Here is a 55,404-nt window from a genome sequence, read left to right on the forward strand (position 1 = left end):
GCAACGACGCGGAAACAGCGAGGACACGGCCGGCTGGAAGCTTGCGGATGGGGAGTCCCGCGCACGGGCGCGGCCGGCCGCCGCGCGGCCTCGTCCCGCGCCGGTGGCACGCCGGCCCCGCGCCAGTGACACGCCGGCCCCGCGCCGGTGGCCTGCCGGCGCCGACCTGGACCTGAGCATGGAAGAGACCCACGCCTGTGAAGATCACCCGTATCGTCCCGCTGCCGCTCACCTACCCCGCGGCGCTCACCCAGATGAGCTTCTTCGTGGTCCGGGTCGAGACCGACGAGGGGCTGGTGGGCTACGGGGAGGCCTGTGACTGCTTCGGCGTCTCGTACCCGCGGGTGCTGGCCGCCGTCGTCGAGGACGCGTTCGCGCCGCGCCTGCTCGGCCGGGAGGTCGACGGAATCGACGCGCTGATCGACGGGCTGCGCACCGGGGTGCGCCGCGAGCTGGGCGAGACGTGGTCGGCGGCGCAGGCGCGCAGCGCGGTGGAGATGGCGCTGTGGGATCTCGTCGGGCAGCGGACCGGCCGGTCGCTGTCCGCCATGTTCGGCCGGGTGCGCGACCGGATCCCGGTCTACGCGGGCAGCAGCCCGTTCCTCGACGCGCACGACGTCGACTACCACCTGGAGCGGCTCGCGCCGCTGGTCGAGCGCGGCGTGCGCTCGGTGAAGATGCGCATCGGGCCGGACCCGCGCCGGGCGGTGGCCGTCATGGCGCAGCTGCGTGACCGGCTCGGCGACGACTATGAGCTGCTCGTGGACACGAGTGGCTGGCTGGACGGCCCGACGTCGGCCTACGTCGCGGACGCGCTCGCCGCGGTCGGGGTGCGCTGGCTCGAGGAGCCGCTGCCGCAGCGCCGCCACGGCGCGATCCAGCGGGTGGCCCGCCGGTCGCCGGTGCCGATCGCCTACGGCGAGCACCTGTACAGCCTGGACGACGCCCTAGACGTGCTGACCTCCGGCGAGGCATCGGTGATCCAGCCCGACCCGGCGATCTGCGGGTTCGCGGACGCCTACCGGATCGCGCGGGTGGGGCCGCACTACGGCGCACGGGTGGCGTTGCATTACCACAACGGCCCGATCGGCTTCGCCGCCTGCCTGCAGCTGGCAGGGGCGGCGCCGACCGCGGACATCCTCGAGTTCCCGTTCCACCTGGCGCCCGTGCTCGCCGCGTTCTCGCCGGACTTCGAGGCGGGCCTGGACCTGATCGTCGATGGGCAGGTCGCGATCCCCGACCGCCCTGGCCTCGGCATCCGCTACGACGTCGACCTGGCGCTGGCCTCGCTGGTCGGGGGCCAAAGGGCGCGCGAAAATGATCTATCTTCGCACGCCCGGCGGCCTTCGCCCCTGGGACTGTCCGGGGGTGCCGCGTGAGGGTCCTCGTCACCGGTGTGCGGGGCAAGGTCGGCGGCGCGTCAGCGGCGGCCCTGGTCGCCGCCGGCCACGACGTCGTCGGCACCGACCGCGGCGCGCCCGTCTACGACAGCGCCCTGCCCGGCGAGCTCCCCTACATCCAGGCCGACCTGACCGACGCGGGCGACGCGTTCGCCGTGGTGCGCGGCTTCGACGTGGTGGTGCACGCGGCGGCCATCCCCGAGCCGCGCCAGAACCCGGCGCACACGGTGTTCGCGAACAACGTCACGTCCGCCTTCCACATGGTCGAGGCGTGCGCCCACGGCGGCGCGGCCCGGCTGGTGAACATCTCCAGCGACAGCGTCCCCGGGTTCACCTTCGCGCCGGTGCCACGGATCCCGGACTACTGCCCCATCGACGAGGAGCACCCGAACCTGCCGCTCGACCCCTACGCGCAGGCCAAGTACTTCGCCGAGCAGCTGTGCGACGCGCTCGTCGCGCGGTCCGCGGTGACGGCGGTGTCGATCCGGCCGGCGTGGGTGCAGTCGGCGGGCAACTACGAGCGCAACCTCGGCCCGTTCGTGCGGGACCCGGACCTGCCGAGCCCGGTGTTCTGGTCCTACGTCGATCTCGACGACCTGGCGGAGCTGGTCGTGCTCGCCGCCGAGGCGGACTCGGCCGGCCACCGGGTGGTACTGGCCGCCCAGCCGGACAACATCGGCGGCCGGGACCTGCGGGCGGCGGTCGCGCGGCACTACCCGACGGTCCAGGTCCGCGAGCTGGAGCGGCCGGACGCGTCCGGCTACTCGATCGCCCGGGCACGGGAGCTGTTCGACTGGGACCCGCGCCGCTCCTGGCGGGACCACCTGGACGCGCAGGGGCAGGCCCGCTGACCCTGGCGGGTGCCGCGCCCCGGCTGAGCGCCGAGGCCGTCCAGAACGCCGCGACCCTCCGAGCACCGGGCCGTCCGGGCCGTCCGAAGCACCGCGACCGTCCCGACCTGGGCCTTTACCGACGGTCGATGTGTGCTCGGACACGGTCGCGGTCGGTACGGGGGTGCAACTGTCGAGAAATCGCGGCGCAACCAGGTCCTGGAATCTTCATGTCACGAAGAATTTCGTGGCACGAAGAACGTGGCACGAAGAACGAGGCCGGCCGGCCTCCTCCTCGACCTCCAGGGAGCAAGCCATCATGGACCGCCGTTCGTTCCTTCGCGCCGGGCTCGGCGCCGCCGGTGTCGCCGCCGTCGGGCCACTGCTGGCCGCCTGCGGCGACGACTCGTCGTCGACCACCTCGAGCGGTCTCACGAAGATCAGCTACCAGTTCAGCTGGATCAAGAACTTCCAGTTCGGCGGCGAGTACATCGCGGACAGCAAGGGCTACTTCAAGGCGCAGAACCTGGCGGTCGACCTGCTCGCGGGCGGCCCGAACACCGCCGTCGACCCGATCATCCAGTCCGGCAAGGCGCTCCTCGGACAGAGCTCGCCCGACTTCACCGCCAACGCCGTCGCCAAGGGCGCCGACCTGAAGATCATCGGGGCGAACTACCAGAAGAGCCCGTTCTGCATCATGTCCCGGCCGGAGAAGCCGATCCGTACACCCGCGGACCTGGCCGGCAAGAAGATCGGCATCCAGGCCTCCAACGAGGTCGCCTGGGCCGCGTTCCTCAAGCTGGCGGGAGTCGACGCGTCGACGCTCACCAAGGTCCCCGTCCAGTTCGACATCACCCCGGTGGTCTCCGGCGATGTCGACGGCTTCTGGGCCTACGTCAACGACGACGTGATCCGGATGAAGGAGCAGGGCACCGAGCCGGTCGTCATGCTGCTGGCCGACTTCGGCTACGAGGTGATGACCGCGACCTACACGGCCCGCGCCGACTCGCTGACCGACAAGACCAAGCGCGACCAGATCGTGCGCTTCCTAAAGGCCGACCTCAAGGGCTGGCAGGACGCCGTCGCCGACCCGCAGCTCGTCGCCGACCTGACCGTGAACACCTACGGCAAGGGCAACGGCCTGGAGCTCGCGGAGCAGAAGGAGTGCGCCGCGTCCACCAACGCGATCATGGTTACCGACGACACCAAGGCGCACGGCCTGAGCACCATGAGCGAGGAGCTGATCGCGGGCACCATCACGTCGCTGGCCGCAGCGGGCATCACCGCGAAGCCGGACCTGTTCGACACCTCCGTCCTCGAAGAGGTCTACGGCGGCAAGGCGACGGTGAGCTGACCATGCCCAGCCCGGACCAGCACGAGGACATCTGGAGCCGCGCGGTCACGGTGAACGGCTTCCGCGTCGACGAGATCCGGTCCGTCCTGCAGAAGTCGATCCGCCGCGGCCTGGTCGAGGAGGCGGTGCTCGCCGCCTGGGAGCTGTTCGAGACCGGTCCGCAGACCGAGGAGCTGCTGTGGCGGCGGCTCGAGATCATCGCCGTCGAGGACGTCGGCATGGGCCTGCCCGAGGCGCCGATGCTGCTGGCCGCGATGAACGACCAGCGGATCCGGCAGACCGTCGACATCGAGCGGTTCATGTACTCCGTCCACGCCGTCCGCCTGCTGGCCGCCGCGAAGAAGGACCGCACCACCATGGAGCTGGCCTTCTGGGCGAAGACCGTCACCGAGCGCGGCGAGCGGCGGGTCGAGGTCAAGGACATGCACGTCGACCACCACACCCGCCGCGGCGTGCGGATGGGCCGCGACCAGCGGTTCTGGTGGGCGGCCGGCGGCTACCGGCTCGAGAACCAGCTCGACCCGGCCGGATCCCCGTGGAGCCAGTACGTCCGCGAGGCGATGGGCGCGCCCGCGGAACCCGACGAGCCGGCCGCCGCGCCGGCGACCGAGACAAAGCCGCAGGCTCCGCCCGCGGACCTGTCGACCGACGACGTCCTCACGGAGATGAGCGAGCGGTGACCCGGCGATGGGGGCGGACGGCCAGTGGCCTGGCCGGCACGGTCGTCGTGCTGGCCGTCTGGCAGCTCCTCGGCAGCGTGCTGGTCGGACGCGACAGTGGCCTGCCGGGACCGTGGCAGGTCGCCCGGCAGTTCGGCTCCGACGGGCTGAGCCTCTACGCGAACTCGGCCAGGGCGACGCTGGGCGCGGCCGCCCAGGGCTGGCTGTGGGGCAACCTGCTCGCCGTCGCCGCCGCCATGCTGGCCCTGGTCGTTCCCCCCGTCGAACGGGTTCTGCTGCAGATCGGCGTGGTGTCCTACTGCCTGCCGATCGTGGCGATCGGCCCGGTGTTCGCGATCGTGTTCTCGTCGGGCACGTCCCGGATCGTGCTCGCCGGCATGGCGGTCTTCTTCACCACCCTGATCAACCTCGCCACCGGCCTGCGCGGCGTCGACAGGACCTGGCTCGCGGTCGTCTCCGCCTCCGGCGGCGGCCGGGTCGCCACCCTGCGCAAGGTCCGGCTGCGCGCCGGCCTGCCGAGCCTGTTCCTCGGCCTGCAGATCGCCGCCCCGGCGGCGCTGCTCGGCGCGATCATCGGCGAGTACATCGGTGCCGACGACGGCCTCGGCGTCCTGATGATCAACTCTCAGCAGGGCTTCAACGTGGAGCGGACCTGGGCGACCGCCGTCACCGCCACCGTCGTCGCCGGCGTCCTCTACTGGCTGATCGGGTTCGCCGGCCGCCGGCTGCTGCCCTGGGCGGGCGAGCTGAACGTGCGCGACGTGCAGGCCTCCACCGCCTCCACCTCCGGGCGCCACCGCGGCCTGGCCGCCCGGGCGGTGGGCTCGGTGGGCACCACCGTCGCCTCGTTCGTCGCGGTGCTGGCGATCTGGTGGCTGTTCCTCGTCGCCTTCGGCGTCTCGTCGTTCATCGGCAAGACCCCGCCGCAGGTCTGGGAGTACCTCACCGGCAAGGACGCGCCGATCGGCGACATCCTCGGCCAGGCCGGGACCACGGCCAAGGACGCGCTCATCGGCCTGGCGGGCGGCGCTGGGGTGGCGGTCGTCGTCGCCGTCGCCTTCTACCTCTGGCCGGTCGTCGAACGGTCACTGATCGGCGTCGCCCTGGCGATGCGCTCCATCCCGCTGGTCGCGATGACGCCGGTCATCGTCCTCATCTTCGGCCGCGGGCTGCTGGGCGTCACGGTGATCGCCGGGACCGTCACCTTCTTCCCGACGCTGGTCAACGTCGGCGACGCGCTGGCCACCTCCTCCCGGGACGCGACCGCCATGATGCGCGCCCTCGGGGCGTCCCGCTGGCAGACCCTGCGCAAGGTGCAGGCGCCGACCGCGCTGCCGGCGTTGTTCGTCTCGCTGCGCACCGCGGCCCCACTCGCCATCACCGGCGCGCTGCTCGCCGAATGGCTCGCCACCGGCCAGGGCCTCGGCTACGGCACGGTGCAGGCGCTCGTCCAGTCCGACTACCTGACGCTGTGGTCGGAGGTCGTGGTCGTGACCTGCCTGTCCGCCGTCCTCTACATCGGCATCGGGCTGCTGGAGAAGGCGGTGATGCTCCGCTTCAACGGCCAGCCCGCCGCGACCGCCGCGTCCGAGCCGGCGCGTGCCGCGGTCCCGGGCACGTTGGTGGGCGCCACGGGCGGTGCCAGGGCATGAGCGCCGGGTACCCGCGGGAGATAACGTGAGTCGCCGTGCAGAAGCCCCAGTCCGTCCAGCCGGGCCCCGCGGATGCCTTCGGAGACATCGGCATCCGGCTGGGGGCGGTGATCCGGAAGCTGCGGCGCGAGCAGGGGCTCACCCTGGTCCAGCTCGCCGACCTCTCCAAGCTGTCGAACCCGTTCCTCAGCCAGCTCGAGCGCGGGCTGACCAGGGCGAGCATGGAGTCGCTGCACCGGATCGCCCGGGCGCTCGGCAGCACCGCGCCCGGCCTGCTCGCCGCCGCCGGGGAGGACTCGACGGCGCCACGGGTGTCGCTGCGCCGCAGCGGGGAGGGGCAGGTCCATCGGCACGCCCTGGGGGTCACCCGGCCACTGGTGTCGGGGACCCGCGGAATGTACCCGGTGGAGTTCACGGTCACCTCCGGCCGCTACGAGGAGTACTTCGAGCACGAGACCGCCGAGATGATCTACCTCCTCTCGGGCCAGCTCGAGGTGGACCTCGACGCGGAGGGCACGCACCTGCTCGGCGTCGGCGACGTCCTCTACTTCTCCGGCGGGGTAAGGCACCGCTGGCGCGCCTGCGCTGGCCGCACCGCCCGGGCACTGGTGGTGCAGGCCGGCCACAACCCGCACGCCTGACACGTTCCCCGGCCTCCGGTTGCCCGCTCCCGGGTCGGGCGCGGTGACCGGCCGGATGATGCACCTCAACGCGTTCCTGCAGGGCATCGGGCAGCTGTCGGTCCTGCTCGACTTCGACCTGACCGGCCACCCGGTCGACGGCCCGCTGCCGGACGTCGGCGCAGGCACCGAGGGCGGGCAGAGCCGGTTCGACATGATCGTCACGATGGCCCGCCGCGAGGACCTGACCATCCGCCAGCTCGCCGCCCGCTTCGCCGCCTCCCGCGGCCACCATCTCGTCGTCGGCACCCCGGGCGACATCGCCGACGAGATGCAGGCCTGGTTCGAGAGCGGTGGCGCCGACGGGTTCAACCTCATGCCGCTGCTGCTGCCCGAGAGCCTCGCCGACTTCGTCGAGCTGGTCGTGCCCGAGCTGCAGCGACGCGGCATCTTCCGCACCGAGTACACCGCCACGACGCTGCGCGGCCACTACGGGCTGGCGCGGCCCGCCGCCGTGCGCGCCGCACTCGCCTAGCGGGCCAGAGGACTCGCGAAATGATCTCCGCTCACGCGCCCTCTGGCCCCGGGCCGGGGCCGAGCCCGGTACCGGTACCGGTCCCCAGATCGCTGAGGAGCCTGCTGTGCCTGTCCTCTCCGGCCACGTCGCCCTGGTCACCGGTTCCAGCCGGGGGCTTGGCGCCACGATCGCCCGCCGGCTCGCCGCCGACGGGGCGACCGTCGTCGTGAACTACCGCGCCCGCCAGGACCTCGCGGACGAGGTGGCCGCCGGGATCCGCGCCGCCGGCGGCAGCGCCCTGGCGATCGGCGCCGACACGACCGACGAGGAGGCCGTGCGGGACATGGTCGCGCGGATCGTCGCCGAGGCGGGCCCGGTCCGGCTGCTGGTCAACAACTCCGGGATCATGAGCCGCTCCTCGGTCGAGGAGATGGACGTCGCCAGCTGGGACGAGATGATGACCTCTCACCTGCGCTCGGCGTTCCTCGTCACCCGCGAGTGCCTGCGCGCCGGCACGTCGACGCTGGCGCCACTGCCCGGCCGGCGGATCGCCGCCAAGGTCGTCAACATCGGCAGCGGGATCGTCACCGCCACCGGCCGCGCCAAGATCGGCGCCGTGCACTACGTCACCGCGAAGGCCGGGCTGGTCGGCTTCACCCAGGCGCTCGCGGCGGAGCTCGCCCCGCGCATGACGGTGAACCTCGTCGCCCCGGGGATCCACTTCACCGACATGAACGGCGGACCGGCCGACGACGCCACCCGCGAGACGCTCGCCGGCATCTTCCTGCTCGGCCTGCCCCGGGACGAGGACGTCGCCGCCACCGTCGCCTACCTGCTGTCCCCGGACGCCGACCACGTCACCGCTGAGACGATCACCCCGAACGGCGGCGCGGCCTGACGCCGGTGGCGCCGCCGGCCGACACCCGAAAGGCAGTAAACATGAACCAGATCCAGATCCAGATCCCCGTGATCGACCTGGGCCAGGTGCTCGCCGGCGCCGACACGGCCCCGGTCGTGGCCGAGCTGCGCCGGGCCCTCGCCGAGGTCGGCTTCCTGCAGGTCGTCGGGCACGGCGTCCCGGCTGCCCTCGTCGAGGCCGCGTACGCCACGATGGACCAGATCGCGGCGCTGCCGGACGACGAGCGGCGCGCCCTGGTCCGGCCGCGGGCCAGCCAGCGCGGCCTCTTCGAGGAGATCGACGGCCAGGGCCGCGTCCTCAACCGGGCGCTGCAGTTCATCACCTACGACGACCTGGCCGCCGCCGAGGCCGACGGCGCCGTCGGCGGGCACCCCGACTACTTCGTGCCCAACGTCTGGCCCGAGGCGATGCCCGGCTTCCGGGCCACCTGGCGGCGGTACGCCGAGGCCACCCGCGAACTGGCGCGTACCCTCATGTCGCTGTTCGCCCAGGCCCTGGACCTGCCCGCGGACCATTTCGCCGCGCCGTTCGCCAAGGACGTCACGCTGTTCTCCGCCAACCTCTACCCGCCCCAGCCCACCCGCGCCGACCACGAGGACGTCCTGCTCACACCGCACGCCGACTCCGGCGGGCTGACGGTGCTGCACCAGCGGGGCGACTACGAGGGCCTGCAGATCCGCGGCCTCGACGGCGGATGGATCACCGTGCCGCTGCGCGAGGACGCCTTCGTCATCAACATCGGCCACCTGCTCAGCCGGTGGACCAACGGGCGCTACCCGGCCACCGTCCACCGCGTCGTCGCCGGCCCGACCCCGGCCAACCAGCGGCAGTCGATCGCCATGTTCTTCCTGCCGAGTGTCGACACGGTCGTCGCCCCGGTGCCGACGATGGTCGGCGCGGACGGCCCCCGGTTCGAGCCGGTCACCGCCTACGACTGGCAGCGCCAGTTCATGGAGAAGTACGTCCTGACCAACACCTACGCCGAGCCCGCGAACGCCTGAGCCCGGCGCGCCTCGCGGGCCGCCGTTCCGGCACGCCTCGCGGGCTCAGGGGATGGCACGCCAGGACTGGATGCGGTGGTGGTCCGGGGCGAATCCGTGGTTGACGCCCCACAGCACGGCCTGGGAGCGGCTGGCCACACCGATCTTGCGGTAGAGCGCGCGGATGTAGGACTTCACCGTGTTCGGGCTCAGGCAGGTGATCTTCGCGACCTCGAGGTTGTTGCGCCCCTGGGTGATCAGTGCGAGGACCTCAGCCTCCCGTTCGGTGAGGCCCTCGTTCCGGCCCGGCCAGTCCTGGCCGGTGGTGGCGCGGGAGCGCGGCGACGGGCTCACGACGATGTCGCCCGCGTGCACGGCCTCGAGCGCGGAGACGAGCTCGCGGCCGGTGAGCGTCTTCGACAGGTAGCCACTCGCGCCCCGGGCGAGGGCACCCTCGACCAGGCTCGTGTGGAAGTTCCAGGTGTAGATGACGAGCCGGCCCGTGTGCCGGTTCGCGAGGATGTCCGCGATCTCCTCGCCGCCGGCCTCCGGCTGGGCGAAGGAGTCGTACAGCACGATGTCGACGTCCTGGGCGACCGGGCGGTTCGTGTCGATCTCGACGACGAGGACGCGATCCAGATAGGGCGCCAGGATGCGGGCTACGCCGGCCAGCACCACGTCATAGTCGTCGACCAACGCGACGGTGATCGGTCTGGATGCTCCGCCCGTCACCTGTAGGACGTATCACGGATCCGTCTCGGCGGTCTCGCTAAAGGTCCGAGACCGCCGTTCCGCCTCCAGGTTGCCGCCGAACAGCCGCGCGTCGCCGCCGTCGGGCGCGCCCGCGCGGGGCGGCCCCGTCGCGGCGCCGCGCTCGCCGTCCGGCCCGCGGCCCGCGGCCACGCCGACGGCCACGCGCTCGCCGGTCCGATGCCCGTTCGCCGTCCCGGTGGCGGCGGGTGAGCCCGGCCGTCCCGGGCTCTTGACGAGGTCCGGGTAGGGCGGCTCGATCCGGGTCCGCGGCAGCGACGCCGGGCTGTTCTCGCGCAGCCACCGCACCATCGCCTCGCGCACCAGGCAGCGCAGGTCGAAGACCGTCGGCCCGTCCTTCCCGCTGACCAGGACGCGGACCCGCACGTATCCGGCGACCGCGTCGGTCACCTGCAGGACGGCGACCCGGCCGTCCCACAGCTCCGTACCAGCCAGGACCTCGTGCAGCTGCGCGCGCAGGTCCTCCGTGGGCACGCTCCAGTCGAGGTCGAGCTCGACGGCGCCGAGGACGGCGGACTCCCGCCTCGTCCAGTTCTGGAACGGTGTCGTCGTGAAGTAGGTCGACGGCAGGATCATCCGACGGTCGTCCCAGATGTGCACGACGACGTAGGTGAGGGTGATCTCCTCGATGCGTCCCCACTCGTCCTCGACGACGACGACGTCGTCGACCCGGATCGCGTCGGTGAACGCCAGTTGCAGGCCGGCGAACATGTTGGCCAGCGAGGTCTGCGCGGCCAGGCCCGCGACGATGCCGACGACGCCGGCGGACGCGAAGATGCTCGCGCCGGCGACCCGGACGCTCGGGAAGGTCATCAGCATCGCCGCGACCGCGATGACCGTGATGACGGCGGTGGTGATCCTGCGCACCAGCGTGACCTGGGTGCGGACCCGGCGGGCGTGCCGGTTGTCGGCGACGTCGGTCCGGTAGCGGGCGAGCGCGAGATCCTCGAGCACGAACGCGGCGACCGTGGTCAGCCAGGCGAACCCCCCGATGAGCGCGAGCCCGAGGATCCGGATGAGCGCCAGGGTCCAGTCCTCGCGCGGCGCCGCGTTCGCCGCGACGAGCAGGCCGAGCAGGACCGCGGTGATCCGCAGGGGCCGCCGGCCGCGCCGGGACATGTCCGCGGCGATCTCGTAGTGCCGTCCGGCGCGCCGGACGAGCCAGTCGAGGACGAACGCCAGCAGGAAGCCTGCGGTGCCGGCCACGGCGAGGATGACGAGCACCGCGGGCGTCGAGTCGAGGGCGGGCAGGGACATCGCGGAGGGACTGCTCACGGGCACGGCTCCCGAGGTTGGTTTCCGCCGGCACGGCATGGCGTGGCCTGCCGCTTTGAACGACTCCCTCGGCTCTGCCCCGGTTTGCTCCGGATCAACACGTGATGGCCGCCACAGCCGCCACCGCGGTAGCGGTAGCGATAGCAGCCTTGGCTCACGGTCGAGCCGCGGGTTCCTTGTCGCCCGCGCGCAGGACGGAGAAGACCCGGTCGACGGTTTCCCGCTTCTCCCCCGCCGGGGCCACGTAGTCGATCGCGGCGCGGGCGGCCGCCTCACCGAGCGTTCTGCTGATCACCCAGGCGGCGAGGTACTGCGACGCGAGACAGCCGCCCGCCGTGGCGATGTTCCCGACCGCGCGGAACGGCGCGTCCACCACCTGGACGCCGCACGCCTCCACCCACGGGCGGCTGGTGACGTCCGTGCACGTCGGAATCGACGCCAGGAGGCCCAGCCGGGCCAGAACCAGGGCACCGGAGCACTGCGAACCGATCAGCTGCCGGGTCGCGTCCAGCGAGAACGATCCGAGCAGGTGGTCGTCCTGGATCACGTCCCGCGTCCTGATTCCGCTTCCGACCAGCACCACGTCGGCCTCCGCGGCGAAGTCGAGCGGGCGCTGGCCGGTCACCTCGACGCCGTTCATCGAGGTGACGACCGGCGTCGGGGTGGTGATGTACGCCGTGAGCCCGTCCGGACGGCATCGGTTGATGATCGCGGCGGCGACGAAGCTGTCCAGCTCGTTGAACCCGTCGAACGTCAGGACGGCGACCCGCACGACCATCTTCTGCCTCCCCTGCAGCCGGCCCCGATACCCGGACCGTACCGGGCCCACCAGCTCGGGTCGTGCCCCTTTTCGCTCTGTCCATAGACGCCGGGCGAGCGGGCGAAATCTTCTAGCATTCGGAGGGTGCTCGGAAGAAGGCTGAGGACCGCCTGGTCGCGCGCGGCCACCACGAGCAGTCCGCTGCCGGAGTACCCGCGCCCGCAGCTCGCGCGGTCGTCCTGGCTATCGCTGAACGGCCACTGGGAGTTCCGGGGGGAACGAGGGCCGGCAGGCCCAGCGGGCCTCGGCGATCTCGATGACCTCGCTGACCTCGATGGTCGCGGCGGTCACGGCGAACCACCCGTGGGCCGGCGGCTGCCTCGCCGCATCCTGGTCCCGTTCCCGGTCGAGTCCGCGCTGTCCGGCATCGGGGAGCCCCACGAGCGGATGTGGTACCGCCGCACCTTCCAGGTGCCGCCCGACTGGGCGGCCGACCGGGTTCACCTCAACTTCGGCGCCGTCGACTGGGAATGCCGGGTGTGGGTCAACGGCGTCGCGGTGGGCGCGCACCGGGGCGGCTACGACGCTTTCAGCTTCGACATCACGCCCCACCTGACCGGGCGCGAGGAAGAGGTGCTCGTCCACGTCCTCGACCCGACTGATCGGGGCGGGCAACCGCTGGGCAAGCAGCGCCGGCACCCTGGCGGGATCTTCTACACCTCGGTCTCGGGAATCTGGCAGACGGTCTGGCTAGACCGGACGCCGCCCCGCTACGTCTCCCGGCTCACGCTCACCCCGGATCTGGCCGCGGGCGCCGTTCACGTCGTCGTGAACGCGGTCGATGCCGACCCACGGCCGGCGCCGGACATGGGCCCGGACCAGGCCCGAAGCTCGGCCCCCGACGTCGCAGCCCCCGACGTCGCAGCCCCGGACGTCGCGGTGCCCGTCCGGGTGGAGGTGCGCGCCGGGCTGGCGGCCGAAGCCGCGACGGTGGCCGCCGGGACGGGGGTCAGCGGCCGGCCGTTCACGGTGGCGATCCCGGACGTCCGGGCCTGGTCGCCCGAGGACCCCTTTCTCTACGGGGTGACCGTGACGCTTGCCGACGACCGGTCCCCGGGGCCCGACAGGGTGGACAGCTACGTCGGGATGCGGTCGATCGAGGTGACGGAGGTGTCCGGCGAGCCCCGGCCGCTGCTCAACGGCCGGTTCGTCCTCCATTTCGGGCCGCTGGACCAGGGCTACTGGCCGGACGGGGTGTACACCGCGCCGACGGACGACGCCCTGCGGCGCGACATCGAGGTGGCGAAGGAGCTCGGCTTCACCTGCATCCGCAAGCACGCGAAGGTCGAACCAGCGCGCTGGTACCACTGGGCGGATCGGCTCGGCATGCTCGTCTGGCAGGACATGCCGTCCATGCCGCACGACCGGGAGCCGGACGAGGCCGCCCGTGGGCAGTTCGAGGCCGAGCTGCGGGCACTCGTCGAGCAGTGCCGTGGCTTCCCGTCCGTCATCGGGTGGGTGCCGTTCAACGAGGGCTGGGGGCAGTACGACGTCCAGCGCATCGCCCAGACGGTTCGGGACCTCGACGCGACCCGCCTGATCAGTGAGAACAGCGGCAGCGCGGACCCGGGAAACCACTGGGTCGACGCGGGAGCCGGCGACGTCGCCGACCTGCACGCCTACCCCGGCCCGGCCGCCGTCGCGGCCTCGGCCGGTCGCTGCCGCGCGCTCGGCGAGTTCGGCGGCATCGGCCTGGCGGTGACCGGTCACACCTGGCACGCGGCCGACGGGTTCAGCTACGAATGGGCCGCCTCGCGCGACCGGCTGACCGACCGTTACCTGGGAATGGTCGACGAGCTGTGCGCCCTCGTCCGGGACCAGGGCCTCAGCATCGCGATCTACACGCAGGCGACGGACGTCGAGGGCGAGTACAACGGCCTGCTGACCTACGACCGCGCCGTCCTCAAGGTCGATCCCGACCGGGTCCGCGCCGCCCACCAGCGGTTGTACGACACCACCCGCGCCATCTCCCCCGCCACCGGGAGCGACGCGGGGTGATCCCGCGGGCCTGGGTCAGCCGTTCCTTGCGCCCGAGTGCTGCCGCGAGACCGGCCGCGCTCAGGGCAGGCCGTCACCCGGAACGCGGACCCGCACCGTCTCGATGACGGACGTCCTGGCGCCGCCGAGAGCCGCGGAGTTCCAGTCGCGGGCCGAGAGGAGGAACAGCGTGCGGCGGTCCGGACCGCCCAGTGTGCACGCGATCGCCATCCGCTCCCCGAGGTGGATACGGTCCGTGATCTCACCTCCGGGCAGTATCCGGCGGAACTCGTGCGCGAGGGGGAACCCGGCCCAGATACCGCCCAGCGCGTCCAGGGCGATCCCGTCGGGGGCGGCGTCGGGCGTGGTGGCGACGACGCGGCGCCCACTCAGGTTCATGCCGGCGTCGAGGTCGAACGCCGTGAGCTGACGTCGCTTGGACTCGGCGACCGTCAGGGTCCGGCCGTCGGGCGAGATCACCGTGCCGTTGGGGAAGCTCATCCTCGCCGCGGCGACCGAGACCTGGCCGTCGGGCGTGACCCGCAGCAGGGCGCCGGTGTCCGGTTCGAGCGAGTAGGTGCCGACGAAGGCCGTGCCGTCGGCGGCGACGACCAGGTCGTTCAGCTCGTCGTCGACGAGATCGCCGAGCCGGGCGTGCACGGAAAACGACCCGTCCGAGGCGAGCCGGAGCAGCTCCCGCTCGGCCATGGACACGACCAGCGCCGAGCCGTCCGGGAGGAAACCAAGGCCCGACGGTTTCCTTCCCGGTGTACGGAGCACGGGGATTACCTCGCCGGCCAGCGTCGACGTGTAGACCGCCTCGCCGTGCATGTCGGAGAACCAGAGCCTGCCGTCATGCCAGCGGGGGCCTTCGGTGAACACGAACCCGTCGGCGAGCAAGGCCGGCCGGGCATCGGTCTCGAGCACTGTCATGGTCGCCTCCCGTATCTCCTGTAGCCCACCCCGTCGTAACCATGCCACCACCAGCTCGCTAAGGTTCGCGGACATCGAGGTCGACGTCAATGTCGACAGCAGGGTAGGGAGCTGGCTTGTCAGTGCACAGAACTCGGTTTTCCGCGCGCCTTGTTCGGCTCGGGCCTCGAAGTGGCGGGTCGAGGCCGACGGCGCTAATCACCGCCCTGGTCGCGGTGCTGGCCGCGGGCTGCACCGCCTCCGGCGGGGCCGACGCGGGTAGCGGCCCCGGCCCGGCCACCGGCTGCACCACACCCGGATTCAGCGACGACCAGATCCAGCTGGGCTTCGTCTATCCCGGCAGCGGCGCGGGCTCGACCTCGCTGACCGCCGCCAGGGGCGGGTTCGTCGCGCGGCTCGAGGAGGCGAACGCGGCCGGCGGGATCCACGGCCGCAAGCTGGCCTACACCTGGCGCGACGACGCCAGCGCGCCCGACCAGAACCTCGCGGTCGTCCGCGGCCTGGTCGAGGACCAGAAGGTCTTCGGGCTCGTCGAGGCGTCCATCGCCGCCGCCCAGGGTGCCGGCTACCTGCGTGAGCACGGCGTCCCGGTCACGGGCATTCCGGCCGAGGCCTTCTGGGCGGACCACGCCTACCGGAACATGTTCGCCTACGCGTACCTGTACAGCGACGGCCCGCCGGTCTCGACCTTCGGCGACTTCGCGAAGGCCCAGGGCGGCACCAGGGCCGCCATCATCCAGAACGACCTCACCCCGTCCGGCAACGACATCGGGGCGAAGATCGGCGCCAGCCTGGCCGCGGCCGGGATCCCGACCGTGCCCGGCCGGTTCGTCTACAGCCCGGACGGCACCAACCCGGTCCAGCTCGGCCAGCAGCTGAAGCAGGCCGGCGCCGACGTCGTGACCGCGGCCTTCGCCGGCACCGACCTGGCCGAGGTCGTCCGCGGCCTCCAGGAGGCGGGCGCGCCGATGAAGGTCGTGCTCGCGCCCAGCGGCTACGACAAGTCGCTGCTCAAGACATACGGCCAGACGCTCAGCGGACTGACCGCCGCCGTCAACTACATCCCCTTCGAGATCGGCGGACCAGCCCACCAGAACTATCTGAAGGCGGTGAGCAGCTACGCCCCCGAGCTCCAGCCGCCCGACCAGGAGCTCGCTCTCGTCACCTACATCCTCACCGACCTGTTCCTCTACGGCCTGGACAAGGCCGGCCCCTGCCCGACCCGCGCCCAGTTCATCGACACCCTGCGCGCCAGCACCTACGACGCCGGCGGCCTGCTGCCCGGCCCCGTCGACATGACCAAGGACTGGGGCCAGCTCGCCACCTGCTACACCTTCATGCGCGTCAATCCCGCCGGCACCGGCTACGACATCGTCCGCGACCCCACGGGCCGCGACCGCTGGTGCGGTCACCGGCTCGACCAGTAGCAACCGGCAGCCGCGAGGCGAACCGGCCGCGGGGGGCGACAACCCGCGGCCGGTTTCCCGCGGCCAGGCGGCCAGGCGGCCAGGCAACGCCAATCAGACAACGTGGTCAGGCCGCCGAGAGGGCCAGGACCTCCAGCGCGTTGTCGTGGGAGATCTTCCGGACGTCGCCTGCGGGCAGGCTGGAGAGCGACTCGGTGACGAAGTCGACGGGCTCGGCGACGCCCTCCGCGTGCGGCCAGTCGGAACCGAGCAGCAGCCGGTCGACCCGCACGTCGGCGAGCAGGGCGTCGACCTGGTCCTCCCAGAACGGGGTGACCCAGACGTGCTCCCCGAACACGTCGCGGGGATGCTCCTTGAAGTAGCCGGGATTGCGGCCGGCCACGTCGTCGAGCCGGTGCAACAGGTCCGGGATCCAGCTCGCCCCGTTCTCGACACTCGCCATCCGCAGCCCGGGGAAACGCTCGAAGATCAGATGGCAGAGCGCGGCGCCGTAGAAGTCGCCGACCGCGCGGCCCTTCGTCAGCACCCCGCGCAGCGGCGAGCGCAGGACCGACTGCTCCTCCCGGCCCGGCTCCCACATCTGCACCAGCGCGTCGTAGCCGTCGACACCGGCATGGGTCGCGACCACCACACCCGCCTCCGCGGCGAGCCCCCAGAACCCGTCGTACACCGGGTCGAACGGCGACCGGAAACCACCCGGCACCGGCACCGGCGCGTTGCGGACGTTCACCGCCACCGCCCCGGCGTCCAGCACCGCGCGCAGCTCCGTCACAGCGCCCACCGGATCCAGCAACGGCACGTACGGAACCGCGTACAGCCGGTCCTGATACCGGAAGCCCCAGTCCTCCGCCAGCCACCGGTTGAAACCGTGAAAGACCTTCGCCGCCGCGTCCGGGTCGTCCTTGAGGGCCTCCTCCAGGCCGACCCCGAGCGTCGGGAACAGCAGGCTGCCCGTGACGCGCTGCCTGTCCAGGGCCCGGACCCGGGCGTCCCGGTCCCGGTACTCCGCCCGGATCGGCTCCAGCGCCCCGAACGCCTCCCGAATGCTCTTACGCTCGGGGTTCCCGCGGTACCACGAGTACAGCGCCCCAGGCCGGGCCACCGGATCGAACGTGGGATTCGCGATGTAGTTGTTGACCCTGCCCCCGACGATCAGCCGGGTACGCCCGTCGATCTCCGCCCACCGCACCCCACGACTGCCCAGCGAGCGGTCCTGGTGCCGGGTGAACGCATCCCGCGCCTCGTAGTAGTGACTGTCGAAGTCGAAGATCCACGCGTCCTGTCCCACGCCTGCCATGAGACCGCCCCGTTGGTCGATTTGTCAATATCGATGTCGACATTACTGATGATCATGGCTATGGTCGTAGCCGTCCACCGGCGACGGCCGCCGGGCGCTCCCAGGCGCGGCGACGTCCGGCCGGCGCCGGCTCCCGGCCCAGGGCGGCCGTCCTGGCCGCGCCCGTCCCGACAGCAGCTGTCACGAAAGGTGCCGAGGTGGCCCCAACCCTCCCGTCGGACCCGTCCGCCGCGCGGCCCCGGCCGTTCGACGTCGCGGTGATCGACACGATGGTCGGGTTCCCGCAGGATCCCGCCGCGCTCTACCAGCAGATCCGCGCGGTGCTGCGCGACCGGCAGTCACGCGAGGAGTTCGCGATGCCGGCGCAGTACATGTTCCACGACATCCCCGCCAGCCACGTCCCCGACGACGTCGACCCGGTCGACCTCGTGCTCGGTGAGATGGACCGGCACGGCATCGAGATCGCGCTGGTAAGCGTGAGCGCGAACGAACAGGTCGCCGGCCGGGCGCTGACCGACCATCCCGGCCGCTTCACCGGATCGTGGACCTGCGACCCGAACAAGGGGATGGCCGGCATCCGCGAGCTCGTCCGCGCGCACGAGACATGGGGCGTCCGGGCGGCGGCCGTCTTCCCGCACGGCGGCCAGCCCCAGGTCCCCATCGACGCGCCCCAGATGTACCCGATCTACGCCAAGTGCGTCGAGCTCGGCATCCCCATCTTCGTCACCGTCGGCATCGCCGGGCCCCGCGTGCCGTCCATGGCGCAGCGCGTCGAGCTCATCGACCAGGTCATGTACGACTTCCCCGACCTCGTCTTCGTGATGCGCCACGGCGCCGAGCCGTGGACCGATCTCGCCGTGAAGCTCATGCTCAAATGGCCGAACCTGTACTACTCCACGAGTGCGTTCGCCCCGCGCTACTACCCGGCGAACATCATCGACTACGCCAACACCCGCGGCGCCGACAAGATCCTCTACGGCGGCTACTTCCCGATGGGCCTCACCCTCGACCGCATCATGGCCGAGCTGCCCCACGTCGGCTTCAAGGACGACGTCTGGCCCAAATTCCTGCGCCACAACGCCGCCCGCGTCCTCGGTCTGACCACCGGGCAGGAGCGGTGAGGAGAGGAGGGAGCCGCGCCGCGAGGCGCCTCGGAGGTCGTAGCACCGGGTGGCCCGGCTGGTCACGATCGGCGGTGAGGTCGGGTCGACGCTGCTAGGCTCGATTTCCCCCAGCAGCGACTGATCACCACCGCGAGCCGGGCTCCCGAACGACTGTGGCACCGGTCGGAACGGCGGCCCATCAAGGGCAAACATCATTGCCGCGCGCACGATCCTGTCCCCGAACGACAGGTAGCCGAAATCAGGGGTGCCACGGTTCATGTCGTCGGAGAGGACTGCAGTGTCTGAAGGGACCAGACCCGTCGAGCAAATGGCCTCCATTCCCAACGCCAGCCGCGGCTGGCAGGGAGAGACCAGAGCCAAACGGCGCGGCACCGGCCGCACCAGCCGCGGCCGACAAACCCGCGACCAACTCCTCGACGCCGCCCGGGCCGTCTTCGAACGCGACGGCTTCCTGCACGCCCGCGTCGCCGACATCTGCGACGAGGCCGGCACCTCACACGGCTCCTTCTACACCTACTTCGTCTCCAAAGAAGAAATCTTCCGCAAGGTCGTCGACTCCGTCGAGCTCGACCTGCTCGCCGTCAGCGCCGGCAGCGCCGGCGCCGGTGACCCCGTCGAACGCATCCGCGCGGCGAACGAGCACTACCTGCGCACCTACGCCGCCAACGCCGGCATCATGCGCGTCATCCACCAGGTCGCCACCATCGACGTCGACGTCTGGCGCATCCGCTTCCAACGCCAGGACGCCTTCGCCCACAGCATCGAACGACGCATCCGCCAACTCCAACACGACCACCTCGCCGACCCCGACGTCGAACCCGCCTACGCCGCCCAGGCCCTCGGCGGCATGGTCGCCTACTTCGCCGAACTCCTCTTCAACTCCCACGACCCCGTCGCCTTCGACACCGACAAGGCCGTCGACGAACTCACCCGCATCTGGCTCAACGCCCTCGGCATCAAACACCCACCGCGTAATCCCCGTCAGGGCGGTGAGCCGGCACCAGACGAAGACAATCCTCCGGTTTCCTCCACGGGGAAGGAAGAGCGATGAGCGGCACACCCCCGGAATGGGTCGGCGTCGTCACCGGCGCGGCGAACGGCATCGGCCGAGCGGTCGCACGCCGGTTCGCCGCCGAAGGCGGAAAGGTCGTGGGCGGGGATATCGATGAAGCGGGTCTCGCCTCGCTCGGCGCCGAGCTCGGCCCGGACGTGTTCGCCGCCGCCCGGTGCGACGTGACGGTCGAGGACGACGTGGCGTCGCTGATCGACACGGCCGTCGCCACCTTCGGTCGCCTCGACGTCGTGGTCGCCAACGCGGGCGCCGGGTATCTCTCCGAGATCCCGGACCACGATTTCGACGCGTGGCGACGGGTCGTCGACCTGTGCCTGCACGGAGCGTTCCTGACCGTGAAGCACGGCAGCCGGGTCATGCGCGACGCCGGGCGGGGCGGGGCGATCGTCACGGTCGCGAGCCTCAACGCGGTGCAGCCCGGGCGCGGAGTGGCCGCGTACTGCGCGGCCAAGGCCGGCGCCGTGGCGCTCACCGAGGTCGCCGCGCTGGAGCTCGGGCGGTACGGCATCCGGGTGAACGCGGTCGCCCCGGGGCTGGTGCGCACCGGGCTGACCGGCGGGCTGTGGCACCTGCCGGGTCTGGTCGAGGAGTTCGTCGACAACGCGCCGCTCGGCCGGTTCGCGGAGCCGGACGAGATCGCCAATGTCGTCTACTTCCTCGCCTCGGACCAGGCCTCCTACGTCTCGGGCGCGCTGTACGGCGTCGACGGGGGCGCGCGGACCCGCCGTTACCCCGACATGGTCGCCGCGATGAGGCCGCCCGCCCCGCGCTCGGCCTGACGGCAGGCGGCAGGCGGCGAGCCTGCTCAGGCCGGGCCGACGAGTGCGCGCACGACGTATCTGTCGACGAACTCCCGTTTCCGTGCCGGCGACCAGCCGGACCACGGTGGGCTCATGATGATGACGCCCGCGGCCATCATCCACCGGACGGTCTCCCTGAGGTCCAGGTCGGTGGCAAGTTGCCGACCGTCCTGCCACTGTCGGAGTAGCGGCCGGAGGTGGCGATACACGGCGTCCACTATGGGTTCCGCGGTCAGTTCCAACGACTCCGGCAGCGATCGGCTTCCCGTGGCGAAGAGCGCCTCGTTGATGGCGTCTCCGTTGATCAGGTCCGTGCACTTCAGGAACACGTCACAGATCGAGCTCGACGCGTCTTCTGGCCGCGAAAGTGAACTGAGAACGCCCTGCATGGCGACGTCCACTCTGCTCAGCAGGACGGCGAGGATCAGTTCGTTGCGGCCTTTGAAGTATCGGTAGACCGTGGAGCGGGAGACGCCCGCCTCGACGGCCACCTCCTCGACGCGGATCCGGCTGGTGCCCCGCCGGGCGAGGCAGCGACCCGTGGCCGCGACCAGGCGCCGGCGGGCCTCCTCGTCGTCGAGCAGCGCGCTGTCGCTCCCCCACCACCCCGGGGTGCGCTGGCCCGCGCCGTCCTCCTCGGCGACCGCTGTCATGGAGCCATGGTAGGGGCGGCGCGGCATCCGTCCGTGGCTCGTCTCATGGGCCGGTACGGGCCGGCTCGGCCCTCCCCAGCAGGGCGTCCTTACCCCCGAACCGGGGCGCGACCAGGGTCGAGTAGTCCGGGCCCCGGCGCAGGGAGAGGCCGCCGTCGACGTTGACGATCTGCCCGGTGACCCTGGCGGCGCGGGACGACAGCAGGAAGCTGACCAGCTGCGCGACGTCGTCGACATCGGAGGCGCCCCCGAGCGGCGTGTTCTCGTCGTAGCTCTCGTAGACCGGCGTGCCCGGCTTCGCCCAGCTCATGATCTCCGTCGACGTCAGCCCCGGCCGGACGGCGTTGAACCGGATGCCCGCCGCCCCGTACTCGTCGGCGGCGTTGCGGATCAGTTCCTCCACGGCCGCCTTCGCCACCGGATAGGCACCGAAGTATGGGTGCGTCACGTGTCCGGCGATCGACGAGATGGCGACGAACGAACCGGCGCCGGCGCCGGCGAACAGCGGAACCGAATGCTTGACCAACAGCAGCGTGCCGATGACGTTCAGCGTGAGGACACGGTTGAACTCGTCGACCTTCTGGGCGTGCAGCGGGGCCAGGGCACCACCACCGCCCGCGTTCGCGACCACGCCGTCGAGCCGGTCGCGCCAACCGGCCGCGAGCTCGACGAGCTGCCGCACGTCCGGCTCGCTGGTGACGTCCGCGACGTGGAACTGGACCGCCTCGCGGCCGGCGTCGGCGTTGATCGAGTCCGCCGTCGCCCGCAGGGTGTCCGCGGTGCGGCCGCAGATCGTGACCCAGGCGCCCTCGGCCACCAGCCGCCGCGCGATACCCGCGCCGATGCCGGTACCGCCGCCCGAGACCAGCACCGACAGTCCGTCGGCCTCGTTCGTCATGTCCATGTGTCCGTCTTCCTGTGATCACGACTCGTCTGATCGCCGGCACGCCGGCGCATGTCCGAGGGCTGTCAGCGGGCCGGGCCCGCGGACCTCTCGCGGGCTTCCTGAACACGCTCGGGCCGGGGCTCGACGGGTCCGGAGGGCAGTCGCTCGTCGATGCCGAGGTCGCGCAGGGCCCGCCGGACGTAGGGCGCGATGCCCAGCCCCATGAGGCTGAACCTCGGGTCGTCCGAGTGGCCGGCGTCGAACAGCATGGCGCCGACGAGGAGGATCACGCAGGTCTTGAACGACTGGAACGCCCGGTACCACTCCCGGTGCCGGACCGGTATGCCGGTGAGCTCCTCGTAGTACGCGACCGCCTCGTCGGAGGTGAGGGCCGACGGCCGGCTCGTGAAGAAGCCAGGCGTCTTCCAGAGAAGGTCGAGGTACCCGACGTCGGCGAGTGGGTCACCGACCCCGGCCATCTCCCAGTCGAAGACGCCGGTGACCTCGCCGTCCACGAACGCGAAGTTCCCGGGTTTCGGGTCGCCGTGGACCAGGGTGGCCCGCTCGGACGCCGCGGGCTTCCGGTCCCGCAGCTCGGTGAGCAGCCGCTCCAGCGCCGGGAGCTCGTCGCGCTGGACCCGGCGCATCTCGGCCGTCCAGTGGTCGAGCTGGTCGTCGACATACGTCCGGCCGTCGCCCAGGGCGGCCAGGCCGCTGCCGGAGAGGTCCACCGAGTGGATCGCGGCGAGCTGTTCGACGAGTGCCAGCGTCATGCGTCGAATCGTCGCGGGCCGCGCGTCGAGCCACTCGGGTATCTCCTGCTCGTAGACATCCCCGACCACTCGCTCCATCACGTAGAACGGCCGCCGCAGCACCTCGCCGGACTCGTCGAGCCACAGGACCGCCGGGCTCTGCACGTCGGTCTTCTCGAGCGCTCGCAGGATGGTGAACTGCCGGGTCATGTCATACGGCTCCAGCAGGCCCGGAAACGGCGGGCGCAGGCGCAGGACGACATCCTGGCGACGCTGCTCGGTGCCGGCGCGCCAGGCCAGCGTCAGCGCGAGCATCTCGGCCGAGTGACCGAAGGTGACCCGGCTGGAGTTCTCGACGCGGACGTCGGTCGCGGGCGCGAGCCGGTCCCGGAACCATAAGGTGAGCAGCTCGAGAGCGTCCTCGGTTCGCATTGCTCGCCATGCTCCTTTCGCGCCGGTCAGCTCGGGGTGAAGCGGATGCGGATACGGTCGTAGGCCCTGGCGAAGGTGGCCGCCAGGATCTGGGGCTCGTCCGGGTCGACCAGCTCCCAGTCCGGCATCCTGCGCAGCAGCTCCTCGAACATCACGCGAATCTCGAGGCGGGCGAGGTGGGCGCCCAGGCACACATGGGTGCCGAAACCGAAGGCGACATGCCGCTCGGACGTTCTCGTCACGTCGAGGACGTCCGGGTCCGTGAAGGCCCGCGGGTCACGGTTGGCGGCCGAGTAGAGCAGCAGGATCTGGTCGCCCGAGCGGATGTGCTGCCCGTGCAGCTCGTGGTCCTCGGTGGCGGTGCGCCTCATGTTGAGGACGGGCGACACCCACCGGATGAACTCCTCGACCGCCGTGTGCGTGAGCAGCTCGGGCTGCTCGCGCAGCAGCCGCCGCTGCTCGGGGTGCAGCGCCAGGTCGCGGATCATCGTGCCGATCACGGTCCGGGTCGTCTCCGCCCCGCCGTCGAGCACGAGGATGGTCTCGTCGAGAACGCGTTTGGTGTCCCACCCCGGGGTCGTCACCCACAGCGAGATGAGGTCGTCGCGGGGCTCGGCCCGGCGGGCCTCGATGATCTGCACGGTGGTCGCGACGAAGTCCTTGATGACGGGGATGATCCCGGGGTGGGTGACGTGCGGCGGGCCGTCCGGTGACGTCTTGCCGGACAGCAGCATGATCTGCTCCGACCAGTACCGGACCTTCTCCCACAGCTCGCGCGGGTATCCCAGCAGGTCGCCGATCACGATGGCCGGAAGCCGCGAGGCGATGGACTCGATCGCCTCGCACTCCCCGAGCGGCGTCACCGCGTCGAGGATCTCCGCGACGACGCCGCGAACGTGCTGTTCATGGCTACGCATGGCACGCGGGGTGAACCGCCGGGCCACCACGTTGCGCTGGTCCTGGTGGTCCGGATCGTCCATATTGATCATGGAACGGTCTTCGCGCAGGTCGATGTGCGGCCGGGAGCCGTAGAACGACGAGTACCGGGCGCCGTCCTTCTCGACCGCGAGGACGTCGGAGAAACGGGAGACGACCCACAGCTTCTGTACCGGGTCCCAGAAGACCGGAGCCTCGTCGCGCAGCCAGCGGTACGCCTCCCACGGGTCCACGTAGAACTCGGGGTCGAGAACGTTGATCCGCTCTTCGGCGGCGGTCCCGGTCGTCATGCGAACGACACCTGGTGGTCGGAGGCAGCCGTCAGGCCGAGTTCGGGCCACTCGCCGTGGATGAGGCTCTCCAGGATGCCGTAGCCCACCGCGTCGCCTTCCCGGACCCGGACCGGCGTGTCGCGAAGCTGGCCGAGGACGCGCAGGTTCTCGTCGCTCCAGCAGTCCTCGAAGTACTCGCCGTCGAGGTGCAGCTTTCCCAGCCACGACCCGTGGATGTGCCCGCCCCAGGATCCGTATCCCCCGGTCTTCAGGAAGAAGCCGGACTCGCCGAGGGCCTCGACCTCGATGACCCGCTTCTCACCGGAATCCATCGTGAGGTGCAGCTCCCCACCCCTCACGAACCGCGTACGGCTGTCGTACTCGATGCGCGGCTCGGCCTCACGGATCTTCAGCTGGGTGCCGTCGGACTCGTTGAGATACGCGGAGGTGTATCCCCAGACGCCTTCGGCGATGAAGATGGCGGTCTCGTAGTACGAGCCGTCGGGGCGGCGCAGGAAGGCCGGCGCCCATTTCATCCCGCCCTTGACCTGTGTCTCCTGCCGCGGCGCCCGACTCCGGATCAGATCCGTCGGGGGCGCCCCGACGGCCTGCCGGACACCCCACGAGTGGTCCCGATAGCCGAACCACGCCTCTGGGCGGACCTCGTGGGTCTCGCCGTCGACCGTGACGGTGCCCGACACCCAGCCACCCTGGTGATAGCGGACGACGTTGACGTCCACCCGGCCGGTGCGGCGGTTGCGAACGAGGTTGCGGTCCTCGAAGAACGGTGGAGTCACGCCGGACAGGACGAGGTCGAAGGAGATGGGCTGGACATCGTTGGGCTCCAGCCGGAACCGCACCTGGTCCAACGACGCGACGATCTCGTAGTGGATCGGGCCGACCGCCGTCTCCTCCGGGTCGCTGCGCAGTTCCCGGCTACCTCGGACCGTCCACTGCGAACGGCCCCGGGAGACACCCGCGAAGCCGTCCATGATGCCCCGGTTGTGGTACTTCCCCAACCCGAAGCCGACCTGCAGCGAACCGTCGACGCTCGCCAGCGAGCCCCAGATCTTCTCCGTCCAGGCAAGATCGGACTCCGCCACGGTGGCGAACGTGTCCGCTAACTGATGGTTCAGGGTCTCGTCGGCGCCACGCAGCGCTCCGATGTCCTTAGGTGCCATCTGTCCCGTCCCCTCACGACGCAGCACGACTGCGACTCACGACGGCAAGCATGTCGCATGGCAACACACTATTGCACTCATGTCTCATCTTCTTCAAGAAGCGGGCGAGCACCGGCCAGCGGCCCCGGACGCCGCTGACCAGATCGAGGCCGACCGGATCGAGATCGTCGGCTGGCGCTCAGAAGACGATCGCCCCGCGGAGGATCTGACCGGCCTCCAGGTCTGCGTAGCCGTCGTTGACCTGGTCGAGCGTGTACGTCCTGGTGACGAGCTCGTCGATCTTCAGGATGCCCGCGCGGTACAGGTCGAGCAGGCGCGGGATCGCCACTCGTGGGCTCTGCGAGCCGTACAGGCAGCCGCGGATCTGCTTGTTCGTCATCGCGAACATGAACAGGTTGACGTCCGCCTGCGCCTGGCCCGCCGGCGCCACCGCGGTGATGACGCACGTGCCGTCCTTGCCGGTGAGGCCCAGTGCGGGCTCCAGCAGCTCGGAACGCATCACCGAGAACGCGCAGATGACCGCGTCGCACATCGCGCCCGCGGTCAGCCGCCTGATCTGGTCGGCTGCCTCGTCCAGGGACGCGAACGCGTGGGTGGCACCGAGGCGCAGCGCCTGGTCGCGCTTGAACTCCACCGGGTCGACGGCGAACACCCGGCGGGCCCCCGCGATACGCGCGCCCTGCACCGCGCTGACGCCGATGCCGCCGACGCCCAGGACGGCGACGGTGTCGCCCGGCTTCACCTCGGCGCGGTTCACCGCGGAGCCGAACCCCGTGGCGACACCGCAGGACACCAGTGCGGCCACCGTCCAGGGCACCTCGGGATCGATCTTGACGAGCGAGGTCTCGGCGACCAGCTGACGCTCGGAGAACGCGCCGAGCTGGGAGTAGCGAGCCACGGGCTCGCCGCCGACGCGGTGGGCGATCCGCCCGTCGGTCATCATGCCGAGGCTGAACAGCTTCGCGCCCTCGTCGCACAGGAAGGCCCGGCCCGTGCGGCACAGCCCGCAGACGCCGCAGGACGGCACGAACGACATCGCCACGTGGTCACCCGGCCGGACCGAGGTGACCCCCGGACCAACCTCGGTCACCTCACCGGCGCCCTCGTGGCCGCAGATTATCGGGTAGTGCGACATCGGCATGTCGCCCGTGCGCGCGTGCTCGTCGGAGTGGCACAGGCCGCAGGCCCGCACCTCGATCAGGACCTCGCCGGCCCGGGGTCCGTCGATGTCGACCGTCTCGATCTTGAAGTCCCGACCTGGGCCGTGCAGCAGCGCCGCTCGTGAGCTGACCATCTCGTGACTCACCTTTCGTGAACCCGCGGTGGTGCGACCTCGGGCGAAGCCTGGCCGCAGGGTGAGACAGCATCAATCAATCGACTCAGGATGAGACAGTCAATAGATTCTGTTGCGACCCGGCGCCCCGCCGCGGGCCTGACGTCGCACCGGAGCAGGTGGAGACCACGCATGACGACCGACACGGGACCGGACGAGGACGACGTCCTGCAGGCGTTCCGCCTCATCGACCAACGACTCGTCGACACACCAGGGCATCGCGGCCTTCGACTGCTCCGGGAGCGCCTCGCCGGCGAGCTGATCGGTGACTCCGAGCGCGTGGGGGCGACGCTGGATCCGGCGTTCGCCCTCGTGACGCACGCGGGCGGAAGCGCCACGAGGACCGACCGGGCGGCCCTCGTGGAGACGGTCCACCGCCAGGGCCGCGCGAAGGGCGCGGCGATGACCTGGCTGCGCCTCGACGACCTGGTCGTCGAGGGCGACGCCATCGCGGGCCAGGGCGTGCTGCGCACGCTGCTGACCGCCCCGCTGGCCCAGCGGCAGGGCTGGCAGGGCCTCGGCCCGGCCGACCTGTGCCTCACGACGATCCCACTCGCGTTCTTCATTCGTCTCGTGGGCGACCTCATGACGTCCGAGGTCCTGTACCTGGCCGCCGACGCGAGCGAGCGGACGGTCCTGACGAACGGCTCGCGGCCAGACCCGGATCACTGCCTCAGGCTCATCGACGGCGGGGGCGCCGGCCTGACGGCGGGCCTCACCACGGAAGGCGGCTCATGAATCTCACGGACGCGTCGGCGATCGTGACGGGCGGCGCCGGCGGCCTCGGTGCGGCCACCGTCCGCCACCTCGTCGAGCTCGGCATCGGTGTCGCGGTCTTCGACCGGGACGGCGAGCGCGCGAGGAACCTCGCGGCGGAGCTCGGGCCCGCGACGGCGGCGGTCGTCGGCGACGTCACCGCCGACGCCGACGTCCAGGCCGCGATCGACGCCGCCCGGTCACTCGGCACCCTGTCGGTCGTGGTCAACGTGGCCGGCGGCGGCACCCGCCCGGCGCGCACCGTCGGCCGCGACGGGGAACCGCACGACATGGCGACGTTCGTCGACACGATGGCGAAGAACGCGTTCGGCACGTTCAACGTGACCCGGCTGGCCGCCGCCGCGATGGGGGCGAACACACCGGACGAGGACGGTCAGCGCGGCGTCGTGGTGAACACCGGGTCACTGGCGGGGCTGGAAGGACAGGCCGGCCAGGTCGCGTACGCGTCGGCGAAGGCCGCCATCCTGGGGATGACGCTGCCCCTCGCCCGCGACCTGGCTCCACTGGGCATCCGGGTGTGCGGCATCGCGCCGGGCACCATCGGCACCGATCTCATGCTCAGCGCCTCCCAGCAGTTGAAGGACAAGCTGGTCGCCAGCATCGTCTTCCCGCCCCGCATGGGTCGCCCCATCGAGTTCGCCCTGTTGGTCGAGGCGATCGTCCGCAACCCCTATCTCAACGGGGAGAACATCCGGCTCGACGCCGCGCAGCGGTTCCCCGCCAAGTGACCACGCGAGACGCCGAGAGCCAAAGGGTGTGCAAAATGATCTTCTTGTGCGCGCCCGGCGGCCGTCCCCAGGATCAGCAGCAGCAGGAGGCATCCCCATGAGCGGCGCATCGCCGGACGAGGCGGCGGACCTGTACCAGGACCTGTACCGCGGCGCGTTCCTTCCCGACCTGCTGATCGCCGCGCTGCGCCGCCATCCCGACCGGCCCGCGATCCATCTCGGGGAAAGCGTCCTGACCGGCGCCCAGCTCAGCGCGCGGATCAGCCAGTACGCGCAGGTCTACGTGGCGAAGGGGGTGCGGCCCGGCAGCGGCGTCGCCATGCTCTCCACGAACCGCCCCGAGGTGCTGTACGCGATGGGCGCCTACATGGTCGCGGGCGCCCGCAACACCTCGCTGCACCCGTTGGGCTCGCTCGACGACCACGCGTACGTCCTCGAGGACGCCCAGATCGAGACGCTGGTGTTCGACCCAGCCTTCGCCGAGCGGGCCGCCCGGCTCCAGGAGCGGGTGCCAGCCCTGAAGCGGCTGCTGTCGTTCGGGCCGTGCGACGTCGGCGAGGACCTGAACGCGCTCGCGGAAGGCCACGACCCGCTGCCGCTGGTCGCGCCCCGCCTCGACGCCGAGGGGATCTCCGCGGTGGCCTACACCGGCGGGACGACCGGGCAGCCCAAGGGCGTGATGGCCACCTACCGCGGCAGCGCCGCGATGACCCAGATCCTGCTCACCGAATGGCAGTGGCCGACCGATCTGCGCCACCTGGTCTGCACACCGCTGAGCCACGCGGGCGCGCCCTTCATCGTCCCGGTCCTGCTCCAGGGCGGTTCGGTGGTCGTGCTTCCCAGGTTCGACGCCGGCGCGGTCCTCGACGCCATCGAACGCCACCGCATCACGTCGGTCTTCCTCGTCCCGGCGATGATCTACGCGATCCTCGACCATCCACGGCTCGACCAGACCGACCTCTCCAGCCTCCAGACGGTCTTCTACGGGGCCTCGGCGATGTCGCCCACCCGGCTGAGAGAGGCGATCACGCGGATCGGGCCGGTCTTCTTCCAGTTCTACGGGCAGACGGAGGCACCCCAGACGGTGTTCGTGCTGCGCAAGGAGGAACACGACCCGGACGACCTGTCCCGGCTGGCCTCCTGCGGCCGGCCGGTGCCGTGGCTGAAGGTCGCGCTGCTCGACGACCAGGGGCACGAGGTGCCGCGCGGCGAGCCCGGGGAGATCTGCGTACGCGGGCCGCTGGTCATGAAGGGCTACTGGAACAAGCCGGAGCAGACCGCCGAGGCCCTCGCCGGCGGCTGGCTGCACACCGGCGACATCGCCCGCGAGGACGAGCGCGGCTTCCACACGATCGTGGACCGCAAGAAGGACATGATCGTCAGTGGCGGCTTCAACGTCTTCCCCCGCGAGATCGAGGACGTGCTCTCGACGCACCCCGCGGTGGCCGCGGCCGCCGTCATCGGCGTGCCCGACGAGAAATGGGGCGAGGCCGTCAAGGCCGTCGTGGTGCTCCGCGCCGGCACGGCGGTGTCGGCCGACGAGCTGGCGGCGGAGCTAGCCGCGCTGGTCAAGGAGCGCAAGGGCTCCCACTACGCCCCCAAGAGCGTCGAGTTCGCCGACACCCTCCCGCTCACCGCCGTCGGCAAGCCGGACAAGTTGACCCTGCGCCAGCGCTACTGGTCGGGCGCGGCCCGCCGGGTCGGCTGATCCCGCGCCGACCGGTCCGGCGGGCAGCGGTCGATCCGCGGCCCAGGTCGGGCCCGGCCGGATCGTCCACCAAGCCGCCGACCGTCACGAACCTTCCGGGGCCGGCTTCCTCGGGCGCGCGGGCCGGTCGGACAGGCCGTCCGGCGTGATGAACTGGCACCGGCAGCGGCTGATCCGCCAGCCGTCCGGGGTCCGGACGAGCTCGTCGCTGTAGACGGCATGCCGCGCGACCCCGTCGGCGCGGTCGACGAAGAGCAGGTTGCGGGTCGTACGGGCCTCGTCCGGACCGACCATGTCGATGACCGGCGGGCCGCCGAGGTGCAGTCCACCGGGAGCCGCGCGCATCATCGCCCGCAGCGCGTCACGCCCATCGAAGGAACGCCCGTAGACCAGATAGCTGGCGTCCGGGGTGAACAGACCGACCCAGCCCTCCACGTCGTCCAGGTCGAGCGTCAGGCAGTAGCGGGCCAGCAGGCCGCCGATGGCCACCTGGTCCGCGGGCGAGGGAAGCATCAGAACTCCTCCGGGCGAAGTGCGGCGCCGGGGTCGGGGGCGGGTCGGTCTCTTGGGCTTCTCCAGCGGGTCAACCGTCGGCCAGCCGGGCGGCCAGGTCGCTGTCCTTTCCGGGTGTGTCCATCACCAGCCGGGATCGGACGAGCTTGCCCGAGGCGGTCCGGGGCAGCGGCGCATCCCAGCGGACGACCTGCTCGGGCAGCTTGCGCGTCGCGACCCCCTGGGCGACGAGATGGGCCACGACGGCGTCGAGAGTGACCGCGATGCCGTCGGCCGGCCAGACCGCGACCGCGAGCCGCTCGCCGGTCGACGGGTCGGGCATGCCGAAGCAGGCGGCCTCGACGGCTCCGGGCAGGTCGGCCAGCGCCGCATCGATCTCGGTCAGCGAGATCTTGAGGCCGTTGCGGTTGACGACCTCCCTGAGCCGGCCGACGACCGTCAGCCGGCCGTCGTGCAGCTCGAGCTGGTCACCGGTACGGAACCAGCCGTCCTCGAACGCGGCCTCGTCGTCCGCCGCGTCCAGGTAGCCGAGGAACAGGTTGGGACCGCGCAGCAGGCCCTCGCGCGGGTGGTGGCTGGAGCCGACGCGCACCTCGCTGCCCGGCAGCAGGGCCCCGTCGTCGGACAGCCGCCGCTCGCGGTCGTCCCCTGGCAGGCTTCCGGAGAAGGTCGGCGCCTCGGAGGAGCCGTAGACGCGGGCAATCTCGATCCCGAAGGTGTCCGTCGCCAGCTCGAGCAGAGGGCGCGGCAGCATCGCGCCGCCCAGCGCCAGCGTCCGCAGGCCGATCCCGGCGCCGTCCGGGCCGGCGGCCACGGCGGCCCGCAGCAGGCGCTCGGCGATGACCGGCGCGCCGCCCAGCAGGGTCGCGCCAACGGCGTTCATCTGGCGCAGCGTCCGCTCCGGTGAGAACCGGTCTTCCAGCGCCAGCGTGGCGTGCCGGTCCGCCGCGAGGTGGACCTGCGACAGGCCGGTGATGCTGGTCAGCGGGCTGACGAGGAAGACCACCGTGCGCTCGTCCGCGGACGTGGTCCGTGCCATGTTGTCGGCGCCGGCGGTGAGCGTGTTGAGCGAGTGGACGACGCCCTTGGGCCGGCTGGTGGTGCCCGACGTGAACAGCACCACCGCGGCCCGGTCGCGGTCGGGCTCCGCCCAGGTCGGCGCCCATGGCGACAGCGGCCGCGAGCCGACCGAGCCTGCCGAGCCTGCCGAGCCAGAAGGTTCGGCCGAACCGGAAGGCTCGGCTGGAGGCCCGCTCACGTCGTCGAACAGCTCCAGCGACACCACCTCGACCGCCTCGGTCAGCGGCTCGGCGAGCCGCTCGGCCTCGGCCGCCGGCACGATCACCCGAGGTCGCGCGCAGAGCGCGTCGAGGGCGGCACGCAGGTCGGCGACCCCGCACCGGCGGTCCAGCAGGACCGTCGTCGCGCCGGCGCGCAGCAGCGCATGGTAGGCGATCACTCCATGACGGGTGTTGCCGCTGACGAGCACGACGCCGTCGCCCGCCCGGACGCCCCGCGCGGCCAGGGCGGTCACGCCCGCCGCCACGGCCGTCGCCAGCTGGGCATAGGAGAGCCCGCGCTCGTCGTCCACGACCGCCACGACGTCGGGACGGCGGTCCGCGCCCACCTCGACGCCGTCGGCGAGCAGGCGGTTGTCCCACAGCCCGGCCGCCCGGTAGCGCGCGGCGCGGTCGGCCGGGGCACGCCCAAGCCCGGCCAGGGCGCTCACCGGCTCGGCCGGCCGGCCGCCCGGCTCAGCATCGCCGCGAGGTTGCGCTGGAACGCCGGCTCGTCGAACGACGCCGTCTCCCGGTCGAGCGCCGCCGACAGCGAGGACGTCATCGCGTGGTGCAGCGCGCCGTTGAGGATCGCCTTGGTCTCGATCACCGCCTGCGGGGGCAGCGCGGCCAGCCGGGTCGCCAGCTCCACGGCGGTGGTGACCGACGTCCCCGTCGGGACCACCCGGTTGGCCAGCCCGAGGCGCAGCGCGTCGGCCGCCGGCAGCCGGTCACCGAGCAGGATGAACTCCTTGGCGCGCAGCAGGCTGGTCAGCAACGGCCAGGTCAGGGCCCCACCGTCGGCGGCGACCAGGCCGAGCGCCACGTGCGGGTCGGCGAAGTACGCGTGCTCCTCGATGACCACCAGGTCGCTCATGGCGGCGAGGCTGCAGCCGAGACCGACCGCCGGACCGTTGACCGCGGCGACGATCGGCACCCGCACGGACGTCATCCCGCGGACGATGTCCGCCGCCTCCGCCATGATGTGGGCGCGCAGCTCGACGTCCTTGACCATCCTGTCCAGGAGGCCGAGGTCGCCGCCCGCCGAGAACGCCGCGCCCGCCCCGGTCAGGACGATCGCGCGGACCTTCGGGTCCGCGTCCAGCTCCGGCCACACCTGGGCCAGCGCCGGGTGCAGCGTCTCGTCGGCGGCGTTGAGCGCGTCGGGCCGGTTCAGCGTCACGACCCGCACGGCCCCGCGCGCCTCGACGATCAGGGGACCCTGCGTGCTCGGACCGTCGACCATGTCACTCCCTAGGTGTTCCCGCTGGTAGGTGGCCCGCTGGCGTCGGGCGCTCCGGCGTCGTCATTCCCGCCGCCGAGGTGCGGCTCGCCGCACGTCCCGATCATCATCGGGCCGGCCTGACGCCGGCTCCGTCCTCCCCAGAATATCGAACTCGACACCAATGTCGAGATTTGCGACCATCCGCTCGTCCTGTCCGACGTGACGGGGAATCCTGTCAGACGCCAGCGCCACGACCAGCACCGTCTCGTGACGCTGGCGTCTGACAGGACGCGCGAGAGGAGTGGTCGGGCGTCAGACCAGGCGGCCGAGGTCCTGGAGGAAGGGCTGCGTGTAGACGACCTGGCCGGTCGTCGTCGCGGGGTCGGCGGTGCAGAGGATGAGCGCGGTCTCGGTGATCAGGTCGATCTCCTCGGTGTCCTCCTTCGCCAGGTCGAGCGTGCCGGCGCCCGGCGTGGACACCGGCTGGAACGGCGCGGCCGCGTTCACCGCGATCCGGTCGGTGTACAGCTCGGCGGCGAAGGCGGCGGTCAGCCGGTCGAGCGCGGCCTTGACGGTGCCGTAGACGCCGAATCCGGCGGTCCGGTCGAACTCCGAGAACGGCGGCCCGACCGGCCGCTGCCCGGCGATCGAGGTGAGGTTCAGGATCCAGCCGCCGCCACGGGCCCGCATGCCCGGGACGGCGAGCTGGATCAGGTGCATCGGGGCGAGCACATGCATCTCGAACATCAGCCGGGCACGCCGTTCGGGAAATCCGTCCAGGGTGCGTAAGAAGGTCACGGCGGCGTTGTTCACCAGGATGTCGGGCGGGCCGGCCGCCTCGACGGCCGCGGCGAAGAAACGCTCGCGGTCGGCGTTCTGGGAAAGGTCACACTGGATCTCGACGGCCGATCCGCCCGCGGCCCTGATCTCCTGCGCCGTCTCCCGTAACGAACCCACGTACTTGTCGTCCGGCTCCATGGTCCGCGCCGTGATGACCACGGTGGCGCCCTCGGCGGCGAACCGCTGCGCGATCGCCTTTCCCAGTCCTCGACTCGCCCCGGTGACCAGCGCTACCTTGCCCTCGCACAGCCCTGACATGTTGTCTCCCGAATATCAACCCGACGACGGGGAGTGATGACGATAGAAATCGACCTGGGCACGCTCGAGTCGCGGCTCGCGGTCATCGGACTCACCGGCCTGCGTCGCCTGTCCGGCGGCGCGTCCAGCCTGTCGTACGTCGGAACGGCCACCGTCGACGGCATTTCTCGTCCCGTCGTCGTAAAAGCAGCGCCACCGGGCCTGGAACCGGTGCGCAACCGTGATGTGCTGCGCCAGGCGTCGATGCTGCGCCGGCTGGCGGCGACCGAGGTGCCGGTGCCCACGGTCCTGTGGGAGGACCCCGGCGACCCGCCCGAGGTGCCGCCGGTCTTCGTGATGTCGTTCGTGCCGGGCGCCTCCTTCGAGCCGCTGTTCGACCGCGACGGCGACGGCGGCGGCGACCCCGACGACGGCGGCGACCCGGCCGTCGTCGCCGACCGGATGCTCGATGCCGCTCGTACCCTCGCCGCGCTGCACCGGCTGAGCCCCGCCGCGCTGGGGCTGGCCGACGAGCCCCAGGTCGGCCTCGCGGACGAGGTGCGTCGCTGGACACGCGCACTGGGAACCGTCGACCCGACACTCGTGCCCGGCTGGGAGCGGGTCGCGGAGGCGCTGCTCGCCACCGAGCCGGCCGCGATCGCGCCGGCCGTCGTCCACGGCGACTTCCGCCTCGGCAACCTGCTGGCCTCGGGCCCCACCGTCACCGCCGTCATCGACTGGGAGATCTGGTCGGTCGGCGACCCCCGGGTGGACCTCGGGTGGTTCCTCATCAACGCCGACCCGGCCACCTACGGCCGGCGGACCCGCTACGCCGAAGCGCTCCCCGCGCCGGCCGACCTCGCGGCGACCTACGCCGAGCGCCTGGGCCGCGACGTCCCGGCGCTGGACTGGTTCCAGGCGTTCGCCTGCTTCAAGTCGGCCGCCACCTGGTCGCTGATCGTGAAGCACTCCCGGCGCCGGCCGGCGCCGGACCCGATGGCCGAGGAGCTGGCCGGCGCGCTGCCCGGGCTGCTCACGCGGGCCGCCGATCTGCTGGGCTGACGGTCGTAACCGGGGCCTGTCCCGGGCACGGGCGCGCATCAGGTCCGTGGGATTCCGGCGAGGCGGTCGGCGAACTTCGCCTCGGCCTCGGCGCGCAGGCGCACCAGGTGGCCCGACGGGAACAGGCCCTCCGCGGGCGAGTACCCCTTCAGCAGCTCGCGGGCGAGGGTGACCTTGTGGACCTCGGTCGGCCCGTCGGCGAGCCCGAGCACGAACGACTCGACGAGGTAGTGCACGAAGGGCATCTCGTGGGTCGTGCCGAGCGAGCCGTGCAGCTGCAGCGCCCGCGAGCTGACGTCGTGCAGCACCTTCTGCATCATCGCCTTGACCGCGGAGATGTCCGCGCGGACGGCCTTGTAGTCCTGGAACTTGTCGATCTTCCACGCGGTCTGCAGGGTCAGCAGGCGGAACGCCTCGATCTCCATCCACGAGTCGGCGACCATCTGCCGCACGAGCTGCTTGTCTCCCAGCACCTCGCCCTGGGTGAAGCGGGAGACCGCCCGCTCGCAGATCATGTCGAAGATCCGCCGGACCAGCCCGACCGTGCGCATCGCGTGGTGGATGCGGCCGCCGCCGAGCCGGGTCTGGGCGACCATGAACGCACCGCCGCGCGGGCCGAGCATGTGGTCGGCCGGGACGCGGACGTTCTCGTACCGGACGTAGCCCTCGCTGCCCTGGCCGACCGGCTCGTAGCCCATCCCCACGTTGCGCAGGATGTTCACGCCGGGTGTCCCGGCCGGGACGACGAACATCGACTGCCGCTGGTACGGCGGCGCGTCCGGGTCGGTCACCGTCATCACGATCAGGAACGACGCGAGGGCGGCGAACGAGGTGAACCACTTCTCGCCGTTGATGACCCACTCGTCGCCGTCGAGCGTCGCGGTGGTCGTGAAGATCTTCGGGTCGGCGCCGCCCTGCGGCTCGGTCATCGAGAACGACGACACGATGCGGTTGTCGAGCAACGGCTCGAGGTAGCGCTTCTTGAGCTCCGGCGTGCCGAAGCGGGCGAGGATCTCGCTGTTACCGGAGTCGGGGGCCTGCGAGCCGAAGACGATCGGCGCGCAGACCGACCGGCCGAGGATCTCGTTGAGCAGGGCGAGCTTCACCTGCCCGAAGCCCGGCCCGCCGAGCTCGGCGCCGAGATGGGTCGCCCATAACCCCTTCTCCTTGACGATCGCCTGCAGCGGCGGAATGAGCGCCTGCCGGACCGGGTCATGGAGGTCATGTGACTCCCGGACCACCAGGTCCAGCGGCTCGCACTCCTCGCGCACGAACGCGTCGGCCCAGGTCAGAAGCTCGGCGTAGTCCGGATCGGTCGCGAAGTCCCATGCCACGTCCGCCCCAACCCCTTCGCTTGCACCAACATCGACATCGATATTGGCTGTCTACCATGAGTGAAGCCGACATGTGCGCGGGCAGGACCTGCATCGTCACCGGCGCGGGACGCGGATTAGGCCGGGAGTACGCGCTCTTACTGGCCCAGCACGGCGCGAACGTCGTCGTCAACGACGTCGGTGGCAGCCGGGACGGGACCGGCGGCAGCAGCGGCCCGGCGACCGAGGTCGTCGACGAGATCACCGCCAAGGGCGGCTCCGCCGTCGCCAACACCGACGACATCAGCAGCTGGGACGGCGCAGCGCGGCTCGTCGGGCAGGCGGTCGACACGTTCGGCGGCCTCGACGTCCTGGTCAACAACGCCGGCATCCTGCGCGACCGGATGCTGTTCTCGATGTCCGAGGACGAGTGGGACGCGGTGATCCGCGTCCACCTCAAGGGCACGTTCGCCCCGAGCCGGCACGCCGCCGCCTACTGGCGGGAGCGCGCGAAGGCCGGCGAGACCAACGACGCCCGCATCATCAACACGACCTCCGTCTCCGGTCTGTACGCCAACGTGGGTCAGACCAACTACGGCTCGGCCAAGGCCGGGATCGCCGCCTTCACCCAGATCGCCGCCCAGGAACTGGGCCGGTACGGCGTGACCGTCAACGCCATCGCCCCGGGCGCCCTCACCCGGCTCACCGCCAATCTGGAGATCACCGACGAGATCCGCTCGACCTTCTCCCCCGCCGCGGTCGCCCCCGTCATCGCCTGGCTGGCCTCCGCCGACTCCCGCGACGTGACCGGCCAGGTGATCGAGGCGTCCGGCATCGTGCTGGCGGTCGCCGAGGGCTGGCACCGCGGCCCCAGCACCAACCCCGTCGAGTCTCCAGGTGAGGCCGGCGAGGCGGTGCGACGGCTGCTCGCCGACGCCCGCCCCCGCACGCTGTTCCACGAGGTCAGCTGACATGGACGCCTGGATCGTCGACGCGGTCCGGACCCCGCGCGGCAAGGGGCGGCCCGACGGCGCGCTGCACGACATACACCCGCAGGAGTTGCTGGCGCAGTGCCTGCGCGCGCTGGCCGGCCGGGTCGGCTTCGACCCGGCCGAGGTCGAGGACGTCGTCGCCGGCAACGGCATCTTCGCCGGCGACCACGGCGACTGCATCGGACGGCTCTCGACGCTGCTCGCGGGCTGGCCGGAGACGGTGCCCGGCATGACGCTGAACCGCTTCTGCGGCTCCGGGCAGCAGGCCGTCACCATCGCCGCGACCGGGGTCGCGAGCGGGGCGCAGGACCTCGTCGTCGCCGGCGGGGTGGAGTCGATGTCGCGCTGGGGCCTCGCCGCCGGCTCGGCCACCATCGACGGCCAGAACCCGGCGCTGCGCGCGCTGTTCCCCACCGTGCCGCAGGGCATCTCGGCCGACCTCATCGCCACCCTCGCCGGCCTGGGCCGCGCGGACGTCGACGCCTTCGCCGTCACCAGCCAGGACCGCGCCGCGCGCGCGGTCGCCGAGGGCCGGTTCGACCGCGGGATCATCCCGGTCACCGACCCAGACGGCAAGGTGCTGCTGGACCGCGACGAGCACCCCCGCCCCGGGACGACGCTCGAGGGGCTCGCCCGGCTGCGGCCGGCGTTCGCGGCGGCCGGCGCGACCCGGCCGGACGGCGAGGCGCGCACCTACGACGAGCTCGCCCTGACGCGCTACCCGCGAGCCGGCCACGTCGAGCACGTCCACCACGCCGGCAACTCCTCCGGGGTCGTCGATGGCGCCGCCGCCGTGGTCGTGGCGTCCGACGCGTGGGTGCGGGCCAACGGGGTCACCCCGCGCGCCCGGGTCCGCGCCACCGCGGCGGTCGGGTCCGAGCCGGTCATCATGCTCACAGCGCCCGCGCCCGCCGCGCGGCGTTGCCTGGCCAAGGCCGGGATGGCGGCCGGCGACATCGACCTCTGGGAGATCAACGAGGCGTTCGCCGCGGTCGCGCTCACGACGATCGACGACCTCGGCCTCGACCCGGACCGGGTGAACGTGAACGGCGGCGCCATCGCGCTCGGCCACCCGATCGGCGCGACCGGCGCGATGCTGCTCGGCACCGTTCTCGACGAGCTGGAGCGCCAGGACCTGACGGCGGGCCTGGTCACCATGTGCACCGGTGGCGGCATGGGCACCGCCACCATCATCGAGCGGATCTGACGTGGCCCGACGCCGTCAGCGCCCGCTCCACGCCGCGCGCGCCGCGGCCGCCTCGTCGGTGGCATGGGTGATCACCTGGTTGCGGTTCTCCAGCTCGATCGCGGCCGCGAGGCTGGGCGCGTCGGTGTTCTGCGCGAGGGCGCGTTTCGTCATCCGCGTGGCGAGCGGCGCGTGCGACGCGATCAGCCCGGCGGTCCGCATGGCCTGCTCCCACAGATCGCCGTCGAGGTGGACAGCGCTCACCAGTCCACTGCGCAGGGCCTCGTCGGCCGCGACCGTCCGCCCGGTGAGCATCCAGTCGGCGGCGATGCTGGTGCCGACGACGCGCGGCAGGTGGTAGCTCATCCCCATCTCCGCCCCGGACAGCCCGAGCCGGATCGCGGCGTTGCCGAATGTCGCGGACGCGGCGCAGATCCGCACGTCGGCGGCGAGGCAGAGGGCGAGCCCACCCCCGAACGCCGGCCCGTTGACCGCGGCGACGACCGGCTGCGGCAGGTCCCGCACGACCTGCGGGAGCGCCGCCATCATCTCCTGGAACCGCATGCGCTCGATCGCGGGCGCCGCCGCGTCCGGGACGTCGCCGCCGAAGTCGCGGACGTCGATGCCCGAGCAGAATCCCCGGCCGGCCCCGGTCAGCACGACCACCCGGACGTCGCCGTCGTCGGCGATCGCCGCGCAGGTCGCGCGCAGCGCGGCCACCAGCGACGCGTCGAGGGCGTTGAGCCGGTGGGGACGATTGAGCCGCAGCACGGCCACGCCCTCGGACCGGTCGACCAGCAGCGTCGGCGCCCCGTCCCGCGAGGTCGACTCCCCAGACCTGGACACCCGCGACGCCACCATCCTCGATCACCGCTGGCGGAACCACTCGCCGGCGAAGACACACCGTCCGCGGTGGAGCACTGTAGCGCCGTCCGCGGCGGCCCGGAAGTCACCGCGTCCCGGCCGGGCCGGGCCAGCGAGCGCCGGGCCAGGTCCGGTCGGGACGGGTGGGGGGCATGGCTGCCCCCGCGTCCGACGGTCGTGGCCGGCTAGGCCGACAGCAGTTCGAGGGCCTCCAGGTCGCGGATCGCCGCGCAGGCGTTGGCGGCCATGGACAGGAACATCCGGTCGGCGCCCGTGGTGCGCTCGGCGCTCGCGTAGATGGCGCCGATCATCGTGATCAGCGGCCCCTGCAGCAGCCCGCGCCGGTAGTCCTCGAAACAGAGGTCGACGGGGTAGTCCGGGACGCCGTACTCGACGAGCCGCTGGTGGTAGGCGGCGACGAGCGCCCGTTCGTGGACGCGCCGCTCGGCGGGCGGCAGGGCGGTGGACAGGAAGTAGGCGAGGTCTCGGCCGGGGAAGGCGACCTCGACGGTCTGCCAGTCGACCGCCCGCACCTGCGCGTCGCCGGAGAACAAAAGGTTGTCGAGCCGGTAGTCGCCGTGTAACAGCGAGAAGCGACCCGTCGTGTGTCTCCCCCAGCCGGCGACGAGCTCGGCCGCGCGCAGCAGGGTGTCGACGTCCCGCGGGTCGAGGTCGGCCCGGTACCGGTCGGTGAACTCGGCGGCGGCGCTGGTGGCGACCTTGCCGAGGAAGCTCATGCCGGCCTCGTCGAGCCGGGACAGCCAGTCGGCGCCCTCGGCGAGGGTGTCGTCGTTCCAGAACGGCGCGTGCAGCCCGGCGAGGTTGCGGACGGCCAGCACCGCCTGCGCGGCCGTGCAGCCGTCGACCTGGCTGCCGGCCCGCGCCGGGTGGGCGTCCTCCAGCACCAGGGTGAAACGGTGCTCGTCGTCGCTGAGCCCGGCGCTCCAGCATCGCGGCACCTCGACCCGCGCGCGTCCCGCGAAGGTCCGGTAGAAGCCGACCTCGTTGCGGTAGGCCACCTTCAGCCGCCGGCGGACCTCCGGGGCACCGCAAGCCATCTTCACGACCACGCTCGCCGGCCCGCGCCCGGCCTGGCCCGGCGCGAGGTCGAGGTGGAAGCGGTAGCTGACCGCGGTCTGCCCGGTGCCGACCGGCTCGAAGCGCAGACCGGTGACCTCGACGTCGGCGCCGCCCGAGCGCAGCACGTCCGTCAGCCACGCCGGGGTGATCTCAGCCGGATCGTCGACGACCCGGTTCGGTCCGTCCGCGCCTCGCGGCTCCCCCGCCTCGGCCCGCGCGGCCTGGTCGGGCACCAGGCCCGTTGCGTCCTTCGTCATGCGTCCGCCCCTCACCCCTCACCCCGTACCGCGGCTCCATCACGTCACCACAGGCTGGCGATTGGCTCCACAATTGCCGGATCGGTCGCTTCGGCGCGGTCGCGGCCGGCGGCGGCACGCGCGGACCATAGCCCGATCACAACTTCGAGGTCAATGTCGAGATTGCGAACGCGATCCATCCCCAGGCCGACCGTCGTCCGGCCGAGCGCGGCCCCGCGAACGGAGATTCCAGACAACACTGGCGTTTCGACCGCCCACGGTGCACGTTTCATGCCAAGGAGTGCTGCCGGCCGGCGGCGGAACAGTGCGGAGGAGCGGCATGGAGCTGTCGGGTGTCGGGGTGTGGAGCCAGGAACTGCACTACGGCGATCCGGGCGAGGCCAGCGAGGCGGCCGCCGAGCTGGAGGAGCTGGGCTTCACCGCACTCTGGATCCCGGACATGGGCGGGGCGCTGTTCGCGGCCGTCGACCGCCTGCTGGCCGCCACCCAACGGACAGTCGTGGCGACCGGCGTCCTGAGCCTGTGGAACCACGCCCCGGCCGACGCCGCGAAGGCGCACGCCTCGCTGTCCGCCGTGCACGGCGACCGCTTCCTCCTGGGCATCGGGGTGAGCCACGCGATCGCGGTGGACATGGCGGAGCCCGGGCGCTACCAGCGGCCGTTGACGGCGATGAGCGAGTTCCTAGACGGCCTCGACGCCGAGGACCCGCCGGTGCCCGTCGACCAGCGGGTCCTGGCCGCGCTGGGCCCGAAGATGGTCGCTCTCGCGGGAAGCCGGGCCCGCGGCGCGCACCCCTACCTCGTCACTCCCGAACACACCAGCCGCGTCCGGGAGGCCCTGGGCTCCCAGGCGCTCGTGCTGCCCGAGCAGACCGTCATCCTGTGCGCCGACGCCGACGAGGCGCACGCGATCGGCGGCGCGTGGCTGCGGGGCTACCTGAGCCTGCCGAACTACGCCAACAGCCTGCTGCGGCTCGGTTTCTCCGCCGACGAGGTGACCTCGGTCAGCGACCGCGTCTTCGACGCCATGATCGCCTGGGGGGACGAGGAGGCGATCATGCGCAGGGTCGACGAGCACCGCGCCGCCGGCGCCGACCACGTCACCCTTCAGGTCCTCACCGCCGACCAGAAGGCCTTCCCCCGGGCGCAGTGGCGCCGAATCGCCACGGCTCTGCGGTAGGCCTGCCGGGCGGGCGGCGGGGCGGGCCGTGAGGACTCCACCGGGAGATCCGCGCGCCGGAGCACGCGGACGTTCCGGTATACTGACGTTTTATGTCGGGGATTCCCGCTCGTCCGGACGTGCGTAAGGATGTGCGTAAGGATGTGCGTGGCATCCATACGCGGCAGCTCCTTCTCCGAACCGCGGAACGGCTTTTCGCGGTGCAGGGAATCGCCCGCACCTCCACCCGGCAGATCACCGCCGAAGCCGGCATCAGCCGGGACGCCATCCACTATCATTTCGGTTCCAAGGCGGCTCTGGTGCTCGCGATCGTCGACGCGCGCACCGAGGAGCTCCGTGTCGAAATCGAGCGCCTGTTCACCGTGAACGTCCCGGACCGGGACGTCACCATTCGCGACATCGCCCATGCCATGGTGGTCGCGGCGACCGAGATGGCCGAACACGAGACCGGTCGGTACTACCACCCCTTCCTGGCCGCCCTGATGAACGATCCCGAGTTCCGGCATCTCGTGAACTCACGGTCCACGCCGCAGAGCGAGGCCGTCGTGGCACTGCTCACCCCGCTCACACCAGGTCTCGGCGAAGCGGAACGCGTCTATCGGGTGGCCTGCGCGTTCGTGCTGATCCTGTCCGGCACGGGAAACAGCGGCGTCGTCGAATGGGTGAATTCCCAGGTCGCGACGACGCACGGCCGGCTGCTGATGATGCTGGTCGACGTCGTCACGAGCGTGTTGGCCGGCAACGTCCCCGCCGCGGACCCTCCGGGGGCGCCAGAGCGGCAGGCCGCGTCCCATGGTCAGAGGCCCGAGGCGGCGTCGGCGCGGTGACGGCGAGCTCGGCGGTGTAGGGTCGCCCGTTCCCGGTGGCCGGGCTCCGTCCGGCGCGACGAGCGGCCGGGCCGGACGCCGCCGAAACGGTGACCGGCCCAGCCCTCGGCCGGCTACCGGCTCAGTTCCCGATCGAGGAAACCCCGAACGGCCTGTAGTCGGTCGGCTGGCCCTTGTCGTTCAGGGTCGCGATCAGCCCACCTCGGACGCACCCCCCGGGCTGGTCGGGAACCGCCTTGCCGTTGCAGCGAAAACGCAGGCCTCCGGCGCCCGGCAGCTCCTTCTCCGGCATCCCCTTGATGGCGGCGGCCACCGACGCGGGCGTGACGTCACCGGTGAGCCCCTCCAGCGCGGACCCCAGGGCGGCGACCACGGTGAACATGCTCATCGTGCCGGACCGGTTGACGTCGATGTCATGGCCGTAGGTCTTGACCACGGCACCCAGGAGGCGGGTCGATGGGCTGTCCGTGCCGATGGGCGCGGACGCGGAGACGGAGATGCCCTTGAGCGAGGACCCGGGCACCGCCTTGCGCGTCGCGTCGGTGATGCACAGTCCCACGGCCACGACCGAGCCGGTGAACCCGACCGCGCGCAGGCCGTTCAGCGCACTGATACAGAAGGCGTCACCGCCGATGATCGACACGACGCTCGGCTCACCGGAGGCGATGTTCCGCAGCTGCGGTGTCATGTCGGCCGTGCCCGGCGGGACGGAGACGACGTCGAGGTCGATACCCAGCTTCTGGAACCTCGCCGGCGCGAACGACTTGTAGAAGTCCGCCACGACGGGCACGTCGATCACCACGGCGGTGACCTTCTTGAGACCCTTGTCCTTCGCCACCTGGGCCGGCAGGTTGATCTGACCGAAGTACGGGTCGGTCAGGTTGAACGACGTCTCGCCGTCGTTCAGGACCACAGAGGCGGACGTGTTCGCGAACATCAACGGGATCTTCGCCGCGTGCAGCGGCGCCCAGATGCTCTCCCCGACCGACGACGAGCCGACGACGACGGCCACGACGTTCTGCTCGACCATCTGGTTGGCGCAGTCGGTGCCCTTGCCCGGATCCGCCAGGGCTTCGCATTTCACCAGCTCGATCGGCCGGCCGGCGATTCCGGAACGGTGCTCGTTGAGCCACTTGATGGTGGCGTCGGCGACGCGCGGCTCGTAGGACAGGTCCGAGACGGGGCCCTTGCCGTCCGAGATCATGCCGATCCGGACCGGAGCGCCCTTCGCCGGGGCGGACGGCCCGAGCACGTCGGCGGAGCTCGCGGCGCCGGCCGTCGCCGTGCCGCCGTCGCCGCTATCGCCGTTGTCACCGTTGTCACCGCCGCCGCAGGCGGCCAGCAGGAACAGGCTCGCGGCCACGCCGGTCGCGGCGGCTAACTTCATTCCACTCGGGCGCCACCCGACTCGTCGGCGTCCCGTGCGCGCAGGCCAGATCCCGATGTTTTTCATGAACGGTCCCATCTCTTCGTCGTGCACAGACCCGTGAATTCGTCGGGGATGAGCTCAGCCCTCGGACCAACCGGTCTTCAGGACGCTTTCGGTGTGTTCCCCGAGCAGGGGAGCCGGCCGGGAGATCCGCCAGGGGGTGCGACTGAAGCGGTAGGGCGTCCCGGGATGGGTCTCAGTCCGGCCGGTGTAGGGATCGGTCACTTCGGTGGCGAATCCGCGGGCGACAAGGTGTGGGTCGGCGATCGCCTCTTCCGGAGACGCCACGAATCCCGCGACGAGCCCGCGCTGTTGGCAGCCCAGGAAGAAGTCATATCCCGGCAGCCGCTCGGCGAGCAGCATCATCGCGTCGCGCGACGCGTTCCAGATCTCCATCGCCAGTGGGTCCGTCGCGAGCTCGACGACGGCGACGCCGCCGCGCTCCACCGCGAGCTCCAGCAGGACCACGTCCGGGAACTCGTCGCGCAGCCCGACGAGGTCGATCCACTCGGCGATCGAGGCGTAGTCCTCCGCCGCCCGCGGCGGGAAGCCGAGGACGACATGGTGTCCGTCGGCCGCCTGAACCTGCGTCGGGGCGGTCGGCTCGACCATCGCGTGCCGACCGGTCAGTCGCCGGACGATGCCGCCATCGGCGAGGTACTGGACGGTGGCCAGTTCGCTGGAGACGTTGAGGGCCGCGTCGACGCTGACGTCGACGTGTTGCCCGTGCCCGGACATGTCGCGGTGCAGCAGTGCGGTGAGCGCGGCCGCGACCGCGAAGGATCCCGCGACGTGTGCGCTCTGCCCCCCGGCGCCGCGCACCGGCGGCAGTGTGTGGTCGTCATAGCCGCAGCTGTGTACCGGGCCTCCGCCGGCCAGCAACGTGAGATCGGTGGTCGGGGTCTCGGGTGGCGACCCGCGCCGCCCGAACGGCGTGACCGAGACCCAGACGAGCGATGGGTACGCGTCCGCGAGCGTCGCCGGGTCGAGGCCGAACGCGGCGAGGTCCCGCGCCGGCAGCCCTTCCAGGAGCACGTCGCAGTCGGTGAGCAGCCGCTGGAAGGGCTCGCGGTCCGCGTCGTCGCGCGGGTCGAGAAGGACGCCTCTTTTCGAGGTGTTGTAGTGCCGCCAGTGCAGGCTCGTCCCGGGCGCCGGCTGGTCGCCGGCGAACGGACCCCATGAGCGGGTCACCGAGCCGCCGGGCGGTTCGACCACGATGACGTTCGCGCCCAGGTCGGCGAGCAGCTTGCCTGGGTAGGCGGAGAACTCCCCGGCGATCTCCAGGACGCGCAGCCCGTGCAGCGGGCCAGTCGTCGGGCCTGTCGTCGGGCCGCTCATATCGTGCCCTCGGCCGTCAGCTCCTCCAGCTCGGTCTCGCCGACCTCGAGCAGATCGCCCAGGACGAAGCGGTTGTGCTGGCCGAGCCGGGGAGCGCCGCGACGCAGCGACCAGTCGGTCTCCGACAGGTGCACCGGTAGCCCTTCGACCCGTGCCGGCCCGATGTCGGGATGCACGACCGTCGGCCAAAGGTCCCAGCCGGGCGTCGCCGCAACCCCGTCGATCCGTTCGGCCGGCGTACGGACGGGGCTGGCCGGGACCCCGGCGGCGACGAGACGGGCCGCGAGCTCATGGTTGTCGAACCCGGCGGTCCACGCGGCCAGCAGGGCATCCAGCGCATCCTGGTCGGCGAGCCGGGCGGCGAGTGTCGCCAGCTCCGTGCTCGTGGCCCACGGCTGGTCGATCTCGTCCGCGAGCCGCCGCCAGTCGTGGTCGTCGCGGCAGGCCACCGCTACCCAACGGTCCTCGCCCCGCGCCGGGTAGATCCCGTGCGGTGCCATCGCCGGCGCGCGGCCGCGGTTGGAGTCGACCGAGCCCGGCTGCCGCGGGGAGCGCCCGTTGAGGTGGTGGTCGAGGATCTCGGGGCCGGTGAGGCTCAGGCCGACCTCGACACCGGCCAGGTCGACCCACTGCCCCTCGCCGGTCCGGTCGCGGTGCCACAGCGCCGCGAGAATCGCGATCGCCATGGCGTAGGCGCCCATGTGGTCCATGTAGGAGAAGCCCCAGCCGGCCGGCGGCTGTCCCGCCAGACCCGCGGTGAAGGTAAGGCCGCTTACCGCCTGGACGATCGGCCCCCAGGTACGGAAGTCGCGGTAGGGACCAGCGGCGCCGAACCCGCTGTGCGAGACGTAGACGATGTCGGGCTTGATCTCCTGAAGCCGTTCATACGGGAAGCCGAGCCGGGCGAACACCCCACCGGCGAAGTTCTCGGTGACGACGTCCGAGATCGCGATCAGCCGGGCGAGCAGGTCACGCCCGCGCTCAGTGCGCAGGTTGATCGTGACTCCCAGCTTCTCGGCGTTGTGGTTGTTGAAGCTGCCGCCGAACTCGATGCCGCGGCGTCCGTCGTGGAAGGGCGGGGCCCCGCGGACGATGTCCCAGCCGCCGCTCGTCGTCGGATCCTCGACGCGGATCACCTGAGCGCCGAACGCGGCGAGAATCCTGGTTGCCCCGGCGCCGGCAAGCTGCCCGCTGAGATCACACACGCGGATTCGGCGTAAGGCCGTCGACCTGGTCTCAAGATCGGGTGGGCACCCGGCCCACCGATCGGCAGCCTCATCGGAAGCGGCCCGCGACGACGATCCGACCACTTGCTGCCTCCCGCATCAGTCCCCGCGACGGGTGGACCACCCGTGGAGCACGGTTTCTATCAAGCGCTTGGCAGAAAAGTCCAGACCCGGGTGGTCACGCCTCGCCTCGGGGCGCGCCGCGGGCTGATCCACACCCTGCTCGCCACCGCCACGACGAGTGTCGTCACCGTCGCGGCCGTCGGGGCCCCGCTACCCGGCGGCCGGACGGCCGCCGGGCACGCTTCGAGACCGAGGGATGGGAGATGGAGACCGAAGGAGAGCACCGCGATCGTCGAGCCGTGTTACGCGATGACCAGGCCGGATGTCACCGGGCGCCGAGGGCTCGACGCCGGTGACGTCCGAATGTGATCACAGGTGCCGTACTCACCCTGGCGACCCTCACGTCGTCGGCCGCCACGGAAGGGCGGTCGACGCGTTCCAGCACCGCCGCGGCACAGTCAGTTCGACGGACCGGGCGCACGGAATCACGGAATCACGGAATCACAGCGGCGAGGGCCGCGAGCGGACGTGCAGGCGGTCCCAAAATCCGGTGGGTCGCCGCGACGTCACATGCTTAGTTCACGTTCGATCGTCCGGAGGCCGTGGCGGGCCATGGCGAGGTTGGCCCGCGCGCGGTCCAGGGCGAGGTACAGGAACAGCCTGCTGCCGCCGCGGGTAAGCAGGCGGATGACGTGGTACTGCCGGTCCAGGGTGATGAGGATGTCCTCGATCCCCTCCCGGATGCCAAGTGCCTCCAGCGTCCTCGCCTTGGCGCGAACCACATCGGTGTTGCCGGCGGCGGCGATCTCGAGGTTGAGCGCGCGGCCGCCGCCGGCCGAGCCCAGCATCATTCCGCTCTCGTAGTCGACCAGCGCGGCTCCGATCGCACCGTCGAGCGCCATAGCTTCCTTCAACGCGGTATCGATGTCCATACAGCCCTCCCCGATTCAACGGCCAGTTTGTCATTGTGCGTGGGTTGTTTTTTTCGTGAACCGGTCTGCCATCGTTTGCGCGCTCGTTGGCTGGACTGGTAGCACTTGGTCGCAACGCACCATATCCTTCCCCCTGTTCGCTGTCACTGGGATGAGGGGGTGGAACGCGATGGGCGCGGACACCGCGGCGGATGGTTATGTTCTTCTAGACGTATTGTCACGGCTCGGCGAGGAACGTTTCTCGGGGACGCTGCGGACCGAGGGCGCGCGGGGCGGGGGAACGGTAGTCCTGAGTTCCGGCCTGCTGGTCGCCGCCGACACCCCGGTCACCCCGGGGGTCGAATCCCTGCTGCTGCGGTCGGGGCGGGTATCTCACGAGGACTGGGCCGAGGCCCTGGTCGAGGCCGCGCCGGCGGGCAGGCTGCGCACCGAGCTGGTCAGGCGCGGCCTGCTCGGCGACACGTCCGTGCAGGTCGTGACCCAGACGGCCGCGATGGACGCCCTGTTCGCGCTGGCGCTCGCGGACGTCTTCGCGTGCGTGCCCGATCCGGACGTCGCGGACCCGCTCATACCGCTGGTGCCAGGGATGGACGTCGGCCGCGTGGTCCGGGAGACCCGGCGCCGGCTCGCGGTCGCGGCCGGGTGGCGCGAGCAGGGCCTGCACGCGCGGGCCCATCCGCGAACCCTCCCGGCGATCCCACCGATCGACGAGGGCCGGGTGGAGATCCTGGCGCGGGTGAACGGCCGGCGGACGGTCAGCGACCTTGCCTTCCTGCTCGGGCGCGGCCTTTTCGCCGTGATGTTCGACATGGCCCTTCTCTACCGAGACGGACAGATCGCCTTCGACCAGTCCGAGCCGGCCGCGGCGAGCGTCCTGTCCTGGCCCGGCCATCCTGACGACGGTTCACCGCTGGTCGTCTCGAGGCTCCCCGGCGGCGACGTCGAGGACCTGGCCGCACCCGTGGGCTCCGCCGATTCGGCTCCCCGCCGGCGGCTGATTTCCCGACGGGGAGCGCGTGGCGATCGATGACTATCCGGACACGTGAATGAGAGCCGCGTGGACGACTAGTGGACGACTAACAGTCGGACGACTAAGAGAATGACTAAATTTTCCGTCCGTTGATTCTTCTCGTCATCAGTGTCGTCATCAGTCCTGGGTCTCGGCTGACGGACTCAGGCGTGCCTGACCGACGTGGGTGGCGAGCTGTCCGACGCGGGCCAGTCGAACCTGACCCGGTTGCCGCCGGCGCCTTGGAGACCGGCGCGCCCCCACTCGTCGCGGACACGCCCCGAGGCGCTTCCGGCGGCCACGCGGCACCGGACGGGCGGTATCGGGCGAACGACCATCGCCGTGCGGCCGCCGGGCTCCGGCGTTTACCGCCCAAGATCGCGGGTACCGGAGCGGTCGTAGCAGGCGGAACGTAACGGGCAGACAGCCCGATCTTACGGAGGTTGCGGCATGTCGGCATTGGGGTGGATCATTCTGGCGATCTGCGTGATCGCGCTGGTCGTGGTCCTGGTCATATTCGTCCGGGGCGCGGGCCAACACGGCGGTTCGACCCGCGCGCTGCGCCGCAGATTCGGCCCGGAATACGACCGGGCGGTCGAACAGAGCGGTGACCAGCAGGAGGCCAAGCGCAGGCTCGCGGAGATCGCCCGCCGCCGCGACGAACTCGACATCCGCCCCCTCGACGCCGACGAGCGCGCCAGCTATGTGGCCCGCTGGGACGGGCTGCAGGCCCAGTTCGTGGACGAGCCGGCCGAGGCCACCCAGCAGGCGGACCTGCTCATCGCGGACGTGATGCGTACCCGTGGCTACCCGGAGGCGGACTTCGACGGGCGCGCTGAGCTGATCTCGGCCGATCGGCCCGAGGTCGTCAGCTCCTACCGGCAGGCCCACGCCGGAGCGTCCAGCCAGGTCGACGGCCAGGGCACCGAGAAGCTGCGGTCGGCCTTCATCCACTACCGGGAGCTGTTCGAGTGGCTCGTGGAGGACGGCTCGCGGGGAGCGAAGACCCCGGGTAGGGACCCGTCCCCGGCCTTGTCCGGGCCGGACCGCTCCCGCGCCTGACCACCAGCCACCGAGATCCCGCCCGACCTGGGCCCCGAGCCCCCGCGCGTCCCGTCTTGAGCGGCGAGGTTCGCCACCCCGCAGTCCCGCCAACCCCGCAGCCCCGCCAACCGCAAGGAACCGGCCGGCAACACCCCGGCCGGCGTGGTCCCCGAGGAGGACGCGAGATGAACCTGTTCGACCGACGACCATCCACTGATGAAGTGGCGTCCACGAACGACTCCGAACCCACGGATGCCACCGCGGCGCACCAGGTCGTGGCTCCGGCCGGGACCAGCGCACCGACCCCGCACGCCTCGGACCTCGACACCCGCGATGACACCGACACCCGAGACGTCACCGACGGAGACGTCACGGACCGGGGCGTCACCGACCGGGACGTCACGGACCGGGGCGTCACCGACCGGGACGTCACCGATCCCGATTTCACCGACGACGACCTCGTCGACGAGCCCGTGGTCGCCGAACCCACCGCGGCACACGAGACCGTGACCCCGACTGTGACGCCTACAGGGACAGACGTGCCGACCCCGCCGGCTTCGGTCTCCGATACTCGCGACGGCACCGCCGGCCCGTTCGCCGATGAGCCCGTCGCCGCCGATCCCCAGGGTCCCCGGGCGTTCGACGACGCGAGCGCGTTCGACGCCGAGGCCGCCGCCGCGGGCACCGGTCCCATCGACGCCGAGGCAGCCGCCGCGGCAGCCGCCGCCGACACCGATGCCGCCCCCGCCACCGACGCCACCGCTGGTGCGGATGCCGGCAGTGAGCGGCAGGCCGGAGACTGGCGGCAGGTGCTGCTGGAGTTCGTCGACAATCCGCGGGAGGCCGTCGAGAAGGCCGACCGACTCGTCGACGACGCCGTGCGGTCGCTGACCGAGCGGATCAACCGCGAGCACTCGGGACTGCGGGACGCGTGGCACACGCACGGCGAGCCGTCCACCGAGGACCTGCGCCGGGCGCTGCGCGGCTACCGGGACTTCTTCGACAAGGTCCTCAGCAGCCGCTGAGCACCCAACCGCCCCGCGGCGCCTCCCCCATGGAGCCGCCATCCCACGCCCCGGTCGGGCGCAGACCAGTGGTCCGAGCCCGACCAGGGCGTCGCCGGCTCGGGCGACGCGAGGCGAGATTGTGGCCCTACTGACGGCCACGGCATGATCGATTGTGGGTCGGCGCCCATCATCCGGTCGTTACGAACCACCTGACAGGCTCGGCAGGCGCATACTGGAACCAATGACAAGGCCCGCGGCACCCAAGCGCCACTTGCCCACCAGCCCCTTCAAGGCGCCGGTTACTCCACGGTGCGAACGGTTCGCTCTAGGAGACCGGGTCGTCCACGACACGTACGGTCTCGGCCGGGTGACCCGAGTCGAGGAGGAGATCGCCGTACTCGTCGATTTCGGATCCGAGCAGATTCGCATCCTGAGCCCGTTCAGCAAGATGTCCCATCTCTGACGCCGAGCAACTTCGATCTTCGGTCTCCGAGGACGCTTGGTGCGCCTAGGCCGCGGACGGTTTCGTCCGCGGTCCGGTTGGCGTGCTACCTGATCGTTCCGCTCGGCCGCCACGTCCTGAAAGCGAGACAGCCCCCATCGACACGACCGAGACCCCCCTCTTCTCCGCGCTCGAACCAGCACCAGCCCCGCCACGGCGCGAGTCAGCACAGCTGACGACTGACCTCTTCCGGGCCCCCGACTTCGGGCCGGACGATGTCGAACCAACCGACTTCGAGACGACCGGCCTCGACGCGCCCGCCGTCGCGAGCAATCGCTCCGCCGATCCCCGTCGTTCCGCGGATCCCCGTAGCTCCGCGGGTCCCCGCCGCTCGTCGGATCCTCGCCGCTCGCCCGATCCACGCCGATCCACGGATCCCCGTCGTCGCCGGGCGCGGCCCCGCCAGCCCTAGGCCCAGGTACGGCCGCGGTCAGCCACGGCAGCGACCGCGAGACCCAGCTCGACGTCAGCGACCTCGTCGTCACGCACCTGCACGGCTCCGGCATGCCGGAGCCGCTCTGACAGGTCGCGAAGTTCCTGCTCCTGGTGACGCTCGACGCCGTCCTGCGCGGACTCACCCTCCTGGCCTGACCGGCCCGGTGGCGGGCGCGGCGGACATGGTGGCACGGCATCGAACATCGGCATGTGTGTCAGTAGTGTTCGAGGGGCCGCTCACCTGGACACCGCTTGCCTTGTCGACTTGCCTTGTCGACGACACGCCACGCCACTCCAGGCCGTGGCACCGGCCGGGCGGGTGCCCGCACCGACGCGCGTGGATACGGTGGACGAGCACGAACGGAGCAGGTGCGAACATGCCGAATCGCATACCGTCGCCGTCATCGCCCCGGGCGGCGTCCCGGACCCCGGGCGACAGCCGCGACGACGCCGGCGCCGAGGCGATGCGCCTTGCCTTCCGGCGGCACGCGGCGGGCGTCACGATCGTGACGATGTCCGGGCAGCGCGGTCCGGTGGGCTTCACCGCGACCTCGGTGGCCTCCCTGTCCGAGCGCCCCCCGTTGCTCGCGCTGGCGTTGTCGGTCCGGTCGTCGATCGCGCCGACGCTGCGCGCCGCCGAGACGCTCATCGTTCACCTGCTCTCCCGGGACCAGCAGGACCTCGCCGCGCGCTTCGCCCTGCCGGGCGCCGATCGGTTCGCCGCGCCCACCCGCTGGCGTCGGCTCGACACCGGCGAACCGCTGCTGCTCGACGCGACCACCTGGCTGCGCTGCCGAATTCGGGATCGCTCCGCCACGGGCGACCACTGGCTGGTGGTCGCGGAGATCCTCGAAAGCCGGGTCGATCCCACGGCGGAGCCGCTCGTCTACCACGACGGCGGCTACGGCACCGTCCTCAAACACGACGACGGCCCCGGGACCGGCGGTAAGCCGGCCGGCGGCGGGGCGACCAGCACGGCCGGGACGGCCGGCGGCGCGGGGAATGCCAACGCCGCGGGGAAAGCCGCCTCCACCGGCAAAGCCAGCGCCGCGGGGAAGGCCGCGGCGGGCAAGGCCGACGGCGGCCGGAGCCGGAGGGACGGCGGCGGAAAGGCCGCCGAGGGCGATCTCGGCATTCGCGGCCGGTCGCCGTCCGGCCCCTGAACGGCTCGCGCGGCTACCGACGGCCTACCCAGCTCGGCGCGTAGCCCGCGCAACCGGGACCGGCCGGATCACGGTTTGCGCGCGAGGGCGCCGTAGGCGCTGACCTGTGCGTCGGTCGGCTCGTCCGCGGTGCCAGCCTCGTCCGGGCGCCAGCGGTGAATGAGCGCGACACCGGGATCAACGGGTTCCAGGCCGTCGAAGAACCGCGCGATCTGCTCCCGGGAGCGAGCGACGGCGGGCAGGCCGCTGCGGTGGTAGACCTCGGCCGCACGGGCGGCCTCCTCCGGTGCCAGGTCGGCGGTGAACTGGCTCAACGTCAGGTAACTCCCCGACGGCAGGGCGTCGAGGTAGGCGCGGATCAGCCCGTAGGGGTCGTCGGTGTCCGGGATGAAGTGGAAGATCCCGATCAGGGACAGGGCGACCGGCTTCGAGAGGTCCAACGTGTCGGCCAGCTCGGCCGAGCCGAGGATCTTCTCCGGTTGCCGCAGGTCGGCGTCCAGGTAGGCGGTGCGGCCGATCGAGGTGCCGGTGAGCAACGCCCGGGCGTGCGTGAGCACGCTCGGGTCGTTGTCCACGTAGAGCACCCGGGCGTCCGGGGCGATCGCCTGCGCGACCTCGTGCAGGTTCGGCGAGGTCGGGATGCCGGTGCCGATGTCGAGAAACTGACGGATGCCGGCCTCACGGGCCAGGTAGCGGGTGGTGCGGTGCATGAACGCCCGACCCTCCGCCGCCACGATCCGCGCGTTGGGCAGCACGGCCAACGGCTTCTCAGCCGCCTCGCGGTCCGCCGGATAGTTGTCCTTGCCGCCCAGGTAGTAGTCGTACATCCGGGCCGGGTGGGGGACAGGCTGACGACTACTCGTGGCCAGAGTGGCGGTGGCCCAGCTGCGTCACGCCCATGCTCACGCTCACCTTTGCCGGACAGTCCCGATGGTCACACCGGACTAGCGAGCAGGTTCGCTCCAGCAGGCGCGATGCGCGCAAAATGCAGCACCGTACCACCGTACGAGGGTGGTCGGTTCAGCTGTTCGCGGGCTTGGTGGTGGTTGCCGCCGACTCTTGTTCAGGGCGCCGTCCAGGGCCATGCCCGCATCGCCAGGGCGGCCACTGCTTCCAGTTCGCCGCGATCGGCGCCGTCACGGGCCTGTTGGGCCATGCCTTGCATGACCACGCTGGTGTACACCGCCAACGCGCGGGCGTCGGTGCCGGCGGGCAGTTCCCCGGCGTCAATCGCGACGTTGACGAGGCGTTCGAGCGCGTCGAGGTCGGTGGTGCGCAGGGCGCGCAGGGCCTGTTCGACCTCGGGTGCGTTGCAGTTGACAGCGGCGCTGATCACTAGGCAGCCGCGCGGCAGGTCGGGACGGGTGTAGGCCCCCGCGGCCTCGCGCAACATGCGGTCCAGTCCGGCCTTGAGGGTCGGCTCCTCGATCAGCGCCCTTGCGATGAAGGCGTGGTAGGTCTGGCCGTAGACCTGCACGACCTCGTCGAACAGCTCGCGCTTACTGCCGAAGGCCGCGTACAGGCTCGGGGCGCCGACACCCATTGCCGCCGTGAGATCGGCGATGGAGGTCGCCTCATAGCCGCGCTCCCAGAACAACACCAGGGCGTGATCAAGAGCCGCGGCTCGGTCGAACTCCCTGGGTCGTCCCCGTCGGACTGCTACCACATCCTCATTCTATACCGAACGCTAGAGAATCTGCTACAGTCCGAATTCTGTAGCGACCGCTTTAGAAGGATGTGGGCATGAGGACGCTGGCAGGCAAGACCGCGCTGGTCACCGGTGGCAGCAGGGGTATCGGCAAGGCCATCGCCGAACGGCTGGCCCGGGAGGGCGCGCTGGTCGCCGTCCACTACGGGAGCGACGAGGCAGCGGCCACGCAGACGGTAGCCACGATCAAGAGCGGCGGCGGCAGAGCGTTCCTGATCCGGGCAAGGTTCGGGGAGGCCGGCGACGCCACGGCGCTCTGGGAGTCGTTCGACCGGGGCCTGGCCGAGTTCACCGACACGCCAGGCCTGGACATCGTCGTCAACAACGCCGGGATCGTCGCCTACGCCGCCATCGGCGACGCCGCCGAGAAGGACTTCGACGAGATGTTCGCGGTCAACGCCAAGGCACCGTTGTTCATCCTCAAACATGGCCTGCACCGGCTCCGTGACGGTGGCCGGATCATCAACATCACCTCCGCGGCGGCCCGGATCGCCGTCCCGATGACCATCGCCTACTCGATGACCAAGGCAGCCCTCAACGTCCTGACCCACACCCTCGCCCAGGAGCTCGGGCCGCGCGGCATCACCGT

Annotated in this window: 53 protein-coding genes (1 of these 53 only partly in view); 28 read left to right on the forward strand and 25 right to left on the reverse strand. The window is 71.5% G+C overall.

Annotation, left to right across the window (positions count from 1 at the left end; all coding sequences use genetic code 11):
* Positions 1 to 197 precede the first annotated feature (197 nt).
* The 9 genes from FRCN3DRAFT_RS0232465 (at position 198) to FRCN3DRAFT_RS47300 (ending at position 8,973) form a co-directional block, all read left to right on the forward strand.
* Positions 198 to 1,379, forward strand: coding sequence for a mandelate racemase/muconate lactonizing enzyme family protein (locus tag FRCN3DRAFT_RS0232465; protein ID WP_007515765.1), 1,182 nt, complete (start codon positions 198 to 200; stop codon positions 1,377 to 1,379).
* Positions 1,376 to 2,251 carry an NAD-dependent epimerase/dehydratase family protein gene (locus FRCN3DRAFT_RS0232470; RefSeq protein WP_007515764.1) on the forward strand — a complete coding sequence of 292 codons (876 nt, stop codon included), beginning with the start codon at positions 1,376 to 1,378 and terminating at the stop codon, positions 2,249 to 2,251. Before FRCN3DRAFT_RS0232465 ends, FRCN3DRAFT_RS0232470 begins: the two co-directional genes overlap by 4 nt.
* A gap of 298 nt (positions 2,252 to 2,549) precedes the next feature.
* Positions 2,550 to 3,584: an ABC transporter substrate-binding protein gene (locus FRCN3DRAFT_RS0232475; protein WP_007515763.1), complete on the forward strand. Its 1,035-nt coding sequence runs from the start codon at positions 2,550 to 2,552 to the stop codon at positions 3,582 to 3,584.
* 2 nt (positions 3,585 to 3,586) lie between these two features.
* Positions 3,587 to 4,264 (forward strand): hypothetical protein, encoded by a 678-nt coding sequence (locus FRCN3DRAFT_RS47295; protein ID WP_007515762.1) that lies wholly within the window; start codon positions 3,587 to 3,589, stop codon positions 4,262 to 4,264.
* Positions 4,261 to 5,916, forward strand: coding sequence for an ABC transporter permease (locus FRCN3DRAFT_RS0232485; RefSeq protein ID WP_007515760.1), 1,656 nt, complete (start codon positions 4,261 to 4,263; stop codon positions 5,914 to 5,916). The genes FRCN3DRAFT_RS47295 and FRCN3DRAFT_RS0232485 overlap by 4 nt, the downstream gene beginning before the upstream one ends.
* Before the next feature lie 35 nt (positions 5,917 to 5,951).
* Complete coding sequence (locus FRCN3DRAFT_RS0232490; protein ID WP_007515759.1) at positions 5,952 to 6,557, forward strand: helix-turn-helix domain-containing protein; 606 nt, start codon at positions 5,952 to 5,954, stop codon at positions 6,555 to 6,557.
* 43 nt (positions 6,558 to 6,600) lie between these two features.
* Positions 6,601 to 7,071, forward strand: coding sequence for an LLM class oxidoreductase (locus FRCN3DRAFT_RS54460; RefSeq protein WP_027141138.1), 471 nt, complete (start codon positions 6,601 to 6,603; stop codon positions 7,069 to 7,071).
* A 106-nt stretch (positions 7,072 to 7,177) separates the two neighbouring features.
* Complete coding sequence (locus tag FRCN3DRAFT_RS0232500) at positions 7,178 to 7,951, forward strand: SDR family NAD(P)-dependent oxidoreductase (protein WP_007515757.1); 774 nt, start codon at positions 7,178 to 7,180, stop codon at positions 7,949 to 7,951.
* Between the two features lie 41 nt (positions 7,952 to 7,992).
* Positions 7,993 to 8,973: an isopenicillin N synthase family dioxygenase gene (locus FRCN3DRAFT_RS47300; RefSeq protein WP_007515756.1), complete on the forward strand. Its 981-nt coding sequence runs from the start codon at positions 7,993 to 7,995 to the stop codon at positions 8,971 to 8,973.
* Positions 8,974 to 9,018: 45 nt separating this feature from the next.
* On the opposite strand, the gene FRCN3DRAFT_RS0232510 is transcribed toward FRCN3DRAFT_RS47300, so the two are convergent.
* From FRCN3DRAFT_RS0232510 to FRCN3DRAFT_RS0232520, 3 genes are all read right to left on the reverse strand, one after another.
* Positions 9,019 to 9,684: a LuxR C-terminal-related transcriptional regulator gene (locus FRCN3DRAFT_RS0232510; protein WP_007515755.1), complete on the reverse strand. Its 666-nt coding sequence runs from the start codon at positions 9,682 to 9,684 to the stop codon at positions 9,019 to 9,021.
* A gap of 12 nt (positions 9,685 to 9,696) precedes the next feature.
* Positions 9,697 to 10,998, reverse strand: a complete 1,302-nt coding sequence (locus FRCN3DRAFT_RS47305) for a mechanosensitive ion channel family protein (RefSeq protein WP_035925459.1) — start codon at positions 10,996 to 10,998, stop codon at positions 9,697 to 9,699.
* Between the two features lie 154 nt (positions 10,999 to 11,152).
* The gene (locus tag FRCN3DRAFT_RS0232520; RefSeq protein WP_007508036.1) at positions 11,153 to 11,776 is read right to left on the reverse strand and encodes a DJ-1/PfpI family protein; all 624 of its coding nucleotides are present in this window, start codon (positions 11,774 to 11,776) and stop codon (positions 11,153 to 11,155) included.
* 126 nt (positions 11,777 to 11,902) lie between these two features.
* Between FRCN3DRAFT_RS0232520 and FRCN3DRAFT_RS47310 the strand changes: the two genes are divergently transcribed.
* A complete protein-coding gene (locus FRCN3DRAFT_RS47310) occupies positions 11,903 to 13,816 on the forward strand; it encodes a glycoside hydrolase family 2 protein (protein ID WP_232794221.1) in 1,914 nt (637 codons plus the stop codon).
* 60 nt (positions 13,817 to 13,876) lie between these two features.
* Here FRCN3DRAFT_RS47310 and FRCN3DRAFT_RS0232530 read toward each other — a convergent pair whose 3' ends face one another.
* Positions 13,877 to 14,728 (reverse strand): SMP-30/gluconolactonase/LRE family protein, encoded by an 852-nt coding sequence (locus FRCN3DRAFT_RS0232530; protein WP_007508032.1) that lies wholly within the window; start codon positions 14,726 to 14,728, stop codon positions 13,877 to 13,879.
* Between the two features lie 215 nt (positions 14,729 to 14,943).
* Here FRCN3DRAFT_RS0232530 and FRCN3DRAFT_RS47315 point away from each other — a divergent pair, with 215 nt between their 5' ends.
* Positions 14,944 to 16,155 (forward strand): ABC transporter substrate-binding protein, encoded by a 1,212-nt coding sequence (locus FRCN3DRAFT_RS47315; protein WP_007508030.1) that lies wholly within the window; start codon positions 14,944 to 14,946, stop codon positions 16,153 to 16,155.
* 106 nt (positions 16,156 to 16,261) lie between these two features.
* On the opposite strand, the gene FRCN3DRAFT_RS0232540 is transcribed toward FRCN3DRAFT_RS47315, so the two are convergent.
* Positions 16,262 to 17,452 (reverse strand): amidohydrolase family protein, encoded by a 1,191-nt coding sequence (locus FRCN3DRAFT_RS0232540; RefSeq protein WP_007508029.1) that lies wholly within the window; start codon positions 17,450 to 17,452, stop codon positions 16,262 to 16,264.
* 197 nt (positions 17,453 to 17,649) lie between these two features.
* On the opposite strand from FRCN3DRAFT_RS0232540, the gene FRCN3DRAFT_RS0232545 reads away from it, so the two are divergent.
* The 3 genes from FRCN3DRAFT_RS0232545 to FRCN3DRAFT_RS0232555 all read left to right on the forward strand — a co-directional run bounded on the left by FRCN3DRAFT_RS0232545 (position 17,650) and on the right by FRCN3DRAFT_RS0232555 (position 20,427).
* Positions 17,650 to 18,573 carry an amidohydrolase family protein gene (locus FRCN3DRAFT_RS0232545; protein WP_007508027.1) on the forward strand — a complete coding sequence of 308 codons (924 nt, stop codon included), beginning with the start codon at positions 17,650 to 17,652 and terminating at the stop codon, positions 18,571 to 18,573.
* A gap of 310 nt (positions 18,574 to 18,883) precedes the next feature.
* Positions 18,884 to 19,627, forward strand: coding sequence for a TetR/AcrR family transcriptional regulator (locus tag FRCN3DRAFT_RS0232550; protein ID WP_425343327.1), 744 nt, complete (start codon positions 18,884 to 18,886; stop codon positions 19,625 to 19,627).
* A complete protein-coding gene (locus FRCN3DRAFT_RS0232555; RefSeq protein WP_007508023.1) occupies positions 19,624 to 20,427 on the forward strand; it encodes an SDR family NAD(P)-dependent oxidoreductase in 804 nt (267 codons plus the stop codon). Before FRCN3DRAFT_RS0232550 ends, FRCN3DRAFT_RS0232555 begins: the two co-directional genes overlap by 4 nt.
* Positions 20,428 to 20,453: 26 nt before the next feature.
* Here FRCN3DRAFT_RS0232555 and FRCN3DRAFT_RS0232560 read toward each other — a convergent pair whose 3' ends face one another.
* From FRCN3DRAFT_RS0232560 to FRCN3DRAFT_RS0232585, 6 genes are all read right to left on the reverse strand, one after another.
* The gene (locus FRCN3DRAFT_RS0232560) at positions 20,454 to 21,101 is read right to left on the reverse strand and encodes a TetR/AcrR family transcriptional regulator (protein ID WP_035925467.1); all 648 of its coding nucleotides are present in this window, start codon (positions 21,099 to 21,101) and stop codon (positions 20,454 to 20,456) included.
* A gap of 43 nt (positions 21,102 to 21,144) precedes the next feature.
* Positions 21,145 to 22,005 (reverse strand): SDR family oxidoreductase, encoded by an 861-nt coding sequence (locus tag FRCN3DRAFT_RS0232565; protein ID WP_007508019.1) that lies wholly within the window; start codon positions 22,003 to 22,005, stop codon positions 21,145 to 21,147.
* Positions 22,006 to 22,070: 65 nt separating this feature from the next.
* Entirely contained in the window at positions 22,071 to 23,171 is a 1,101-nt protein-coding gene (locus FRCN3DRAFT_RS0232570; RefSeq protein WP_007508017.1) for a phosphotransferase family protein, read from the reverse strand.
* Positions 23,172 to 23,197: 26 nt separating this feature from the next.
* Positions 23,198 to 24,397 (reverse strand): cytochrome P450, encoded by a 1,200-nt coding sequence (locus tag FRCN3DRAFT_RS0232575; protein ID WP_007508016.1) that lies wholly within the window; start codon positions 24,395 to 24,397, stop codon positions 23,198 to 23,200.
* A complete protein-coding gene (locus FRCN3DRAFT_RS0232580; RefSeq protein WP_007508014.1) occupies positions 24,394 to 25,560 on the reverse strand; it encodes an Rv3169 family protein in 1,167 nt (388 codons plus the stop codon). Before FRCN3DRAFT_RS0232580 ends, FRCN3DRAFT_RS0232575 begins: the two co-directional genes overlap by 4 nt.
* Before the next feature lie 178 nt (positions 25,561 to 25,738).
* A complete protein-coding gene (locus FRCN3DRAFT_RS0232585; protein WP_007508012.1) occupies positions 25,739 to 26,854 on the reverse strand; it encodes an NDMA-dependent alcohol dehydrogenase in 1,116 nt (371 codons plus the stop codon).
* 171 nt (positions 26,855 to 27,025) lie between these two features.
* On the opposite strand from FRCN3DRAFT_RS0232585, the gene FRCN3DRAFT_RS0232590 reads away from it, so the two are divergent.
* The 3 genes from FRCN3DRAFT_RS0232590 to FRCN3DRAFT_RS0232600 all read left to right on the forward strand — a co-directional run bounded on the left by FRCN3DRAFT_RS0232590 (position 27,026) and on the right by FRCN3DRAFT_RS0232600 (position 30,106).
* The gene (locus FRCN3DRAFT_RS0232590) at positions 27,026 to 27,631 is read left to right on the forward strand and encodes a hypothetical protein (RefSeq protein ID WP_007508010.1); all 606 of its coding nucleotides are present in this window, start codon (positions 27,026 to 27,028) and stop codon (positions 27,629 to 27,631) included.
* Positions 27,628 to 28,398 (forward strand): SDR family NAD(P)-dependent oxidoreductase, encoded by a 771-nt coding sequence (locus FRCN3DRAFT_RS0232595; protein ID WP_007508008.1) that lies wholly within the window; start codon positions 27,628 to 27,630, stop codon positions 28,396 to 28,398. The genes FRCN3DRAFT_RS0232590 and FRCN3DRAFT_RS0232595 overlap by 4 nt, the downstream gene beginning before the upstream one ends.
* A gap of 97 nt (positions 28,399 to 28,495) precedes the next feature.
* Positions 28,496 to 30,106 carry an AMP-binding protein gene (locus FRCN3DRAFT_RS0232600; protein ID WP_007508006.1) on the forward strand — a complete coding sequence of 537 codons (1,611 nt, stop codon included), beginning with the start codon at positions 28,496 to 28,498 and terminating at the stop codon, positions 30,104 to 30,106.
* An 84-nt stretch (positions 30,107 to 30,190) separates the two neighbouring features.
* Here the strand turns inward: FRCN3DRAFT_RS0232600 and FRCN3DRAFT_RS0232605 are convergent, their stop codons facing one another.
* The 4 genes from FRCN3DRAFT_RS0232605 to FRCN3DRAFT_RS0232620 form a co-directional block, all read right to left on the reverse strand.
* On the reverse strand, positions 30,191 to 30,619 hold the full coding sequence (locus FRCN3DRAFT_RS0232605; protein WP_007508004.1) for a nuclear transport factor 2 family protein: 429 nt from the start codon (positions 30,617 to 30,619) through the stop codon (positions 30,191 to 30,193).
* Positions 30,620 to 30,689: 70 nt separating this feature from the next.
* Complete coding sequence (locus FRCN3DRAFT_RS0232610) at positions 30,690 to 32,348, reverse strand: class I adenylate-forming enzyme family protein (protein ID WP_007508002.1); 1,659 nt, start codon at positions 32,346 to 32,348, stop codon at positions 30,690 to 30,692.
* The gene (locus FRCN3DRAFT_RS0232615; protein ID WP_007508000.1) at positions 32,345 to 33,142 is read right to left on the reverse strand and encodes an enoyl-CoA hydratase/isomerase family protein; all 798 of its coding nucleotides are present in this window, start codon (positions 33,140 to 33,142) and stop codon (positions 32,345 to 32,347) included. The genes FRCN3DRAFT_RS0232610 and FRCN3DRAFT_RS0232615 overlap by 4 nt, the downstream gene beginning before the upstream one ends.
* 291 nt (positions 33,143 to 33,433) lie before the next feature.
* Positions 33,434 to 34,219, reverse strand: coding sequence for an SDR family NAD(P)-dependent oxidoreductase (locus FRCN3DRAFT_RS0232620; protein WP_007507997.1), 786 nt, complete (start codon positions 34,217 to 34,219; stop codon positions 33,434 to 33,436).
* A 36-nt stretch (positions 34,220 to 34,255) separates the two neighbouring features.
* Here FRCN3DRAFT_RS0232620 and FRCN3DRAFT_RS0232625 point away from each other — a divergent pair, with 36 nt between their 5' ends.
* A complete protein-coding gene (locus FRCN3DRAFT_RS0232625) occupies positions 34,256 to 35,260 on the forward strand; it encodes a phosphotransferase family protein (RefSeq protein ID WP_007507995.1) in 1,005 nt (334 codons plus the stop codon).
* Between the two features lie 38 nt (positions 35,261 to 35,298).
* Here FRCN3DRAFT_RS0232625 and FRCN3DRAFT_RS0232630 read toward each other — a convergent pair whose 3' ends face one another.
* On the reverse strand, positions 35,299 to 36,594 hold the full coding sequence (locus tag FRCN3DRAFT_RS0232630; RefSeq protein WP_007507993.1) for an acyl-CoA dehydrogenase family protein: 1,296 nt from the start codon (positions 36,592 to 36,594) through the stop codon (positions 35,299 to 35,301).
* A gap of 56 nt (positions 36,595 to 36,650) precedes the next feature.
* Here FRCN3DRAFT_RS0232630 and FRCN3DRAFT_RS0232635 point away from each other — a divergent pair, with 56 nt between their 5' ends.
* Positions 36,651 to 37,544, forward strand: a complete 894-nt coding sequence (locus tag FRCN3DRAFT_RS0232635) for an SDR family oxidoreductase (protein ID WP_035925471.1) — start codon at positions 36,651 to 36,653, stop codon at positions 37,542 to 37,544.
* A 1-nt stretch (position 37,545) separates the two neighbouring features.
* Complete coding sequence (locus FRCN3DRAFT_RS0232640; protein ID WP_007507989.1) at positions 37,546 to 38,772, forward strand: acetyl-CoA C-acetyltransferase; 1,227 nt, start codon at positions 37,546 to 37,548, stop codon at positions 38,770 to 38,772.
* A 15-nt stretch (positions 38,773 to 38,787) separates the two neighbouring features.
* Here the strand turns inward: FRCN3DRAFT_RS0232640 and FRCN3DRAFT_RS0232645 are convergent, their stop codons facing one another.
* The 3 genes from FRCN3DRAFT_RS0232645 to FRCN3DRAFT_RS0232655 all read right to left on the reverse strand — a co-directional run bounded on the left by FRCN3DRAFT_RS0232645 (position 38,788) and on the right by FRCN3DRAFT_RS0232655 (position 41,224).
* Positions 38,788 to 39,597 carry an enoyl-CoA hydratase/isomerase family protein gene (locus FRCN3DRAFT_RS0232645; RefSeq protein WP_007507986.1) on the reverse strand — a complete coding sequence of 270 codons (810 nt, stop codon included), beginning with the start codon at positions 39,595 to 39,597 and terminating at the stop codon, positions 38,788 to 38,790.
* A gap of 203 nt (positions 39,598 to 39,800) precedes the next feature.
* On the reverse strand, positions 39,801 to 40,952 hold the full coding sequence (locus FRCN3DRAFT_RS0232650) for a phosphotransferase (RefSeq protein ID WP_007507984.1): 1,152 nt from the start codon (positions 40,950 to 40,952) through the stop codon (positions 39,801 to 39,803).
* 44 nt (positions 40,953 to 40,996) lie between these two features.
* Positions 40,997 to 41,224 (reverse strand): hypothetical protein, encoded by a 228-nt coding sequence (locus FRCN3DRAFT_RS0232655; RefSeq protein ID WP_131803572.1) that lies wholly within the window; start codon positions 41,222 to 41,224, stop codon positions 40,997 to 40,999.
* A 47-nt stretch (positions 41,225 to 41,271) separates the two neighbouring features.
* Here FRCN3DRAFT_RS0232655 and FRCN3DRAFT_RS0232660 point away from each other — a divergent pair, with 47 nt between their 5' ends.
* Both FRCN3DRAFT_RS0232660 and FRCN3DRAFT_RS50060 read left to right on the forward strand, forming a co-directional pair.
* Entirely contained in the window at positions 41,272 to 42,132 is an 861-nt protein-coding gene (locus FRCN3DRAFT_RS0232660; RefSeq protein WP_007507982.1) for a TIGR03620 family F420-dependent LLM class oxidoreductase, read from the forward strand.
* A gap of 143 nt (positions 42,133 to 42,275) precedes the next feature.
* A complete protein-coding gene (locus FRCN3DRAFT_RS50060) occupies positions 42,276 to 42,959 on the forward strand; it encodes a TetR/AcrR family transcriptional regulator (RefSeq protein WP_051466435.1) in 684 nt (227 codons plus the stop codon).
* Positions 42,960 to 43,080: 121 nt separating this feature from the next.
* Here FRCN3DRAFT_RS50060 and FRCN3DRAFT_RS0232670 read toward each other — a convergent pair whose 3' ends face one another.
* From FRCN3DRAFT_RS0232670 to FRCN3DRAFT_RS0232690, 4 genes are all read right to left on the reverse strand, one after another.
* Positions 43,081 to 44,346, reverse strand: coding sequence for an ABC transporter substrate-binding protein (locus FRCN3DRAFT_RS0232670; protein WP_007507976.1), 1,266 nt, complete (start codon positions 44,344 to 44,346; stop codon positions 43,081 to 43,083).
* A gap of 120 nt (positions 44,347 to 44,466) precedes the next feature.
* The gene (locus FRCN3DRAFT_RS0232675; RefSeq protein WP_007507974.1) at positions 44,467 to 45,726 is read right to left on the reverse strand and encodes a CaiB/BaiF CoA transferase family protein; all 1,260 of its coding nucleotides are present in this window, start codon (positions 45,724 to 45,726) and stop codon (positions 44,467 to 44,469) included.
* Positions 45,723 to 46,931: a CaiB/BaiF CoA transferase family protein gene (locus FRCN3DRAFT_RS0232680; RefSeq protein WP_232794223.1), complete on the reverse strand. Its 1,209-nt coding sequence runs from the start codon at positions 46,929 to 46,931 to the stop codon at positions 45,723 to 45,725. The genes FRCN3DRAFT_RS0232675 and FRCN3DRAFT_RS0232680 overlap by 4 nt, the downstream gene beginning before the upstream one ends.
* Before the next feature lie 650 nt (positions 46,932 to 47,581).
* Positions 47,582 to 47,947, reverse strand: coding sequence for a hypothetical protein (locus FRCN3DRAFT_RS0232690; RefSeq protein ID WP_007507968.1), 366 nt, complete (start codon positions 47,945 to 47,947; stop codon positions 47,582 to 47,584).
* Between the two features lie 169 nt (positions 47,948 to 48,116).
* Between FRCN3DRAFT_RS0232690 and FRCN3DRAFT_RS0232695 the strand changes: the two genes are divergently transcribed.
* From FRCN3DRAFT_RS0232695 to FRCN3DRAFT_RS0232720, 5 genes are all read left to right on the forward strand, one after another.
* Positions 48,117 to 48,977: a hypothetical protein gene (locus FRCN3DRAFT_RS0232695; protein WP_007507966.1), complete on the forward strand. Its 861-nt coding sequence runs from the start codon at positions 48,117 to 48,119 to the stop codon at positions 48,975 to 48,977.
* A 429-nt stretch (positions 48,978 to 49,406) separates the two neighbouring features.
* Positions 49,407 to 50,018, forward strand: coding sequence for a hypothetical protein (locus FRCN3DRAFT_RS0232700; RefSeq protein WP_007507964.1), 612 nt, complete (start codon positions 49,407 to 49,409; stop codon positions 50,016 to 50,018).
* Between the two features lie 167 nt (positions 50,019 to 50,185).
* On the forward strand, positions 50,186 to 51,025 hold the full coding sequence (locus tag FRCN3DRAFT_RS55525) for a hypothetical protein (RefSeq protein ID WP_007507963.1): 840 nt from the start codon (positions 50,186 to 50,188) through the stop codon (positions 51,023 to 51,025).
* 223 nt (positions 51,026 to 51,248) lie between these two features.
* Positions 51,249 to 51,470: a hypothetical protein gene (locus FRCN3DRAFT_RS0232710; protein WP_027141145.1), complete on the forward strand. Its 222-nt coding sequence runs from the start codon at positions 51,249 to 51,251 to the stop codon at positions 51,468 to 51,470.
* An 851-nt stretch (positions 51,471 to 52,321) separates the two neighbouring features.
* Positions 52,322 to 53,107, forward strand: coding sequence for a flavin reductase family protein (locus FRCN3DRAFT_RS0232720; protein ID WP_007507959.1), 786 nt, complete (start codon positions 52,322 to 52,324; stop codon positions 53,105 to 53,107).
* Positions 53,108 to 53,175: 68 nt separating this feature from the next.
* On the opposite strand, the gene FRCN3DRAFT_RS0232725 is transcribed toward FRCN3DRAFT_RS0232720, so the two are convergent.
* Together FRCN3DRAFT_RS0232725 and FRCN3DRAFT_RS0232730 are read right to left on the reverse strand one after the other, a co-directional pair.
* Entirely contained in the window at positions 53,176 to 53,976 is an 801-nt protein-coding gene (locus tag FRCN3DRAFT_RS0232725; protein ID WP_035925474.1) for an SAM-dependent methyltransferase, read from the reverse strand.
* Between the two features lie 194 nt (positions 53,977 to 54,170).
* Positions 54,171 to 54,773: a TetR/AcrR family transcriptional regulator gene (locus tag FRCN3DRAFT_RS0232730; protein WP_269799841.1), complete on the reverse strand. Its 603-nt coding sequence runs from the start codon at positions 54,771 to 54,773 to the stop codon at positions 54,171 to 54,173.
* Between the two features lie 77 nt (positions 54,774 to 54,850).
* On the opposite strand from FRCN3DRAFT_RS0232730, the gene FRCN3DRAFT_RS0232735 reads away from it, so the two are divergent.
* Positions 54,851 to 55,404, forward strand: partial view of an SDR family oxidoreductase gene (locus FRCN3DRAFT_RS0232735; protein WP_007507953.1) — the 5' portion only. It continues 220 nt past the right edge of the window; only the first 554 of its 774 coding nucleotides appear in the window; it begins with the start codon at positions 54,851 to 54,853; its stop codon lies beyond the right edge, outside the window.

Origin of the sequence: Pseudofrankia saprophytica (assembly GCF_000235425.2) — a bacterium.
Lineage (GTDB): Bacteria > Actinomycetota > Actinomycetes > Frankiales > Frankiaceae > Pseudofrankia > Pseudofrankia saprophytica.

Excerpts from the sequence above, each read along its gene's own strand:
- FRCN3DRAFT_RS0232660 (WP_007507982.1), top strand. The coding sequence starts at position 41,272 with ATGGAGCTGTCGGGTGTCGGGGTGTGGAGCCAGGAACTGCACTACGGC.
- FRCN3DRAFT_RS0232690 (WP_007507968.1), bottom strand. The coding sequence starts at position 47,947 with ATGGACATCGATACCGCGTTGAAGGAAGCTATGGCGCTCGACGGTGCG.
- FRCN3DRAFT_RS0232565 (WP_007508019.1), bottom strand. The coding sequence starts at position 22,005 with ATGGACATGACGAACGAGGCCGACGGACTGTCGGTGCTGGTCTCGGGC.
- FRCN3DRAFT_RS0232670 (WP_007507976.1), bottom strand. The coding sequence starts at position 44,346 with ATGAAGTTAGCCGCCGCGACCGGCGTGGCCGCGAGCCTGTTCCTGCTG.
- FRCN3DRAFT_RS0232675 (WP_007507974.1), bottom strand. The coding sequence starts at position 45,726 with ATGAGCGGCCCGACGACAGGCCCGACGACTGGCCCGCTGCACGGGCTG.
- FRCN3DRAFT_RS0232625 (WP_007507995.1), top strand. The coding sequence starts at position 34,256 with ATGACGATAGAAATCGACCTGGGCACGCTCGAGTCGCGGCTCGCGGTC.
- FRCN3DRAFT_RS0232550 (WP_425343327.1), top strand. The coding sequence starts at position 18,884 with ATGGCCTCCATTCCCAACGCCAGCCGCGGCTGGCAGGGAGAGACCAGA.
- FRCN3DRAFT_RS0232595 (WP_007508008.1), top strand. The coding sequence starts at position 27,628 with ATGAATCTCACGGACGCGTCGGCGATCGTGACGGGCGGCGCCGGCGGC.
- FRCN3DRAFT_RS0232620 (WP_007507997.1), bottom strand. The coding sequence starts at position 34,219 with ATGTCAGGGCTGTGCGAGGGCAAGGTAGCGCTGGTCACCGGGGCGAGT.
- FRCN3DRAFT_RS0232585 (WP_007508012.1), bottom strand. The coding sequence starts at position 26,854 with ATGGTCAGCTCACGAGCGGCGCTGCTGCACGGCCCAGGTCGGGACTTC.
- FRCN3DRAFT_RS0232520 (WP_007508036.1), bottom strand. The coding sequence starts at position 11,776 with ATGGTCGTGCGGGTCGCCGTCCTGACGTTCGACGGGTTCAACGAGCTG.
- FRCN3DRAFT_RS0232640 (WP_007507989.1), top strand. The coding sequence starts at position 37,546 with ATGGACGCCTGGATCGTCGACGCGGTCCGGACCCCGCGCGGCAAGGGG.
- FRCN3DRAFT_RS0232540 (WP_007508029.1), bottom strand. The coding sequence starts at position 17,452 with ATGGCAGGCGTGGGACAGGACGCGTGGATCTTCGACTTCGACAGTCAC.
- FRCN3DRAFT_RS0232555 (WP_007508023.1), top strand. The coding sequence starts at position 19,624 with ATGAGCGGCACACCCCCGGAATGGGTCGGCGTCGTCACCGGCGCGGCG.
- FRCN3DRAFT_RS0232710 (WP_027141145.1), top strand. The coding sequence starts at position 51,249 with ATGACAAGGCCCGCGGCACCCAAGCGCCACTTGCCCACCAGCCCCTTC.
- FRCN3DRAFT_RS55525 (WP_007507963.1), top strand. The coding sequence starts at position 50,186 with ATGAACCTGTTCGACCGACGACCATCCACTGATGAAGTGGCGTCCACG.
- FRCN3DRAFT_RS0232600 (WP_007508006.1), top strand. The coding sequence starts at position 28,496 with ATGAGCGGCGCATCGCCGGACGAGGCGGCGGACCTGTACCAGGACCTG.
- FRCN3DRAFT_RS0232650 (WP_007507984.1), bottom strand. The coding sequence starts at position 40,952 with ATGACGAAGGACGCAACGGGCCTGGTGCCCGACCAGGCCGCGCGGGCC.
- FRCN3DRAFT_RS0232605 (WP_007508004.1), bottom strand. The coding sequence starts at position 30,619 with ATGCTTCCCTCGCCCGCGGACCAGGTGGCCATCGGCGGCCTGCTGGCC.
- FRCN3DRAFT_RS0232615 (WP_007508000.1), bottom strand. The coding sequence starts at position 33,142 with ATGGTCGACGGTCCGAGCACGCAGGGTCCCCTGATCGTCGAGGCGCGC.
- FRCN3DRAFT_RS47295 (WP_007515762.1), top strand. The coding sequence starts at position 3,587 with ATGCCCAGCCCGGACCAGCACGAGGACATCTGGAGCCGCGCGGTCACG.
- FRCN3DRAFT_RS0232655 (WP_131803572.1), bottom strand. The coding sequence starts at position 41,224 with ATGAAACGTGCACCGTGGGCGGTCGAAACGCCAGTGTTGTCTGGAATC.
- FRCN3DRAFT_RS0232570 (WP_007508017.1), bottom strand. The coding sequence starts at position 23,171 with ATGCGAACCGAGGACGCTCTCGAGCTGCTCACCTTATGGTTCCGGGAC.
- FRCN3DRAFT_RS0232590 (WP_007508010.1), top strand. The coding sequence starts at position 27,026 with ATGACGACCGACACGGGACCGGACGAGGACGACGTCCTGCAGGCGTTC.
- FRCN3DRAFT_RS0232580 (WP_007508014.1), bottom strand. The coding sequence starts at position 25,560 with ATGGCACCTAAGGACATCGGAGCGCTGCGTGGCGCCGACGAGACCCTG.
- FRCN3DRAFT_RS0232695 (WP_007507966.1), top strand. The coding sequence starts at position 48,117 with ATGGGCGCGGACACCGCGGCGGATGGTTATGTTCTTCTAGACGTATTG.
- FRCN3DRAFT_RS0232560 (WP_035925467.1), bottom strand. The coding sequence starts at position 21,101 with ATGACAGCGGTCGCCGAGGAGGACGGCGCGGGCCAGCGCACCCCGGGG.
- FRCN3DRAFT_RS0232575 (WP_007508016.1), bottom strand. The coding sequence starts at position 24,397 with ATGACGACCGGGACCGCCGCCGAAGAGCGGATCAACGTTCTCGACCCC.
- FRCN3DRAFT_RS0232720 (WP_007507959.1), top strand. The coding sequence starts at position 52,322 with ATGCCGAATCGCATACCGTCGCCGTCATCGCCCCGGGCGGCGTCCCGG.
- FRCN3DRAFT_RS47300 (WP_007515756.1), top strand. The coding sequence starts at position 7,993 with ATGAACCAGATCCAGATCCAGATCCCCGTGATCGACCTGGGCCAGGTG.
- FRCN3DRAFT_RS0232700 (WP_007507964.1), top strand. The coding sequence starts at position 49,407 with ATGTCGGCATTGGGGTGGATCATTCTGGCGATCTGCGTGATCGCGCTG.
- FRCN3DRAFT_RS0232475 (WP_007515763.1), top strand. The coding sequence starts at position 2,550 with ATGGACCGCCGTTCGTTCCTTCGCGCCGGGCTCGGCGCCGCCGGTGTC.
- FRCN3DRAFT_RS0232635 (WP_035925471.1), top strand. The coding sequence starts at position 36,651 with ATGAGTGAAGCCGACATGTGCGCGGGCAGGACCTGCATCGTCACCGGC.
- FRCN3DRAFT_RS0232530 (WP_007508032.1), bottom strand. The coding sequence starts at position 14,728 with ATGACAGTGCTCGAGACCGATGCCCGGCCGGCCTTGCTCGCCGACGGG.